Origin of the sequence: Rahnella sp. JUb53, from assembly GCF_004346065.1 — a bacterium.
Lineage (GTDB): Bacteria > Pseudomonadota > Gammaproteobacteria > Enterobacterales > Enterobacteriaceae > Rahnella > Rahnella variigena.
On the sequence record NZ_SLYT01000001.1, the window covers coordinates 519,044 to 576,714 of the forward strand.

Annotated in this window: 53 protein-coding genes, 4 CRISPR repeat arrays and 1 other annotated feature (2 of these 58 running past the window's edge); of the genes, 44 read left to right on the plus strand and 9 right to left on the minus strand. The window is 52.4% G+C overall.

Annotation, left to right across the window (positions count from 1 at the left end; all coding sequences use genetic code 11):
• Nucleotides 1–206: the start of a histidinol dehydrogenase gene (gene hisD / locus EC840_RS02500; protein ID WP_129638671.1), read on the minus strand. 1,108 nt of this gene lie to the left of the window's left edge; the window shows 206 of its 1,314 coding nt (coding positions 1–206); its start codon is at nucleotides 204–206; its stop codon lies off the left edge, out of view.
• A gap of 3 nt (nucleotides 207–209) precedes the next feature.
• Nucleotides 210–1,109 (minus strand): ATP phosphoribosyltransferase, encoded by a 900-nt coding sequence (gene hisG, locus EC840_RS02505; RefSeq protein ID WP_013575087.1) that lies wholly within the window; start codon nucleotides 1,107–1,109, stop codon nucleotides 210–212.
• Between the two features lie 73 nt (nucleotides 1,110–1,182).
• Nucleotides 1,183–1,304 (minus strand) — a sequence feature (His leader region).
• Between the two features lie 326 nt (nucleotides 1,305–1,630).
• Between hisG and EC840_RS02510 the strand changes: the two genes are divergently transcribed.
• From EC840_RS02510 to EC840_RS02550, 9 genes are all read left to right on the plus strand, one after another.
• Complete coding sequence (locus tag EC840_RS02510; RefSeq protein WP_129638672.1) at nucleotides 1,631–2,455, plus strand: SDR family oxidoreductase; 825 nt, start codon at nucleotides 1,631–1,633, stop codon at nucleotides 2,453–2,455.
• Nucleotides 2,456–3,715: 1,260 nt separating this feature from the next.
• Nucleotides 3,716–4,060, plus strand: a complete 345-nt coding sequence (flhD, locus tag EC840_RS02515) for a flagellar transcriptional regulator FlhD (protein ID WP_101078669.1) — start codon at nucleotides 3,716–3,718, stop codon at nucleotides 4,058–4,060.
• Between the two features lie 2 nt (nucleotides 4,061–4,062).
• Nucleotides 4,063–4,671 (plus strand): flagellar transcriptional regulator FlhC, encoded by a 609-nt coding sequence (gene flhC, locus EC840_RS02520; RefSeq protein WP_112291020.1) that lies wholly within the window; start codon nucleotides 4,063–4,065, stop codon nucleotides 4,669–4,671.
• Nucleotides 4,672–4,848: 177 nt separating this feature from the next.
• Entirely contained in the window at nucleotides 4,849–5,739 is an 891-nt protein-coding gene (motA, locus tag EC840_RS02525; RefSeq protein ID WP_112291022.1) for a flagellar motor stator protein MotA, read from the plus strand.
• Nucleotides 5,736–6,839: a flagellar motor protein MotB gene (gene motB, locus EC840_RS02530; RefSeq protein WP_112291024.1), complete on the plus strand. Its 1,104-nt coding sequence runs from the start codon at nucleotides 5,736–5,738 to the stop codon at nucleotides 6,837–6,839. The genes motA and motB overlap by 4 nt, the downstream gene beginning before the upstream one ends.
• Before the next feature lie 36 nt (nucleotides 6,840–6,875).
• Nucleotides 6,876–8,891 carry a chemotaxis protein CheA gene (cheA, locus tag EC840_RS02535; protein ID WP_205951147.1) on the plus strand — a complete coding sequence of 672 codons (2,016 nt, stop codon included), beginning with the start codon at nucleotides 6,876–6,878 and terminating at the stop codon, nucleotides 8,889–8,891.
• A gap of 82 nt (nucleotides 8,892–8,973) precedes the next feature.
• Complete coding sequence (gene cheW / locus EC840_RS02540) at nucleotides 8,974–9,471, plus strand: chemotaxis protein CheW (RefSeq protein ID WP_013575095.1); 498 nt, start codon at nucleotides 8,974–8,976, stop codon at nucleotides 9,469–9,471.
• A gap of 485 nt (nucleotides 9,472–9,956) precedes the next feature.
• A CRISPR array of direct repeats spans nucleotides 9,957–10,524; the repeat unit is 28 nt; unit sequence GTTCACTGCCGTACAGGCAGCTTAGAAA.
• A gap of 345 nt (nucleotides 10,525–10,869) precedes the next feature.
• The gene (locus EC840_RS25340; protein WP_132963904.1) at nucleotides 10,870–11,259 is read left to right on the plus strand and encodes a hypothetical protein; all 390 of its coding nucleotides are present in this window, start codon (nucleotides 10,870–10,872) and stop codon (nucleotides 11,257–11,259) included.
• Entirely contained in the window at nucleotides 11,256–11,468 is a 213-nt protein-coding gene (locus EC840_RS02550; protein WP_112291468.1) for a helix-turn-helix transcriptional regulator, read from the plus strand. The genes EC840_RS25340 and EC840_RS02550 overlap by 4 nt, the downstream gene beginning before the upstream one ends.
• Before the next feature lie 195 nt (nucleotides 11,469–11,663).
• Nucleotides 11,664–11,811: direct repeats of the CRISPR family, unit length 28 nt; unit sequence GTTCACTGCCGTACAGGCAGCTTAGAAA.
• A gap of 72 nt (nucleotides 11,812–11,883) precedes the next feature.
• Here EC840_RS02550 and EC840_RS02555 read toward each other — a convergent pair.
• The 3 genes from EC840_RS02555 to tssD (EC840_RS02565) are packed head-to-tail and all read right to left on the minus strand — an operon-like array spanning nucleotide 11,884 to nucleotide 13,178.
• On the minus strand, nucleotides 11,884–12,270 hold the full coding sequence (locus EC840_RS02555; RefSeq protein WP_243701000.1) for a hypothetical protein: 387 nt from the start codon (nucleotides 12,268–12,270) through the stop codon (nucleotides 11,884–11,886).
• A gap of 47 nt (nucleotides 12,271–12,317) precedes the next feature.
• On the minus strand, nucleotides 12,318–12,674 hold the full coding sequence (locus EC840_RS02560; RefSeq protein WP_129639436.1) for a tlde1 domain-containing protein: 357 nt from the start codon (nucleotides 12,672–12,674) through the stop codon (nucleotides 12,318–12,320).
• Between the two features lie 12 nt (nucleotides 12,675–12,686).
• Nucleotides 12,687–13,178: a type VI secretion system tube protein TssD gene (gene tssD, locus EC840_RS02565; RefSeq protein WP_132963906.1), complete on the minus strand. Its 492-nt coding sequence runs from the start codon at nucleotides 13,176–13,178 to the stop codon at nucleotides 12,687–12,689.
• Nucleotides 13,179–13,468: 290 nt separating this feature from the next.
• A CRISPR array of direct repeats spans nucleotides 13,469–14,397; the repeat unit is 28 nt; unit sequence GTTCACTGCCGGACAGGCAGCTTAGAAA.
• Nucleotides 14,398–14,619: 222 nt separating this feature from the next.
• Between tssD (EC840_RS02565) and EC840_RS02570 the strand changes: the two genes are divergently transcribed.
• From EC840_RS02570 to cas6f, 7 genes are all read left to right on the plus strand, one after another.
• Entirely contained in the window at nucleotides 14,620–15,312 is a 693-nt protein-coding gene (locus EC840_RS02570; protein WP_132963907.1) for a hypothetical protein, read from the plus strand.
• A gap of 289 nt (nucleotides 15,313–15,601) precedes the next feature.
• Nucleotides 15,602–16,579 carry a type I-F CRISPR-associated endonuclease Cas1f gene (gene cas1f, locus EC840_RS02575; RefSeq protein ID WP_129638680.1) on the plus strand — a complete coding sequence of 326 codons (978 nt, stop codon included), beginning with the start codon at nucleotides 15,602–15,604 and terminating at the stop codon, nucleotides 16,577–16,579.
• Nucleotides 16,576–19,809, plus strand: a complete 3,234-nt coding sequence (gene cas3f / locus EC840_RS02580) for a type I-F CRISPR-associated helicase Cas3f (RefSeq protein ID WP_132963908.1) — start codon at nucleotides 16,576–16,578, stop codon at nucleotides 19,807–19,809. The genes cas1f and cas3f overlap by 4 nt, the downstream gene beginning before the upstream one ends.
• Before the next feature lie 13 nt (nucleotides 19,810–19,822).
• On the plus strand, nucleotides 19,823–21,160 hold the full coding sequence (csy1, locus tag EC840_RS02585) for a type I-F CRISPR-associated protein Csy1 (protein ID WP_132963909.1): 1,338 nt from the start codon (nucleotides 19,823–19,825) through the stop codon (nucleotides 21,158–21,160).
• A complete protein-coding gene (csy2, locus tag EC840_RS02590; RefSeq protein WP_132963910.1) occupies nucleotides 21,157–22,110 on the plus strand; it encodes a type I-F CRISPR-associated protein Csy2 in 954 nt (317 codons plus the stop codon). The genes csy1 and csy2 overlap by 4 nt, the downstream gene beginning before the upstream one ends.
• Nucleotides 22,111–22,132: 22 nt before the next feature.
• Nucleotides 22,133–23,152 (plus strand): type I-F CRISPR-associated protein Csy3, encoded by a 1,020-nt coding sequence (gene csy3 / locus EC840_RS02595; protein WP_132963911.1) that lies wholly within the window; start codon nucleotides 22,133–22,135, stop codon nucleotides 23,150–23,152.
• A gap of 9 nt (nucleotides 23,153–23,161) precedes the next feature.
• Nucleotides 23,162–23,716, plus strand: coding sequence for a type I-F CRISPR-associated endoribonuclease Cas6/Csy4 (gene cas6f / locus EC840_RS02600; protein ID WP_132963912.1), 555 nt, complete (start codon nucleotides 23,162–23,164; stop codon nucleotides 23,714–23,716).
• Between the two features lie 493 nt (nucleotides 23,717–24,209).
• Nucleotides 24,210–24,717: a CRISPR direct-repeat array (repeat unit 28 nt; unit sequence GTTCACTGCCGCATAGGCAGCTTAGAAA).
• Nucleotides 24,718–24,762: 45 nt separating this feature from the next.
• Here the strand turns inward: cas6f and EC840_RS02605 are convergent.
• From EC840_RS02605 to EC840_RS02620, 4 genes are all read right to left on the minus strand, one after another.
• Entirely contained in the window at nucleotides 24,763–25,101 is a 339-nt protein-coding gene (locus tag EC840_RS02605) for a DUF1493 family protein (protein ID WP_132963913.1), read from the minus strand.
• The gene (locus EC840_RS02610) at nucleotides 25,095–25,535 is read right to left on the minus strand and encodes an STM2901 family protein (RefSeq protein ID WP_132963914.1); all 441 of its coding nucleotides are present in this window, start codon (nucleotides 25,533–25,535) and stop codon (nucleotides 25,095–25,097) included. Before EC840_RS02610 ends, EC840_RS02605 begins: the two co-directional genes overlap by 7 nt.
• Nucleotides 25,536–25,542: 7 nt before the next feature.
• Nucleotides 25,543–26,028 (minus strand): type VI secretion system tube protein TssD, encoded by a 486-nt coding sequence (tssD, locus tag EC840_RS02615; protein ID WP_132963915.1) that lies wholly within the window; start codon nucleotides 26,026–26,028, stop codon nucleotides 25,543–25,545.
• A gap of 382 nt (nucleotides 26,029–26,410) precedes the next feature.
• Nucleotides 26,411–27,424, minus strand: coding sequence for a helix-turn-helix domain-containing protein (locus EC840_RS02620; protein ID WP_132963916.1), 1,014 nt, complete (start codon nucleotides 27,422–27,424; stop codon nucleotides 26,411–26,413).
• Between the two features lie 115 nt (nucleotides 27,425–27,539).
• Here EC840_RS02620 and EC840_RS02625 point away from each other — a divergent pair, with 115 nt between their 5' ends.
• From EC840_RS02625 to EC840_RS02760, 28 genes are all read left to right on the plus strand, one after another.
• Nucleotides 27,540–29,015, plus strand: coding sequence for an MFS transporter (locus EC840_RS02625; protein ID WP_132963917.1), 1,476 nt, complete (start codon nucleotides 27,540–27,542; stop codon nucleotides 29,013–29,015).
• 197 nt (nucleotides 29,016–29,212) lie between these two features.
• Nucleotides 29,213–29,509, plus strand: coding sequence for a hypothetical protein (locus EC840_RS02630; RefSeq protein WP_112291603.1), 297 nt, complete (start codon nucleotides 29,213–29,215; stop codon nucleotides 29,507–29,509).
• Between the two features lie 8 nt (nucleotides 29,510–29,517).
• Nucleotides 29,518–30,111 (plus strand): hypothetical protein, encoded by a 594-nt coding sequence (locus EC840_RS02635; protein WP_132963918.1) that lies wholly within the window; start codon nucleotides 29,518–29,520, stop codon nucleotides 30,109–30,111.
• 101 nt (nucleotides 30,112–30,212) lie between these two features.
• Nucleotides 30,213–31,907: a methyl-accepting chemotaxis protein gene (locus EC840_RS02640; protein ID WP_129638691.1), complete on the plus strand. Its 1,695-nt coding sequence runs from the start codon at nucleotides 30,213–30,215 to the stop codon at nucleotides 31,905–31,907.
• Between the two features lie 188 nt (nucleotides 31,908–32,095).
• Nucleotides 32,096–33,766, plus strand: coding sequence for a methyl-accepting chemotaxis protein (locus tag EC840_RS02645; RefSeq protein WP_132963919.1), 1,671 nt, complete (start codon nucleotides 32,096–32,098; stop codon nucleotides 33,764–33,766).
• 97 nt (nucleotides 33,767–33,863) lie between these two features.
• The gene (cheR, locus tag EC840_RS02650) at nucleotides 33,864–34,736 is read left to right on the plus strand and encodes a protein-glutamate O-methyltransferase CheR (RefSeq protein ID WP_101078653.1); all 873 of its coding nucleotides are present in this window, start codon (nucleotides 33,864–33,866) and stop codon (nucleotides 34,734–34,736) included.
• The gene (locus tag EC840_RS02655; RefSeq protein WP_120131073.1) at nucleotides 34,736–35,785 is read left to right on the plus strand and encodes a chemotaxis response regulator protein-glutamate methylesterase; all 1,050 of its coding nucleotides are present in this window, start codon (nucleotides 34,736–34,738) and stop codon (nucleotides 35,783–35,785) included. The genes cheR and EC840_RS02655 overlap by 1 nt, the downstream gene beginning before the upstream one ends.
• 46 nt (nucleotides 35,786–35,831) lie before the next feature.
• Nucleotides 35,832–36,221, plus strand: coding sequence for a chemotaxis response regulator CheY (cheY, locus tag EC840_RS02660; RefSeq protein WP_104922338.1), 390 nt, complete (start codon nucleotides 35,832–35,834; stop codon nucleotides 36,219–36,221).
• A 10-nt stretch (nucleotides 36,222–36,231) separates the two neighbouring features.
• The gene (cheZ, locus tag EC840_RS02665; protein ID WP_112291593.1) at nucleotides 36,232–36,876 is read left to right on the plus strand and encodes a protein phosphatase CheZ; all 645 of its coding nucleotides are present in this window, start codon (nucleotides 36,232–36,234) and stop codon (nucleotides 36,874–36,876) included.
• 528 nt (nucleotides 36,877–37,404) lie between these two features.
• Nucleotides 37,405–37,596, plus strand: coding sequence for a DUF4762 family protein (locus EC840_RS02670; RefSeq protein WP_095922324.1), 192 nt, complete (start codon nucleotides 37,405–37,407; stop codon nucleotides 37,594–37,596).
• Nucleotides 37,597–37,734: 138 nt separating this feature from the next.
• On the plus strand, nucleotides 37,735–38,409 hold the full coding sequence (locus EC840_RS02675) for a DsbA family protein (RefSeq protein ID WP_132963920.1): 675 nt from the start codon (nucleotides 37,735–37,737) through the stop codon (nucleotides 38,407–38,409).
• Nucleotides 38,409–39,356 carry an ABC transporter gene (locus EC840_RS02680; protein ID WP_132963921.1) on the plus strand — a complete coding sequence of 316 codons (948 nt, stop codon included), beginning with the start codon at nucleotides 38,409–38,411 and terminating at the stop codon, nucleotides 39,354–39,356. Before EC840_RS02675 ends, EC840_RS02680 begins: the two co-directional genes overlap by 1 nt.
• A gap of 63 nt (nucleotides 39,357–39,419) precedes the next feature.
• Entirely contained in the window at nucleotides 39,420–41,558 is a 2,139-nt protein-coding gene (locus EC840_RS02685; RefSeq protein ID WP_132963922.1) for an ATP-binding cassette domain-containing protein, read from the plus strand.
• Between the two features lie 71 nt (nucleotides 41,559–41,629).
• Nucleotides 41,630–42,736, plus strand: a complete 1,107-nt coding sequence (locus EC840_RS02690) for an efflux RND transporter periplasmic adaptor subunit (protein ID WP_232829986.1) — start codon at nucleotides 41,630–41,632, stop codon at nucleotides 42,734–42,736.
• Entirely contained in the window at nucleotides 42,729–44,672 is a 1,944-nt protein-coding gene (locus EC840_RS02695; protein WP_132963923.1) for a MacB family efflux pump subunit, read from the plus strand. The genes EC840_RS02690 and EC840_RS02695 overlap by 8 nt, the downstream gene beginning before the upstream one ends.
• Nucleotides 44,669–46,063: a TolC family protein gene (locus EC840_RS02700; RefSeq protein ID WP_132963924.1), complete on the plus strand. Its 1,395-nt coding sequence runs from the start codon at nucleotides 44,669–44,671 to the stop codon at nucleotides 46,061–46,063. The genes EC840_RS02695 and EC840_RS02700 overlap by 4 nt, the downstream gene beginning before the upstream one ends.
• A gap of 3 nt (nucleotides 46,064–46,066) precedes the next feature.
• The gene (locus EC840_RS02705; protein ID WP_129638698.1) at nucleotides 46,067–47,338 is read left to right on the plus strand and encodes a beta-ketoacyl-[acyl-carrier-protein] synthase family protein; all 1,272 of its coding nucleotides are present in this window, start codon (nucleotides 46,067–46,069) and stop codon (nucleotides 47,336–47,338) included.
• Nucleotides 47,338–48,162: a MaoC/PaaZ C-terminal domain-containing protein gene (locus EC840_RS02710; protein WP_132963925.1), complete on the plus strand. Its 825-nt coding sequence runs from the start codon at nucleotides 47,338–47,340 to the stop codon at nucleotides 48,160–48,162. Before EC840_RS02705 ends, EC840_RS02710 begins: the two co-directional genes overlap by 1 nt.
• Nucleotides 48,163–48,217: 55 nt before the next feature.
• On the plus strand, nucleotides 48,218–48,472 hold the full coding sequence (locus EC840_RS02715) for an acyl carrier protein (protein WP_132963926.1): 255 nt from the start codon (nucleotides 48,218–48,220) through the stop codon (nucleotides 48,470–48,472).
• An 8-nt stretch (nucleotides 48,473–48,480) separates the two neighbouring features.
• Nucleotides 48,481–49,215, plus strand: coding sequence for an SDR family oxidoreductase (locus tag EC840_RS02720; protein ID WP_132963927.1), 735 nt, complete (start codon nucleotides 48,481–48,483; stop codon nucleotides 49,213–49,215).
• A gap of 710 nt (nucleotides 49,216–49,925) precedes the next feature.
• Nucleotides 49,926–50,474: a tyrosine-type DNA invertase gene (locus EC840_RS02725; RefSeq protein ID WP_095922315.1), complete on the plus strand. Its 549-nt coding sequence runs from the start codon at nucleotides 49,926–49,928 to the stop codon at nucleotides 50,472–50,474.
• A gap of 496 nt (nucleotides 50,475–50,970) precedes the next feature.
• Nucleotides 50,971–51,492, plus strand: a complete 522-nt coding sequence (locus EC840_RS02730; RefSeq protein WP_112287866.1) for a fimbrial protein — start codon at nucleotides 50,971–50,973, stop codon at nucleotides 51,490–51,492.
• 89 nt (nucleotides 51,493–51,581) lie between these two features.
• On the plus strand, nucleotides 51,582–52,268 hold the full coding sequence (locus EC840_RS02735) for a molecular chaperone (RefSeq protein WP_112287867.1): 687 nt from the start codon (nucleotides 51,582–51,584) through the stop codon (nucleotides 52,266–52,268).
• Between the two features lie 101 nt (nucleotides 52,269–52,369).
• Nucleotides 52,370–54,928 (plus strand): fimbria/pilus outer membrane usher protein, encoded by a 2,559-nt coding sequence (locus tag EC840_RS02740; RefSeq protein ID WP_112287869.1) that lies wholly within the window; start codon nucleotides 52,370–52,372, stop codon nucleotides 54,926–54,928.
• A 14-nt stretch (nucleotides 54,929–54,942) separates the two neighbouring features.
• A complete protein-coding gene (locus EC840_RS02745; RefSeq protein WP_243701001.1) occupies nucleotides 54,943–56,031 on the plus strand; it encodes a fimbrial protein in 1,089 nt (362 codons plus the stop codon).
• A gap of 35 nt (nucleotides 56,032–56,066) precedes the next feature.
• Nucleotides 56,067–56,621, plus strand: a complete 555-nt coding sequence (locus EC840_RS02750) for a fimbrial protein (RefSeq protein ID WP_132963928.1) — start codon at nucleotides 56,067–56,069, stop codon at nucleotides 56,619–56,621.
• Nucleotides 56,622–56,710: 89 nt separating this feature from the next.
• Nucleotides 56,711–57,421, plus strand: coding sequence for a response regulator transcription factor (locus EC840_RS02755; RefSeq protein ID WP_240783301.1), 711 nt, complete (start codon nucleotides 56,711–56,713; stop codon nucleotides 57,419–57,421).
• A gap of 75 nt (nucleotides 57,422–57,496) precedes the next feature.
• Nucleotides 57,497–57,671: the beginning of a LuxR C-terminal-related transcriptional regulator gene (locus tag EC840_RS02760; RefSeq protein WP_112287873.1), read on the plus strand. 476 nt of this gene lie beyond the right edge of the window; 175 of the gene's 651 nt are visible here — the first part of the coding sequence; it begins with the start codon at nucleotides 57,497–57,499; its stop codon lies beyond the right edge, outside the window.

The following is a 57,671-nucleotide window of genomic DNA, read 5'->3' on the forward strand; positions in this document are numbered from 1 at the left end:
AATTCCTGAACTTCAGTCTTATCAAAGCGGGCGCAAAACTCGCGCAGCGCACTGTCACCTTCACTGCGCACACGGCGCAGAATTTCACTGACAGATTCGGTAATACGGTCGGACGCCGAAATTGCCGGGCGTGTCAGCAGCTCGCGACGCTGTTGTTCGTCGCATTGCTGCCAGTCAATCGGGGTAGTGAACGCGTCAGGCTTCATGGCTTACTCCATCATTTTTTCGATTGGCAGAACCAGAATTGAGCTGGCGCCCAGCGCTTTCAGTTTCTCCATGGTTTCCCAGAACAAGGTTTCGCTGCTGACCATGTGCATGGCCACGCGCTGCTGATCGCCTGCCAGCGGCAGAATCGTCGGACGCTCAGCACCCGGCAGCAGGGCAACGATTTCGTCCAGACGCTCACTTGGCGCGTGCAACATAATGTATTTGGATTCGCGAGCCTGAATAACGCCCTGAATACGGGTCATCATTTTGTCGATCAGCAGTTGTTTCTCTTGCGGCATTTCGCCATCGCGCTGGATCAGACAGGCTTTGGAGCGGTAAATCACTTCAACTTCGCGCAGTCCGTTGGCTTCCAGCGTTGCGCCGGTAGACACCAGGTCGCAAATCGCATCAGACAGGCCGGCACGCGGTGCGACTTCAACAGAACCGTTCAGCAGACAAGATTTGAAATCGACGCCTTTTTTATCGAGGTATTGCTTGAGCAGGTGCGGATAAGACGTCGCGATACGGGCGTTTTGCAAACTTTGCGGACCGGTATATTCGGTGTCCAGCGGCGTTGCCAGAGACAAACGGCAGCCGCCGAAATCCAGGCGACGCAGGGTAAAGTAACGTGGGTCTTCGCCCTGAGCGCGACGGCTCAGCAGCTCTTCTTCGAGTACGTTTTCGCCGATGATCCCCAGATCCACCACACCGTCCATCACCAGTCCCGGGATATCGTCATCACGGACACGCAAAATGTCGATGGGCATGTTCTCAGCGAAAGCGATCAGGCGCTGTTCCTGCAGGTTGATTTTGATGCCACAGCGCGCCAGTAATTCGCGTGATTCATCGCTCAGGCGACCCGACTTCTGCATTGCTATCCGTAAACGTGTTTTATCCAGCATGATGACCTCAGTTTCTCAATTATTTATATAAATCGTTTTGTTTAAAATTCTTTAACTTCAATCCGTCAGGCCAAAAAAAAAGCCCCCGGAAGAAATCTTCCGGGGGCTATCTCTGCGTTCTGCGCCACTGGAAGATCTAAACAGTCTCCCAGCACCAATCGCCTGAAAGACTAGTCAGGGTGATGGTGATGATGGTGGTTAATCAGAACGTTTGTCATGTCAGTGTCTCTATTCAGTGATTCAGATGCCGCGTGATTCAATTTGAATCATTCGCCACACATATCAAATTCGTTGCCAATAAAACTAAACTATCGGGCGGCAACAGCGCAACCTTTTTTTCCGATGATGAGTTTTTCTTATCAGCCGCAGGGTTTTCATCTGATTTTTGAATAATCTGTTAACAGACACCAAGAAAACCTTACGCAGACTGAACGGGGAAAAGGCGACCTTTGCTAGTATAAAGGAAGATATCAGCAGTTGGTGATGTGATACCAGGTGCCTCTGAACAAATGGAGCAAAGTATGAAGAAGGTTTCGATTATCGGACTGGGCTGGCTGGGAATGCCACTGGCGATGGCGCTGGCTGCAAAAGGCTACGATGTCGTGGGCAGCAAAACGACGCTGGATGGCGTGGACGCTGCAAGAATGGTGGGGATCGAATGCTTCCCGCTGGTTTTCACACCAGAAATGGAATGCGAAGCGGAAGATCTCGATCGTCTTCTTAATGTGGATGCCCTGATTATCACTCTGCCCGCGCGCCGGACCGTGGAGGGCAGTGAACTTTATTTCCAGGCGGTGCAGCAGTTAACCGACAGTGCGCTGGCGCATAACGTGAAACGGATTATTTTCACCAGTTCGACGTCGGTATACGGCGAAAGAGAGGGCGTGGTGCGGGAAGATTCTCTTCTCGAGCCGGTGACAGCCAGCGGCAAAGTCCTTAAAGAGCTGGAGAACTGGTTCCACGGACTGCCTAATACGTCCGTTGATGTACTGCGTCTGGCAGGTCTGGTGGGGGGAGATCGCCATCCCGGCCGTTTCATGGCGGGTAAGACCGGGGTGAAAGGCGGTCACCACGGGGTCAATCTGGTCCATCAGGATGACGTAGTGGCGGCAATTGCTTTATTGCTCAGCCGGCCGAAAGGCGGGCATATCTTTAACTTATGTGCACCGAAGCATCCGGCGAAAGCGGATTACTATCCGGCACTGGCAAGACAAATGGGGCTGCAACCGCCGACCTTTGCTGAAGAAGGTTCAGCAGGAAAGGGCAAAATCGTGGATGGCGAGCGGATCTGCAAAGAACTCGGTTTTGAGTATCAGTATCCGGACCCGCAATCTATGCCTTTTTAATCGTTAAATCGTTTTTGAATAATAATAAGTTATGGCCTGCCTGAAATATCGGCAGGCTTTTTTTATTCAGCTGGATTAACACACAATGACATCCCCCGTTACTTTGAATGAAAGTAATCACCCTTCAAAAGTATCCGCAGTCGTATATTTCACTAATAAGACAAGTTAATGACCTTCCGTTCCTCCGGTTATTCACTTATACCTTTAATTATCTCCGTTAAAAATGTGTCTTATGCGTATTTCATGGGGGGGGTTCTGGCGTGGGATGCTGGTTAGGTAATAAAAATCCTATTCTTGAGCTGTTAATTTACGCTTGCACCGCACAAACCACTTTTTTAAGCCCAATCATTAAAGTTTTTCTGAACAGTTGCCGATAGGTAAGCACGGCAAAAATCCGCTGTTTCATCACTTCTCCTTATCAATCTGGTCAGATGACTGGATGATTCTTCCTGCGAAGTAACAAATTATTACAATCATTGTCTTTTTACTTTTGAAACCACGTGGTTGCTCACGATTTCAGAACAATTCGTCCTTATTTTAAACACCATTTTTTCAGATAACTCCCCGAAACGCCCCGCCCTGACTGGGTTGCGCATTATTATCACAATGATCACGCTATTTGAAATTTGCAGCATATAACACTGCATGAACTATGATTAATTGCTGCGTGTGCTAATCATTTGGCTTTAGGTGGTCTTTGTACAAAATGATCTAAAAATGGCGAAAAAAGACAGTTTGAAGACAGCTTTTTAGATGGTTTTTTACTTTTGACTTAAATCTGCGCAAATTCTCACGATAAATTGCACTTTTGGAGACAAAATAAATTTTAAAAGTGTGATGTTCGTCACACTTTATTCAAAATTCGTCCACGGCAAGATTGTATGTGTAAAGGGAACGGGGTTAGAGTTGCGTCGTAGTAAGATAATTCCTAATAATGTATGTAAAAGCGTTTCACTGAATGACACGCCATCACAGCAACGGACCCTGCCAGTACACCAAAACTAAAGTGTTTCACTAATACTTAGCAGTGCAATTGTCACAATTAATTTAGTTTACATCAGGAACAACTTTGTATTGGCGGTGAAGTAAATACCGCGGGATAAATCTAATTTTCATCGCAGGATTTATTAAGCAGCCAATGATCCAATTGTTTTGATAGTAAAAAATACTCCTGTCACGCCGGGTGAAACTCTCGCTGCATGGAATATGTCTATCAATCAGCCACCTTTAAAAGTGGCATCGGTAATGGGGTAGAACAGAATGTCCGAATTGCTTAAGCACATATATGATATCAACCTGTCATATTTACTGTTGGCGCAGCGTTTGATTAACGACGAAAAAGCCTCAGCGATGTTCCGGTTGGGAATTGATGACGTCATGGCAGACACACTTGGCCAGCTCACGTTGCCACAGATGGTGAAATTAGCTGAAACGAACCAGCTTTTGTGTCAGTTCCGCTTTGATGACAGCAAAACGATTGAACGCCTGACACAAGAATCGCGCGTGGATGACCTGCAGCAAATCCATACCGGCATTCTGTTGTCGAGTCATTTGCTCAAAGGTCTGGCTGCGAAAGATAGCGGCGCGATGAAGAAAAGGGCGTAGCTATGTCTGGGAAAGATGGGTTAACCAAACCGGCAGAAAAAAGTATCGTTCAGGAAGCACGCGACATTCAGCTTGCCATGGAACTGATTACGCTGGGTGCCCGGCTACAGATGCTGGAAAGCGAAACGCAATTAAGTCGTGGCCGGCTGATCAAACTGTACAAAGAACTGCGTGGAAGTCCTCCGCCGAAAGGAATGTTGCCGTTCTCTACTGACTGGTTTATGACCTGGGAACAAAACATTCATTCTTCCATGTTTTACAACGCGTACTCTTTCCTCTTAAAGAGCGGGCATTGTAATGGGGTGGAAGCGGTGATTAAAGCTTACCGTCTGTATCTTGAACAATGTCCTGAACAACCCGGTGAAGCGCCGATCCTCGCGCTGACACGTGCGTGGACACTGGTCCGTTTTGTCGACAGCGGCATGTTGCAACTCTCTGCGTGTAACTGCTGTGACGGTTCATTTATTACCCATGCACACCAGCCCCGTCACGGGTTTGTTTGCAGTCTTTGCCAGCCCCCATCCCGAGCAGTAAAAAAACGTAAACTTTCCCCGCAGGTTGCCGATATAACATCTCAAGAGCTGGACGAACAGGTCAAGCGCGCTGTCTGAGATGATTGGGTTGCAGTAAGTCGTTCTGAGCGGTGGTAACACCGCTCATCATTTCCCCCCCGAATATCTCAGTCATTACTGGCACCGTTTATGCACGTCTTAGCGGCATAAACCTCGGCAGAATCATGGCGTCGCGCTTTTCCTCGCCCTAAAACCACATCGAATTAAGGATTCATCGTGCTAGTGATAATAGGTTACATCGTGGTGTTGGGCTCAGTGTTCGGCGGTTTCATGCTCGTCGGCGGTGAACTGGGCGCGTTATACCAACCCGCAGAATTACTCATCATCGGCGGTGCAGGCATCGGTGCCTTTTTCGTGGGTAACAACGGAAAAGCGATTAAATCCACAATGCGCGCGCTGCCTCAGTTGTTCCGCGCATCGAAATACAACAAAGCGTTGTATATGGATCTGATGGCGTTGCTGTACCGCTTACTGGCGAAATCACGTCAGCAGGGGATGCTGTCGCTGGAAAATGACATCGACAATCCCAACGAAAGCGACATTTTCGCTAATTATCCGCGCATCCTTGCCGATAAGCATTTAGTCGAATATCTGACGGATTATCTGCGCCTGATGGTGAGCGGCAACATGAATGCTTTTGAAATCGAAGCATTGATGGATGAAGAAATCGAAACCTACGAGCACGAAAGCGAAGTGCCTGCCAACAGCCTGGCGCTGGTCGGTGATTCACTCCCGGCTTTCGGTATCGTCGCAGCGGTGATGGGCATCGTTCATACCCTGGCGGCGGCGGATCGTCCGGCGGCTGAACTCGGTGCGCTGATTGCGCATGCGATGGTCGGGACCTTCCTCGGTATCCTTCTGGCATACGGGTTTATTTCTCCGCTTGCCAGCGTTCTGCGCCAGAAAAGCGCGGAAAACGCCAAGATGATGCAATGCATCAAAGTGACATTGCTTTCCAGCATCAATGGTTATGCGCCACAAATCGCCGTCGAGTTTGGCCGTAAGACGCTGTACACCTCTGAACGTCCTTCCTTCATCGAACTGGAGGAGCACGTTCGCCAGGTTAAGTCGCCGGGTCAGAAACAAACTGAAGAAGAAAAAGTATGAAGCATCAAAGCCATCCAATCGTTGTTGTCCGTAAGAAAAAGAACAAGCACGGCGGAGGGCATCACGGCGGTTCGTGGAAGATTGCTTACGCTGACTTTATGACAGCGATGATGGCTTTCTTCCTGGTGATGTGGCTGATTTCGATCTCCAGCCCTAAAGAACTGGTACAAATTGCCGAATACTTTCGTACACCGCTGGCGGTGGCGATAACCGGCGGGCCGCGCAGCAGTGATGCGACCAGCCCGATCCCGGGCGGCGGGGAAGACCCGACCGTGCAGGACGGCGAAGTGCACAAAATGGATCAGTCGCAGGGCGAGAGCAAACGTGAGGCCGGTGATTTACAACGCTTGCAGCAGAAACTCGAAGACATGCTGGCGTCTGACCCGCGGCTGAAAGATTTGCGTCCGCATCTGATGATTAACCTGACCGAACAGGGTTTGCGCATCCAGATTATTGATAGCAAAAATCGTCCGATGTTCCAGCTGGGCAGCGCGATTGTCGAGCCGTATATGCGCGATATTCTGCGCGCTATCGGGCCGGTGCTGGATGATTTTCCGAATAAAATCAGTCTTGCAGGCCATACGGACGATATGCCGTATGCGCAGGGCGAACGCGGGTACAGCAACTGGGAGCTCTCGACAGATCGCGCAAATGCTTCACGTCGCGAAATGATTATCGGCGGACTCAGTGAAGGTAAAGTTCTGCGCGTGATGGGCATGGGATCCACCATGCAGTTAAAAAACCATCCGGCGGGTGACGCGATTAACCGCCGTATCAGCATTTTAGTTCTGAACAAACATGCTGAAGAAGCGATTGAACGTGAAAACAGCGAGGGTGAAGCGATCACTATCAGTGACGCCGGCGAACTGCAAAAAGCTGTGCCGGGACGTCAGACGGCACCGGCGCTGGCGCCAAAAATGAGCCCGGCTCCGGCTGCACCTGCGGTACCTGATTCATCAGCAGCACCAGCACCATCACAATTACAGGCACCATCAATACCCGGGATTGAGACGCAGACGCCAGTGACACCACCGGCAGGCGCTCAACCTGCGACGGCAGCTCCGGCTGTCGCGGCAGGCACGGCACCTGCGACACATTAACAAGCCGCGATTCACAGCAGAGGTGATCACGTGAGCATGGATATTACTGATTTTTATCAGACATTTTTTGATGAAGCAGACGAGCTGCTGGCGGACATGGAACAACATCTGTTGTTACTTGATCCGCAGGCGCCAGATGTTGAGCAGCTCAATGCGATTTTCCGCGCAGCGCACTCAATCAAAGGCGGGGCGGCAACGTTTGGATTTACGGTTTTGCAGGAAACGACCCACTTACTGGAAAACCTGCTCGACGGTGCGCGTCGCGCTGAAATGAGCCTGAGCACCGACATCATCAACCTGTTTCTGGAAACAAAAGACATTATGCAGGAGCAACTCGACGCCTATAAATCCTCCCGGGATCCTGATGCAGAAAGCTTTGAATATATCTGTGCAGCCCTGAGACAACTGGCCCTCGACGCGCAGGAAGAACGCGAACCTGCGCCGGAACTTCACGTGGTGGAAGATGAACCCGCAGCGGCTGCGCCCGTCGCGGCAGCAACGCCTGCGGCGAAAGGCGGGATGCGTGTCCGCCTGTCCGGCCTGAAAACGCAGGAAGTGCCTGTCATGCTCGAAGAGCTGGGCAATCTTGGCGAAATCAAAGATCCGGTTCAGACCGCAGACAGCGTGGAAGCCACGCTTATCACTACGGTGACCGAAGACGACATTATTGCGGTGCTGTGTTTTGTGCTGGAACCGGAGCAAATCAGTTTCACACAGGCCGCTGTGCCTGCGGTTGCTGAATCCGCACCTGCGCCAGCCCCGGCTGTCACTGAAAGCGCCGCCGTCGCCGTGCGTCCGGCACCGGTTCTGACTGCCGTGCCTAACAGCGAACCGGCGAAAGCCCGTGCGCCAAAAGCCGCTGAATCGACCAGTATTCGTGTCGCCGTCGAAAAAGTGGATCAGCTGATCAACCTGGTCGGCGAACTGGTGATCACTCAGTCGATGCTGGCGCAACGTTCCGATTTGCTGGATCCGGTAGTTCACAGCGACCTGCTCAACAGCATGGGACAGCTTGAGCGCAACGCCCGTGATTTGCAGGAATCGGTAATGTCGATTCGTATGATGCCGATGGAATTCGTGTTCAGCCGCTTCCCGCGTCTGGTGCGCGATCTCGCCAGCAAACTGAATAAGCAAATCGAACTGACCCTGCTCGGCAGCTCTACCGAACTGGATAAGAGCCTGATCGAACGCATCATCGACCCGTTAACGCACCTGGTGCGTAACAGTCTGGATCACGGTGTGGAAACACCGGAAGTGCGTATTGCCAACGGCAAAGAGCCGACCGGTAACCTGACGCTTTCTGCTGAACATCAGGGCGGGAATATCTGCATCGAGGTCATTGATGACGGTGCCGGTCTGAACCGCGAACGTATTCTGGCGAAAGCCGCGTCGCAGGGCATGAACGTCAGCGAAAACATGAGCGATGAAGAAGTAGGCATGTTGATCTTCGCTGCCGGGTTCTCGACCGCAGAAAAAGTCACGGATGTTTCTGGTCGCGGCGTCGGCATGGACGTCGTGAAACGTAACATCCAGGAAATGGGCGGCCATGTTGAAATCCATTCCCAGCAGGGGAAAGGCACGACCATCCGTATTCTGCTGCCGCTGACGCTGGCCATTCTCGACGGCATGTCCGTTAAAGTGGGCGAAGAAGTCTTTATTCTGCCGCTGAATGCCGTCATGGAATCGCTGCAACCGCTGGCTGAAGATTTGCATCCGCTGGCCGGTGGCGAGCGTGTTCTGCAGGTGCGTGGTGAGTACCTGCCGCTGGTTGAGCTCTACAACGTCTTCGATGTGAAAGAGGCCAAAACCGAAGCCACACAGGCCATTGTTGTGATTTTACAAAGTGCAGGCCGTCGCTACGCCTTGCTGGTTGATCAACTGATTGGTCAGCATCAGGTGGTGGTGAAAAACCTGGAAAGTAACTATCGCAAAGTGCCTGGCATTTCCGCCGCCACCATTTTGGGCGACGGCAGTGTGGCATTGATCGTGGATGTGTCTGCCTTGCAGTCGCTGAACCGCGACAAACTGGCAACGGGCGTCTCTGCCGCATAACCAGCAACGCTTCCGGTGACCGCAATGTCGCCGGGTGTGAAAAACTCAGGCCGATTAAAAGATAAAAGCAAAGGTGAACAACATGGCAGGACTTGCAACCGTGGCAAAAATTGCGGGTGAAACAGTAGGTCAGGAATTTCTGATCTTTACTTTAGGCGACGAAGAATACGGCATCGATATCCTGAAAGTGCAGGAAATCCGCGGTTACGATCAGGTAACCCGCATTGCTAACACGCCTGCGTTTATTAAAGGTGTCACCAACCTGCGCGGCGTTATCGTGCCTATCCTCGACCTGCGTGTGAAGTTCGCGCAGGAAGATGTGATTTACAATGAAAACACCGTGGTGATCGTGCTGAACTTCGAAAACCGCGTCGTCGGGATCGTGGTAGACGGCGTATCCGACGTGCTGTCGCTGAGCCAGGATCAGATCCGTCCGGCGCCGGAATTCGCGGTGACCATGTCGACGGAATACCTGACGGGGCTGGGTTCGCTCGGCGACCGGATGTTGATTCTGGTGGATATTGAGAAGTTGTTGAGTAGTGAGGAAATGGCGCTGGTTGATAGCGTTACTAAGATTTAAGTCTTTAAAGTCAAGGTCGTGGGCTCGCCGCCCACACAGGCCCAGAGACCCGCAGTCGCGCGGGCCTCTGGACTCCACGCTCTTTTCACTGCGCGCTATCGCAGGCACGACGGACATGTTCTTTCACCGCAGCCTGTGGCGCAAAATCTTGTCGCTCCGCGATGCCTTCTCTCGGTCTTCGAGCCATAGGTCTCGAAGCCGCTCCGTTCAGCAAGATTTTTGATCACGCCATTCCCGATCGAATAAAACCTTCGTTCTGTTTCTTTCCCAAAATCCAATGCGGAAGGGTGTTGTCTTGCTCCTTCCCCTGCGAAGGGGAAGGCTGGGATGGGGTATTAATGGCATCTCCGAGCTGACCCTCTTTTTTGCGCCTCCGCTAACTCATTGATTTCACATACTCAGTAAACCTCTCAGAAAAAGAGGGTATTTCTCCCCAAACAGGGATAATCTTTTGCACTTCAAAGCGTCACCCTTAAAACCCAACGGTTCACTGCCGTACAGGCAGCTTAGAAACCGTCGATGCCGAAGTTATCGCTAATGTCAGGGTTCACTGCCGTACAGGCAGCTTAGAAATGTAAGAAAATGGTGCTCAATAAGGCGGTGGCGTTCACTGCCGTACAGGCAGCTTAGAAAGCAATCATTTTTCCCGCTTCGGTGTGCGGTTTGTTCACTGCCGTACAGGCAGCTTAGAAATATTGTGCCAATTATGGATAATATGAAACTCGGTTCACTGCCGTACAGGCAGCTTAGAAATGCTGACCCTCCCAAATGGGCAGTATTCCAGCGTTCACTGCCGTACAGGCAGCTTAGAAAGTGATAATACGGTCATAGAAGGAAAGCTGAGAGTTCACTGCCGTACAGGCAGCTTAGAAATGGCTTCGCGTTCGTGCTCCGGGTAACTGGCTGTTCACTGCCGTACAGGCAGCTTAGAAAATCAATGCCGGCATCCCACAAATCTGGCTTAAGTTCACTGCCGTACAGGCAGCTTAGAAAAGAGATCAGAGACGACACTCTCACCGAGCGTAGTTCACTGCCGTACAGGCAGCCGCTTGCAACTTACTGCAAACCATAAAAACTCCTTGTAAGCAGTATCTCATCTGCGCGATTTGCCCATTTTTAATGTGTGGGTATCCAGTTATTGTCTGCTCGCTGCGGCAAAATCCGCAGTCGGGCTTAGGAACCCGGTAAACTGAAACGCAAAAGAAAATGCGTGTCGCTTCGCCATATCGATTGAAAAGTGGATTTTTTATCACTTTTGTAATATCAATTGGTGGCTCAGACGGGGCAGCCTTAGGGCTGGTCGGTTTCCAGTTTTCCGATTCCTAACCTCGTCTGAGTTACCACCCATGAGCTTAGGAACTCCGGTGGTAACGTAACGCCTCAACTGGAGCCAATGACATGACAACTCACACCAACGAAACATCCCCCGATTCCTGGACACTCACCGATCGCTGTCGTTTGCTGGCGAATGCGCTGGTGAACCCGCAAAACAGAGGTTCGCAGGACAGACTTTGCATCATGCTGCAAAACGAGCTTGAATACCTTGAAGCGACGTTATCGCAACCCATCCCCGAGCACCGCAAGAATTTGGGGATCCCGATGGACGACGGCTTATTTGATTACGCCGATCTCGAACCCGATGAACTTTGCGATCAGTGCATGGCGCTGAATTTCATACTGATGACGCTGCATGACAGAAAGATAAAAGAGATCATCACGTATATCTTGTGGGAACGGTTCGAGATGCTGCGCTGCTCGCTGTATGCCTCCGGTGAGGTGATCGTATGAACAAAGACTGGCATCAGGCTGATATCATTGCGGCAATCAAAAAGAAGGGCACAACAATGGCGGCTGTCTCACGCCGCGCAGGTTTAAGCTCTTCGACGCTCTCAAACGCCTTAACCCGTAAATGGCCGAAAGGGGAAAGACTGATCGCTGATGCGATTGGCGTAAAAGCCGAAACCATCTGGCCGAGCCGATATACCGAAATAAAATAAACCTGAGAACGGCTCCTTCCCCTGCGAAGGGGAAGGCTGGGATGGGGTATTAATGACAACTCCGAACTGACCCTTTTTCACCTTCTCTAACTCATTGATTTAATTAGTGCGCGCAAGCTAACAAAAAAGAGTGTATTTCTGCCAAAACAGGGATAACCTCTTGCCGTTCAAAGTGTAAATCTGAAAACTCAACGGGTTCACTGCCGTACAGGCAGCTTAGAAATCATATAACGGGGCCTCGCATTGTCCACGAACGTTCACTGCCGTACAGGCAGCTTAGAAAAACAAGAAACTCACAGTAAATAGCCAGGCTACGTTCACTGCCGTACAGGCAGCTTAGAAAGATAAAGTAATCAGCAAGTAGGATAATTTTAAAAAAAGCCCGTCTGCCGACCGGCCTTTGACAGAACGTGTATTACTTTATAAGTTTGCCGTTGCCTGCTTTCCACTCCTCATAAGTGGCTTCAAGAATCCAAAGGCAAACTGCCGCTTTATCAGTACTCAGCAAAGACAGACGCGTTTTTTGATAAAACGCCTCAATTTCAGTTGCTGATTTATTTATGGGTCCCATACAGACCAGGTCAGTGCCAACCAAATGAGGCCAATCGTGGGAGTCAATAACCTCAAGTGTCTTGAGCGCAGCGGCGGTATTTGTTGAAAGCGCAGACGATAAAGCAGCTTCGACGTCTTGTGATTGGTTAACATCAGCGACGGCGGCCAGTTCGGGAATTTTATCGAGCCAAACCTGTTCTCCGGCAGCAATCCCCTTCAAAGCGGCCGGCCAGTCAATATTTGCTGCCATTGAATTCATGGCTATGCACAACAGTAATAGGAATAGAACCCATCGCCTCATCGTACAACCTCTAAGGTTCCACCCTCGCTGATCACTCTCCAGCGAGTTGAGGGAGACATAATAATGCAACCCTCGGAGGCGAAACCTGCAGGCTTACCGACGCGTTCGCCATGAATCCGAAACAGTGAGCGACCAAACGAATCGCCGGAGGTTTGTTCCAAAATTACTGTTGCCGGGCCTTTAGAGCGAGAATGTCCCGCGATTCGATAAGTCCCTCGGGGAAGTGGTCCCATACCTTTGACCTGCTGGCGATCTGGGTTATTTTTATTGGTCAGGACACCAGAGTAACCCGTCTCGACCAGTTCATTCCCCTTGTATAATCTGCCTGTACTTTGCTCATATCTCCATGTCATCACTATTTATCCTTATGCGGTTGCACGCTCATTCCAACTGTCTGAGTGAATAATATTTCCATCCATATAGCACCAGGTGATTTTTTCGTAAATCAGTTCGATCATCTCCAGATGGTTGCGTTTCTCGCCGTAAGAAGACTTGATGTCAAACATCATCGGCCCGACGGTAACAATCCTTACGCCTTCCATCAGAACTCTGAAGTACTCCACTTCCTGGCCCGCGTCATTGATACGATAAAATTTAACTTCGGCTGACTGAAGTTTCTGTCCTGTGGTCACTGATTTATAAAGGTAAGGACTGGAAGCATCGATTTCTTTGCTGAAAAGATAGGGGGCATGTTCACGGGTTGCGGTAGCTTTTCCCGTGGCGTTGTCGGTGGTGATGGAGACGCCGTGATGCAAGCCGTGGATCTCAATGCTACCCTCACGGCCTGTTATATCGACAGAGCCACGTATTGTCGTGCCGCTGTCATCCTTTAACCATAAATAAGCGGGGATCGCCATTTCATTAGTCCTTAATTGTGTGAAATAGCAGATTAGCTTTTTAAAAAGCAAATAATTGTGTTTAAACCTTCAACTCATTGATTTTCAGAAAGTGAGTACATTGAACCGATAACTCATTAATCTTCAAATTACGCCCGCAAGCTCATATGTTTGCAGCTAACCCTCTTTTTTTACCCTATCGCTAACTCATTGATTTTAAATCACCGAATTATCCATCAAAAAAAGAGGGTATTTCTGCCAAAACAGGGATAACCTCTTGCAGCTCAAAGCGTAAATCTGAAAACTCAACAGTTCACTGCCGGACAGGCAGCTTAGAAAAGTGATGCCGGTCAGTGCAATACACCGACAGAGTTCACTGCCGGACAGGCAGCTTAGAAATGTCTGTCACTGGTGAAACATCGCAAGTTTCAGTTCACTGCCGGACAGGCAGCTTAGAAACTCAGGGGCGGGAATCGTGGGAATTAAATAATGTTCACTGCCGGACAGGCAGCTTAGAAAATCAACGTGAGGCACGTTATAACGAGAATATAGTTCACTGCCGGACAGGCAGCTTAGAAAATTTGCATCGAGCACCGTATCGCCCTGCGCAAGTTCACTGCCGGACAGGCAGCTTAGAAAATCATGATGTGACATTGAGAATAAATGGCAAAGTTCACTGCCGGACAGGCAGCTTAGAAATGAACTCCTATTAAACACGGAACGTTGAATGTGTTCACTGCCGGACAGGCAGCTTAGAAATATCAGATACGCCCTATTGTATCCATCAGGCTGTTCACTGCCGGACAGGCAGCTTAGAAATCTGTAAAGGCGTTGTTCTTCGCCTCTGTGGCGTTCACTGCCGGACAGGCAGCTTAGAAATGAAATGGCGGCGGCAGGTGTTGGGATTGAGTGTTCACTGCCGGACAGGCAGCTTAGAAACTTTATTCTTATCCCTACCTCGAGATGTATTTAGTTCACTGCCGGACAGGCAGCTTAGAAATTATAATGAAAAGCCACATTCTACATATGGTTGTTCACTGCCGGACAGACAGCTTAGAAAAAACGGACTACCATCAAAAACTTTTGTTGAATGTTCACTGCCGGACAGGCAGCTTAGAAAAATTCGCCGACAGATAGCCGCACCGAAAACACGTTCACTGCCGGACAGGCAGCTTAGAAAATTAGCATCGAGCACAGTGTCACCCTGCGCATGTTCACTGCCGGACAGGCAGCTTAGAAACACAGGGAAAATCTCATTAAACTTTTGAATTTACGAGAGTACGGGCATAGGCAAAGCCACTTGTGCGACCTCAGAGGGATCATTTACCGAAGAGACTGATTTAGCAACAGTAGCTATCGCAAATTATCTCTAACCAGACTGACGCATCCGGGCAGTGACCCCGGACTTGTCTAACTGCTCAAACACCAGGAGTAAACACCTGGCATTCAATAATGGAAAAATATGAAAGCAAAAATGACAGTAGACAAACTTGAATTACGCAACATTAAGTCAATACGAGATTCAGGAAAAATAGGACACAACTTTGATCTGGTCGCAAAGTTGAAAGTCCAGTCACGCTCTATGGGAGCATTTTCTGGCGAAGGTATTGATTGTCCAGATTTACAATGGATTGAAACAGTAGATTGGTACAAGTTCGATACTAATACAGACAAATGGATCCACGTAGGAACCAATCCAAATAATAAAGATTTATACAAAACAAACCCAAAATCGCAAACATTCAAAACCTGGTGGGAAGAGTATCGCTACGCATTTGCAAGGAATACGAAGGGGTTTCCTGCCGCACTTAAAAATGCCCATGAACGTGATGTAAAACATTGGATCGCACGTAACGGCTTTGAGTGGGAACTTCCGATCAGGGATATACCAAGTATGAGTTTGCTGGGAGGGTCTGGTGGCGGGGCTGGAGCCAGTCTCGTTGTTGGCGACACCCGCCGCCGGGTCATTCGTTTCGAGTTAGGTTTTACTGGATATTCATATCGAATATATTGTGCACAGATACTAGAAACAAGGGATGGAAAACCTAGCATTAATGCTTTTATTCAAAGAAAATTATCAAACATGGATTTGAATAATCAACAAAATTTTATCGACTGGAGAAAGTCATCACGTTTTCCTCAGTGCATGAGTTAAATGTGTCAACGCCATTCAGGACGGGTCAGGCAGCTTAGAAAATGAGAGTTCAATATCAAGAAATCCAAATTACGTTCACTGCCGCACAGGCAGAAAAATAACCCTCTACTTGCCATAAATACATGGCCTAAACAACTTTATTAATTCACTAATACATTTTAATCAATAAAATCAGGAAATGTTTACATGAAACACATTCAAGATATGAATGAATGGATGTGTTAATGCGTTGATGTTTCCGAAAATTGGTTTATTTTAATCCCGTTATTAAAATTGAAGGGAATTCAAAATGACTAACGCATTGATGCCTGCTGAGCTAAAAACGATCCTCCACTCCAAACGTTCTAATATTTATTACCTGCAATATTGCCGTGTGCTGGTTAATGGCGGGCGGGTTGAATATGTTACGGAAGAAGGCAACAAGTCGCTGTACTGGAATATCCCCATCGCCAATACCACTGTCGTGATGCTGGGAACCGGGACGTCGGTAACGCAGGCGGCGATGCGCGAATTTGCCCGTGCGGGTGTGCTGGTCGGGTTCTGTGGCGGCGGCGGAACGCCACTTTATTCGGCGAATGAAGTCGAAGTGAATGTCTCCTGGCTGACGTCTCAGAGTGAATACCGTCCGACGGAATATCTTCAGCAATGGGTCAGTTTTTGGTTCGATGAACAGAAACGGCTGGCCGCCGCAGTGGCGTTTCAGAAAGTGCGCAGTGAGCAAATTCGTAAACACTGGTTAAGCGCAACGATGGTTCGAGAAGACGCTTTCCAGCTGGATACCGCCCGTACAGAATCCCTGTTGCAGCGGTTTGAGCAAAGCCTGACGCAGTGCCAGAACACGGGTGAACTGATGGCGCAGGAAGCCGTGCTGACAAAAGCCTTATATAAGCTGGCCGCCACGGCAGCGCGCTACGGCGACTTTACGCGGGCAAAACGCGGCGGCGGTGTTGACGTCGCTAACCGTTATCTCGATCACGGCAACTATCTGGCGTACGGGCTGGCTGCGACGGCGGTCTGGGTTATTGGCCTGCCGCACGGTCTGGCGGTCATGCATGGCAAAACACGGCGCGGCGGGCTGGTATTTGATGTCGCAGACTTAATTAAAGATGCACTGATCCTGCCACTGGCTTTTATTGCTGCCATGAACGGCGAAGACGAGCAGGAATTTCGTCAGCGTTGCCTGAGCAATTTCCAGCGTGCGGATGCGCTCGACATTATGATTGAAACGGTGCAGGACGTTGCACATGAAATAAGCCAGCAACCATGAATATATTACTGGTATCCGAATGTAATAAAAAAGCGCTGACCGAAACGCGGCGGATCATCGATCAGTTTGCTGAGCGCAAGGGCGAGCGGACGTGGCAAACGGCGATAACCATGGAAGGGCTGAATACATTAAGGCGAATACTCAAGAGAACGGCGCGCAGAAATACGGCGGTGGCCTGTCACTGGATCAAATCAAATAATCAGACAGAAGTGCTTTGGGTTATCGGAAATATTCGTAAGTTTAATGATAAAGGCTCGGTACCCACTAATACGACGCAGCGGGATATAGTAAAGTCCGGCAGCGAAAATGCTTTTCACAGTATGCAGACTATCGGATTACTGGCCGCTATCGCCGGGCTTTTTCATGATTTTGGCAAAGCCAGTCAGTTGTTCCAGAATAAGCTCCGCGGGAAGGGGAAAGGCTTTGAACCGTTCAGGCACGAATGGGTGTCTGTTCGTTTATTCCAGGCATTTGTCGGCCAGCAGACCGATGAACAATGGCTGACCCGTTTGCAGCATGTCAGTGCTGAAGACGAATACGCCATGATACAAAATCTGGCCCGCAATAATGCCAGCCACAGTTATAACAGCCCGCTGGAAAGTCTGCCGCCGGTCGCGCGTCTGGTGGCCTGGCTGATTGTTTCGCATCACCGCCTGCCGGTTTATCCGCGTCGAAACGATAACTACACTAATCCGCCGCAACTTTCCGATATTCAGCACTGGCAGGATAAGCAATTTGCGCCGTGCTGGAACTCCACCAATATGGATGCGCCGTGGACGGCAATAGAACAACGCGCTGTCTGGCATTTCCCGCATGGTACGCCGATGCAAAGCGCGATATGGCGCAGCAAAGCGCACAAATTTGCCGCACGCGCGCTGCAACTGCCGCTGTTTACTTCGCCTCATATCACACCTGAACACCGTTTTACCCGCCATCTCGCACGGCTGGTACTGATGCTGGCTGACCATTTGTACTCTTCGCTGGATGCTACAGCGGGCTGGCAGGATCCGGCGTTTTCGCCCATTGCCAACACCGGCACCAGACAACATCTTGATGAGCACAATATTGGCGTCAGCCAGAACGCATGGTTGCTGGCGCGCAGTCTGCCTTATCTGCGGGATACGTTACCGGCCATCACGCGGCATAAAGGATTTAAAAAACGCACTCAGCAGGAGACGTTTCGCTGGCAGGATAAAGCATTCGACGTAACCTGCGGACTGCGGGAAAACGCCCGCCAGCAGGGATTTTTCGGCGTCAATATGGCCTCGACCGGTTGCGGGAAAACGCTGGCGAATGCGCGGATCATGTACGGGCTGGCGGATGAAAAACGTGGTTGTCGTTTCTCTGTCGCGCTTGGTCTGCGGACACTGACTCTACAGACCGGTGACGCACTGGGCGAGAAACTGCATCTCGATAAAGAAGATCTGGCAGTGCTGATCGGCTCGCAGGCGGTAAAGCAGTTGCATCAGCTTCATCACGATACAGCCGAGATAAAGAATACCGGCAGCCAGTCTGCGGATGAACTCTTTGCAGAACATCAGTATGTGCGTTACGACGGTTCGGTTGATACCGGCAGGTTAGGGCAGTGGCTCAAAGGTAAAGACGCTCTCCTGAAACTCATCAGCGCGCCGGTTCTGGTGACGACGATCGACCATCTTATGCCTGCCTGTGAAAGCCTGCGCGGCGGTCATCAGATTGCCCCGATGCTCAGGCTGCTGACTTCTGATCTGGTTCTCGACGAACCCGACGATTTTGATATGGCTGATTTGCCTGCATTGTGCCGGTTAGTGAACTGGGCGGGAATGCTGGGTTCACGGGTGTTGCTTTCATCGGCGACGCTGGCACCGGCGCTGGTGCAGGCATTATTCAGTGCGTATGTCGCAGGGCGGAAAGCGTATCAGCAAGCCTGCGGCCAGCCCGGTTTGCCGGTGAACGTGTGCTGCGCGTGGTTTGATGAATTTAATGTCGCGGAAGGTCAGCATATGACCGGCAAATCTTACGGGCAACAGCACCGCGAATTTGTGGCAAAACGGGTGCCTTTATTGCAACAGGCCAGTCCGCTGCGTCAGGCATCGCTGGTCACGGTGTCACCGGAAAGCGCCAGTGAGAATGATGTAGTCAATGCGGTGTCCGCGCGCGTTCATCAGTCCTTGCTTGAACTGCACAATGCGCATCACAAAGACAAAAATCTGACCGTCGGTATTGTCCGTATGGCTAATATCGATCCGCTTGTGGCGGTGGCAAAACGTCTGATGACAACGCCGTCTCCGGCAAATATACAACTGCATTATTGTGTCTATCACAGCCAGTATCCGCTGGCGATGCGGGCTCATATCGAAAACCGTCTTGATGTGATGCTGATCCGCCATGACGAAGACGCTGTCTGGCAGGTGAAAGAAGTGCGTAAGGCTTTGGCCGCGCATCCGGAAAAGCAGCATATTTTTGTCGTGCTCGCGACTTCTGTTGCGGAAATCGGAAGAGACCATGATTACGACTGGGCCATCGCTGAGCCCAGTTCCATGCGTTCGCTTATCCAGCTCGCCGGACGTGTTCAGCGCCATCGCCAGTCAGTCCCGCAAAAACCCAATATTCATATCCTGCATAAAAACGTTAAGGCACTGAGAAAGAAGACGCCTGCCTACTGCAAACCGGGTTTTGAAAGCGGCGGCAATGCGTTTTCGAGCCACGATCTGCATGACTTACTGCGACCGGAAGAATACGAAACTCTCAGCGCCATTCCCCGCATACAGGAGCGGGAAACAACGGATCCTCTGCTGAGCATGACCGATATGGAACACGGACGATTATGGCCGGAGTTACTCGGGAGAAAGCCCTGCGGCGACAACTATGCCGCCCGCTGGTGGCGTGATCACGCCGACTGGTGCGGCGAATTACAACAGCGAACCCCCTTCCGCCAGTCAGCACCCGATCAGCAATATTATCTGTGGCTGGAGGAAGAGGGCGACGAGCCGCGTTTTCGACAACCGGATGAGGGAACTGAAGGCTGGAAGGATAGCAGCGGATTTAAGGCCATTGATCAGGAATATGCCCTAGGTGTCAGTCCGTGGATGGAGATGAACTGCGAAACCCTCTATCAGGGTCTGGCAGAGAGTTTCGGCTGGGAACTCGAGCGCGTCAGTAAAACGTTTGGAGAAATCTGCTTAGCCGACGACGAAAACAAACGGTGGCACTGGAATGAAGCGTTAGGGGTGTTTGGTGCACTCGATTAATCAAGGAGAGAACATGGAAACACATGGATTAAGTCAGTTTATTACCGGTTACATTCACGACCGCTGTCAGCTCAAACTGGAAACCTTCAATAAAGCCGCTGACAAACAACTTTCCGCTGCCAGCGCGGAAGAGAAAGCCGGGCTTGAGCAACAGCTTTTTGAACAACGTCGTGAGCTGGAAAAGAAATATGAAGTTCGTACCTGGCTGACTGATGCCGCCGCGCGTGCGGGGCAAATCAGTCTGGTCACGCATGCAGTGAAATACTTTCATGGCGATGCGAAGGGCAGCAGCATTTTCAGCACGGTAAAAAGCGATGAAACGGCGTATCTGACAACAGCAACGTTGCCTTCACCCGCGGTGGATGCCGTCGGGAATTCCGCCGCGCTGGATGTCGCGAAATTGCTGCAAACGGAACAAGAAGGTGATTCTCTGCTTGCCAGCCTCAAACGCGGTGACTTTTCGGCACTGGCGGCGTTAGCTGAAAATGAGATGCAGGCAGAGCAATGGGTCAGCGGGTTTATGCAGGCGCTGTCGGATAAAACGCTCTCGACGCATCAGCTCGCTAAACAGCTTTATTTCCCCGTTTCCGACGCGGGCGAATACCATCTCCTCAGTCCGCTGTATTCCTCTTCGCTGGCGCATGATTTGTATCAGCGCATCAGCCATGCACGTTACAGCGAAGCCTCGGTGGCTGCCCGCAAAGCGCGACGTGAAGGGCACTGGCATTCCGAAGCTGTCCAGTATTTTCCTGATCTCGCGGTGCAAAATATGGGGGGCACCAAGCCGCAAAATATCTCCTACCTGAACAGTGCGCGGGGCGGTAAAAATCATCTTTTGCGCTGCGCGCCGCCGCAGTGGCAGCAATCCCTTAAGCCACCTGTCTCGCATAAAACCTTTCTGACGGCGGTTTCCCCCAAAGTCACCCGTGTCGTCTCTGATCTGCGTCGTTATCTGCACACGGTGTATGAACGCGATAACACAATGGAAATCCGCCAGCAGCGCGCCGAATACGTGGATGAACTGATCGGCATGATCTTCAGCTATGCCGCTGAGATTCAGTCACTGACAGTTCTTCAGGGCTGGAGCCAGCAGGAAGACTGCGTTCTGAAAGCGGCGCACCAGCTCTGGCTCGATCCGTTACGTCAGCGCACCGACCCTGATTTTAAACTCCGGCGTGAAGGCGGCGAGTGGATCAGTGAGATTGCGGAGGATTTTGCCCACTGGCTGAATACCCGTCTGAAGCAGGACGAAAAGCTCAATGTTGGTGCCGTTGAATTCCGCGAATGGTCGGTGCTAATGCGCAGGCGTCTGCGGGAATTTGATGCCGCTCAGCAGGAGAACTGGCAATGAGTTATCTGATTGTTCTGCCTCATATTCAGGTCGAAAACGCCAATGCGATTTCTGGTCTAACCTACGGTTTTCCGGCGATCACGCATTTTCTGGGATTTACCCATGCGCTTTCGCGGCAGGTTCAGCAAAGCCACGGTCTGCGATTCACCGGCTGCGGCGTGGTGTGTCATAAGCATCAGGTTCAGGCCTATCAGGCCAGCGAACGGGGTGACCATTACTTTGCGCTGACGCGAATTCCGCTGACCAGAGAGGCGAAAACCGCGCCTTTCAATGAAGAAGGGCGGATGCACATGACCGTTACGCTGTTTGTTGAGTGTGAAGGGAGCATTGCGTATGGCGACACAGGAGCCAGGGAACTGGAACAACATCTGCACACGTTGTGTGTTGCTCAGCGGCTGGCGGGCGGTACGGTGACCTCCATGAAACCGGTACGGGTAATGACGCTGCCGCAGAATGGCGATGAATTACAAAACATCACCCGTCGTGAAATGTATCGCGCATTGCCGGGTTTCGCGCTGGTTGACCGCTCAGAACTTCTGGCGCAGCACTTTACCGAATGCCAGGCGCAGGATCCGCAGTCGGAAATGATCGACGCGTGGCTGGATTTCGCAACGATGACTTACCGTGCCGAACAGCAGGAGGATGACTCTGTGCAATGGCAATACCAGCCGAAACCCGCGAAAGGTTATCTGGTGCCGCTGATGGTGGGATTCACCCCGATTTCGCCACTATATGCGCCCGGCTACGTGGCAAAAACCCGTGATCCCTCAACGCCGTTCCGCTTTGTCGAAGCTGCTTATGGCGTCGGCGAATGGCGCAGTCCGCACCGTGTCACCGATATTCATCAGCTTATCTGGCGTTACCCCGCCAGCACTGAACACTACATCTGCAGCCACGCTAAACCGTTGCAGGAAGCCGACTTAACTGAACAAGATCACTCCGATTTCTAATCATTGAAACAAGGAAAGCACAATGACCAAAACCACCGTAAAAACCGCGTCAGTCCTGGCCTTTGAACGCAAACTGGCAAACTCAGATGCACAAATGTTTGCCGGTAACTGGAAGGATTCAAACGACGCCGGAAAATGGCAACCGATCGAAATTCAGGAAAAAGCCGTGCGTGGCACCATTTCCAACCGTATGAAAAATGCCGCTTCCACTGATCCCACCAAACTGGATGCTGAAATCCAGAAACCTAACCTGCAACGTGTTGATGTCGCGGCGCTGCCGTTCGATGCAGATACCCTGAAGCTGCGCTTTACCCTGCGCGTGCTGGGCAATCTGTCGTCGCCGTCGGTGTGTAACGATCAGGATTATCAGGCTGCGCTGACCGCCGTGATTGATGGTTATCGCACTGAACAGGGCTTTGGAACGCTGTCCGCACGTTATGCGGAAAATCTGGCGAACGGGCGTTTTCTCTGGCGCAACCGTATCGGCGCGGAAGGCATTGCCGTTCATGTCACGCACAATAATCAGCGCTGGGAATTTGAGGCGGACGGATACAATCTGCGCCAGTTCAGTCAGCCCACCGGCAATCTGGCTGAACTGGCCGCAGTGATTGATCAGGGGCTGAGTGGCAAAGAATCTGTGTTGCTGACCGTCGAGGCTTTCGTCCGTTTAGGGGAAGGTCAGGAAGTATTCCCTTCACAGGAACTGGTTTTAGACTCAAGCCGTGAAAGCAAGAAAAGCAAAATCCTCTATCAGGCGGGCGGCATTGCGGCGCTGCATTCACAGAAAATCGGCAATGCGCTGCGCACAATCGATGACTGGTATCCCGATGCGGCAGAACTTGAACTCGGCCCGATTGCCGTCGAACCTTATGGCTCTGTAACCAGCAAAGGCAAAGCCTATCGCCAGCCGAAGCAAAAAATGGATTTTTACACCCTGCTGGATAACTGGGTGACGAAAGATAAAAAGCCAGACACAGAGCAACAGCATTACGTGATGGCGACGCTGATCCGTGGCGGCGTCTTCGGCGAGAAAGGCGAGTAAGGGGCGAGCATGGAGAGTTATCAGGAAATCCGCGTCCTGCCCGATCCGGAATTTGGCAGCGATCTGCTGATGGCGGCGCTGTTTGCCAAATTGCATCGCGCTCTGGGGAAACATGCTGCGGGTAAAATTGGCATCAGTTTTCCGCATTACGGGCAGAAACCGGGCGACATCATCCGGCTGCACAGCACGGCTGCGATACTGACGGTCTTCGGCCAGACCTTATGGATGAAGGGGCTGAATGACCATGTGGCTATCAGCGAAATTCGCGATGTCCCGGCGAATGCGCAACATTGCTGCTTTAGTCGCGTGCAGGTGAAAAGCAGTGCGGAAAGACTGCGCCGCCGGTCTGTGAAAAGAGGCTGGTTAAGCGAAGAGGAAGCCCTTGAGCGTATCCCCGACAGCAAATCGCAAATCACTTCACTGCCGTTTATTCACGTGAAAAGCCTCTCGACCGGTGAAGCATTCAGATTGTTTATCCGGCGTGGGGCGTTGTTAACAGAACCTGTTGAAGGGGTGTTTGGAGCATACGGGTTGAGTGCGGTGGCGACCGTGCCGTGGTTTTGAGGGCAAGCTCTTAAGGTCAAGGTCGTGGGCTCGCCGCCCACACTGGCCCAGAGACCCGCAGTCGCGCGGGCCTCTGGACTCCACGCTCTTTTCACTGCGCGCTGCCGCAGGCACGACGGACATGTTTCTCGGCTCCTGTGTGTGGCGCAAAATCTTGCCGCGTTGCGGTGCCTTCTCTCGGTCCTGAAGCCTCCGGTCTTCAGGCCGCTCCGTTCAGCAAGATTTTTGATCACGCCAGTCCAGGACGAATAAAACCTTCGTTCTGATTATCTTGCAAAATCAGATGCTAAAGGGAGATCTGTCTTGCTCCTTCCCCTGCGAAGGGGAAGGCCGGGATGGGGTATTAATGGCATCTCAGAAATAACCCTCTTTTTGGGGCTGTTTCTAACTCATTGATTTTAATAGTGCGTAAAAGCTTGAGGAAAAAGAGGGTATTTCTGCCTAAACAGAGATAATCTTTTACAGTTCAATGCGTAAACCTGAAAACCTAACAGTTCACTGCCGCATAGGCAGCTTAGAAATGGCTGAATTAATGCAATTTGCAGAAACAGCCGTTCACTGCCGCATAGGCAGCTTAGAAATGAAATTGGTTATCGGATTGTAGCCGGTTCTGGTTCACTGCCGCATAGGCAGCTTAGAAAAGAAACCCGCGCCCGCCGTCGCAGACCCCGCCGTTCACTGCCGCATAGGCAGCTTAGAAAATGAGCTGAAGGATTTCACGCGTCAGCGCTTCGTTCACTGCCGCATAGGCAGCTTAGAAAGCAAGCCCATATTCAGTTATGGGAAGACAGGGGTTCACTGCCGCATAGGCAGCTTAGAAAGCAAGCCCATATTCAGTTATGGGAAGACAGGGGTTCACTGCCGCATAGGCAGCTTAGAAAGCATTGTGAAGCTTCACGATGACGTCATTTCGGTTCACTGCCGCATAGGCAGCTTAGAAAACGCATCACATAAACCGTGGTAGCAGCGTCCAGTTCACTGCCGCATAGGCAGCTAAAAATAACCGTACGTTTAAAACCGTCCGAAGACGGCTTTAAAGATTTGAGTCAGTCAAAAAGCCATTTACCCGCTCGTGCGGAATCAGCAAGCATTTGAAGAGTTAAAGGGATAGGTTCTTCGTAATCACCGCCACATGAACAAAATGCAAAGATTGAAAATCCTGATGCTTCTGCTGGCCAGTATTTCTCGAAATCAAAGTTAGCGGGATCTACTTTGAATTTATCAAAATACTCTTTCATGATGTCGTCACCTGTTTCACACGCCCACACATAATCGCCGGTAGAAAGACTTGTATTAATAGTGACAGGCCAGCGTTTTTTAGAAAAGAAACCGGGCTGATTAAAGCGTTCATTGTACCAGTCAATGATGTCCTCATTGCTTACCATAGGCGGTCTTTCTCATTGGCAATCGTGTTGTAGCGGTTCGTCGCTTTATAGGCGATGGTAACCACATCGTCAGCTAATATTACCCATCCAACAAAGGGTATCCACCGACCAACAAATGCCCCCAAGTTTGAAACATAGGAAAATTTTAAGCGTCGGATGCTACCATTTGTCAAGGTACGCCATTGTTTGACTTCAATATTGAGCCACTGCCGCAGATGATAGCTAAGTATAGACGTCCCCGGTGTCGCGTTGAGCGGTTTAGCACGCGTTGCCTTCATTGGTTGACCGAGCATGATCAAAGCAAGGTTTGCTAAATCTGCCACCCCGATTTGTTTTCCCGTTTCATCAAGAAAAACCCAAAAAAATAATTCACCTGGTGATAAGTTTGACAATCCACTGAAATAATAGCCATTAGCTTGTTCTGTCGTGTCCATACTTTACTTATCCTGTTACACGTTCATTCCATGCGTCACTGTATTGAATGTTTCCATCAATGAAATGCCAGGTAATTTTGTCGTATCTCATCTGGATTTGTTCTTTATGGCCTACGTTGATTGCAGTTTTAGTGTCATGCATCATGGGTGTCACTGAGACAATTTTTACTCCCTCAAGCGACATATTGTAATATTCAACTTCCTGACCTGCGTCATTGATGGTGTACCACTTAAACTCAGCAGACTGTAATGTTTGTCCTGTCGCCACTGCTTTAAACAGATACGGTGAAGAACTATCAAAGTCCTTTTCAAAAATGAGCGCACCATGAATACGCGTGCCCGTGAGTTTTCCTGTATTTCCATCAGTAGGAATGTTGACGTTGTGGCTAAAAGATGTGACTTCGATTGAGTGTTCACGACCATTGACGTCAACTGAACCCTTAATAAGTGCGCCGCCGTCGTCTTGTAACCACAAATAAGCTGGAATCGCCATTTCATTAGTCCTCAATTGGGTGAAACAGCACACTAGCTTTTTAAATAGAAAATAATTGTGTTTTAACCTTCAACTTATTATTTTTCAGAAAGTTAGTACATCGAACAGATAAGTAAATAATCGTCAATTACGCCAGCAAACTTAGTTACCTGTAGGCAACCCTCTTTTTTACGCTATCTCTAACGCATTGATTTTAAATCTCCGAATCACCAATAAAAATGAGGGTGTTTCTGCCTAAACAGAGATAATCTTTTACAGTTCAATGCGTAAACCTGAAAACCTAACTGTTCACTGCCGCATAGGCAGCTTAGAAATTCGCTTTATGCCGCTGAAGCGGCTTTTAGTAGTTCACTGCCGTAAAGCCAGCCTTTGAACGCAAAACTCACCCCACCAAATCCCGCTCAACAAACCCCTTCCGCCATTGTGTTGGTGTCGTCCCCAGCCGCTGGCGGAAATGATGCCGCAACGTTTCCGGCGATCCAAAACCGGCCTGTTCGGCGACGCGGTCAATACTCAGCGTGCCGTTTTCCAGCAGGGCGCAGGCTTTTTCCAGCCGCACGCTCAGCATCCATTCGCCGGGCGTGGTGCCGGTTGCATCATGGAAACGACGCAGGAAGGTGCGGCGGCTCATTCCGGCTTGTGCAGCAAGCTGATCAATCACCATGGGCGTATTGAGATGGCTGCGTAAATCATCAAGCAACGGGGCGAGCGTTTTTGCCGGATACCGCGGAACCGGTTGCTGGATCAGCTGTGCCTGATTTCCTTCACGCAGCGGCGGTGTCACCATCCGGCGTGCCGTGCGATTCGCCACTTCAATGCCGTAATCGCGGCGGATCAGATGCAGACACAAATCGACGCCCGCTGCACCACCGGCAGAGGTAATGATGCTGCCTTCATCGACATAAATCATGCCGTGCTCAACCTGCACTTTCGGGAATCTTTGTGCCAGAACATCGGTGCTGTTCCAGTGCGCAGTGGCGCGTTTGCCGTCTAGCAAACCGGCAGCGCCAAGCACGAAACTCCCCGCGCAAATCGATACAATCCGTGTGCCGTTGCTGTGCGCTTTTTGCAGCGCGGCAATCAGCCGGTCAGAGGCCGGTTCGTGGATGCTTCGCCAGCCGGGGATCACAATCGTTCCGGCATCTTCCAGCAGTTCCAGCCCGCCATCGACCACCAGCCGCACGCCGCCTTGTGCGCCGAACGTCCCTTCCTCGACCGATGCGACGGCTAAGTCGTACAACGGCTCGCCGGTGAGTTCATCGGCGCGGCCAAAGGCTTCGACGGCAGTGCCGAATTCGAAGGTACACAGACATTCATAGGCCAGCAGCACCAGCCGCCGGTTTCGCGGAGCAGGATTGCGCGGGGAAGACATCAGGGGCAGACCAGCGTTTTGCACACAGGGAAAACCATCAGGTTGGCATAATCTTGACGATACATGGCATACGGGCTGATTTCTACTGTGCCGCCAATCTTTCATGCTGTGTGTCTTTAACTCATCGCAGGATTTAAGCATGAAGAACACACTGGCGCTGATGGCCGTCTGCCTTGCTGCACTGATGTCCGGGCTGGAGATTTCCAGCGTTCCCGTTTTATCACCGGTACTTGAACAGGAACTGCATGCCAGCTTCCGCGAACTTCAGTGGATCATGAACGCCTACACGCTGGCCTGTACCACGGTGCTGATGGCGACCGGTACGCTGGCGGACCGCTATGGCCGGAAACGGGTTTTTATTATCAGTATTATCGCCTTCGGGCTGACTTCGCTGATGTGTGGTCTTGCCACAAGTTCGCAATGGCTTATCGCCGCGCGTTTCGCACAGGGGCTGAGCGGTGGCGCAATGCTGACGTGTCTGATTGCGATATTGTCTTCGCAATTTCCGCAAGGAAAAGCGCGCAGTCAGGCGTTTGCCGCATGGGGGATTACGTTTGGTTTCGGCCTGGGATTTGGGCCGATCATCGGCGGCATACTGGTCGCGTGGTTTAACTGGCGCTGGGTGTTTCTGGTTCATGTTTTTATCGCCATATTGACCCTGATTCTGGCGCTGAAAAACGTGGTGGAATCCCGTGACGGACAGGCTAAAAAATTGGATCTCTGCGGATTAATCACGTTATCGGTCACGGTCATGGGCGCAACGTTTCTCATTACTCAGGGCAGCAGCCTGGGCTGGGGCAGCGTCATCGCGCGTGCCGTTCTGCTGGTGACCGCCCTCAGTGCGGCGATGTTTATCTGGATTGAAAAACGTCATCCGCATCCGATGTTTGATTTCTCTGTATTCCGCGTCCGCGCATTTTCCGGTGCGCTGATGGGCTCGGTGGGCATGAATTTCAGCTTCTGGCCACTGATGATTTATCTGCCGGTGTATTACCAGAGCGGACTGGGTTATGACAGCGTCACGACCGGTCTGGCATTGCTGGCCTACACGTTGCCCACGTTGCTGATGCCACCGGTCGGTGAAAAACTGACCGCACGTTATGGCGCGTCCCGCATTATCCCGTTCGGGTTATTCACTATCGGCGCGGGCTTTATCCTGATGCTCATCGCCGTCGTTCATCATCTGAGTTTATTGCCGGGCGCACTGCTGGCAGGCATGGCGCTCGGGCTGACCAATACGCCGGTCACGAACACCACCACCGGTTCCGTCGCGGCAAACCGTGCGGGAATGGCGTCGGGTATTGATATCAGCGCGCGGCTGATCACGCTGGCTGTCAACATTGCCCTGATGGGGAGTCTGCTGGTGGCAGGAATTGCCGCCAGCCTTAAAAAAGTTATGCCGGCAGCGGGAGAGTTGTCTTCGCTGGCAGAACGTATTGCAGGCGGATCGGTGGTTGAAGGATTACAAACTGCGCAGATTGCTCAGGCGCTGACGGATGGCTTTGCCGTCATTCTGATCTATGGCGCGGCGGGTGTGTGGATCCTGGCGCTGATGAGTTATTTCCTCTTCAACGATAAGGGTCGGCGTAAAACGGTAACGTGCGAGCCGTACTGACTTTAAAAATCAGCGTTGCAGAATGTCTCGCGCTGTTCTGCGTAACCTCTTCCATTTGCCTGAAAAATAATTATTTTTCCTGCGCATCATTTTACTGCTTATGGCGTTATAGCCCTGCGGGACGGGGCTTAACGAAAAAAACGGGAAGCCAAATGATAATTTGATTAAGTACGACAACTGGCGTACATTGAGGCCACATGAGTTTCAGAGAGATCAAATGGAAGGTGATCGAATGTTTAAAGAATGGAAATATTGAGTTTGAGGCACGACGCGGGATTCAGCTTAAGAATTTGTTGAGTACGGGCGACATCTCGCCCTATGAAGTGGCTGCCTTAATCGGCAGGGCATCTGGAGATAATTATCAGATTCGTCCCTACCATTTTGACAGCAGTATTGATGTCCATATCATCACTGTCAGTAGTGCCGGAGTACCCTGGTACATCAAGTGGTACTTTACAGAGCCTGCCAGTGTTTTTATCAGCGTTCATCATTAAGGAATAATATGATTATTTATAAAGTCGGAGACGAGAAAAAGGCGGTGTGTAACGTCTGTGAGGCTTTCCGTACGGTGAGTTATCAGCTGCGCGATGTACCGTTCGATGACGGCAGCGGTATGGTGAAAAATATCATCGCGGGCGTGTGTAAAACCTGCGGCAACGTCGCGGTGATCCCTTATCAGTCTGTGCCAGCTATCAAAAAGCAGTTGCAGATACAACGCAAAGCCGTGGAAAGCCGTGTGCCTGCGCACATGATTGATCTGCTGAATATGGCGAGTGCGGAATTGGGGGCAACCCCTGATTTCGTGCCGTTATTGCTTAAATATTATATCCATCATCTGGCTTCCAGTCCGCAAGGCGCAATGCGTCTGGTGACTATGCTGACGTCCGAACTGGCGACCGGTCTGGCGAATAAGCGTCTTTCGCTGAAAGGGCGTGAAATCGGCAATGATATCGAAAAGCTTAAAAATTTGTCCCAAATCGACAACACCACCGAATTACTCAAGGGTGTTGTGCTGACCATCCATAACGATCTGCTGGTGAACCCTGACGCTCAACGCATCGCGCTGTTGAAGAGTTTTGTCGCCACTGTTGCCTGACCTTTCGCGTCTCCCCGAAAAAATCCGATCCTCATCACATAAAGTTCCCTCACTTTCTGCCGATAACTATTAAAGATAAATTCAATTCAAAAAGGAACAACATGTTTAACCGTATGAAAGTGGTCACGGGGATCGTGATCTTACTGGTGGTCTTCGGTGCTTTACAGTTGGTATCCGGTGGCCTGTTCTTTAAATCGTTGAAGACAGACAAAGACAACTTCACCACGTCTCAGCAGATCCGCTTACAGCAGGCAGAATTCAACGCCAGCTGGATTTATCTGCTGCAGACCCGTAACACGCTCAACCGGGCGGGTATCCGTTTCATGCTCGACGCTAACCAGATGGGCAGCGGTGCCACGGTGAAAGAGCTGGTTGATACGGCGACGAAAGATCTGCAAATTGCCGATCAGCATTTCGCCAACTATCAAAAAATCCCGGTGGATGCCAGCCAGAATCCGCAGTTCGCCGCCGATGCCAAAAAGCAGTATCAGGTTCTGCATGATGCGCTTTCTGAGCTGATCGAGCTGATTGGTCTGGGCCGCATTAACGACTTCTTCGAACAGCCTACACAGCAATATCAGGACAACTTCGAAAAAGCGTTCGTGACCTATATCGACCAGAACGATCACCTGTACAACGACGCGGTGAAAGTGAGTGAAAACTCCTTCAAACACGCGATGTGGATGCTCGGTTCTGTCCTGATTGTCTTGCTGGTCTTCATCATTCTGGCCTGGACCGGCGTGCAGCGGATCCTGATCCATCCTCTGAAAAATATCGTTGAAACCATCCGCAAAATTGCCACCGGTGATCTCACGCATGAAATAGTCGTGAAAAGCCGTAATGAAATCGGCCAGCTTGCCGATAGTCTCAGGTACATGCAGGACGAACTGATCCGCACGGTTACCGGTGTACGTCACGGTGCTGATGCTATTTACAGCGGCGCCAGCGAAATTTCGGCGGGTAACAGTGATTTATCTTCCCGTACCGAAGAACAGGCATCGGCGCTGGAAGAAACTGCCGCCAGCATGGAACAGCTGACCGCGACCGTGAAACAGAACGCCGAAAACGCCCGTCAGGCCAGCCAGCTGGCACTGAGCGCGTCAGAAACCGCGCAGAAGGGCGGCAAAGTGGTGGCAAACGTGGTTGATACCATGAATGACATCGCCAGCAGCTCGAAGAAAATCACCGACATCACCGGTGTGATCGACGGAATTGCCTTCCAGACCAACATTCTGGCGCTGAACGCCGCGGTTGAAGCCGCCCGTGCAGGTGAGCAGGGACGTGGATTTGCGGTTGTGGCAGGTGAAGTGCGTACCCTGGCGCAACGCAGCGCGCAGGCAGCAAAAGAAATTAAAGGGCTGATTGACGATTCTGTCAGCCGCATTAATACCGGTTCAGTACTGGCAGAAAGTGCCGGCGAAACCATGAATGACATGGTGAATGCCGTCACACGTGTGACTGACATTATGGGCGAAATCACCTCGGCATCTGATGAACAGAGCCGCGGGATCGAGCAGGTCGCACAAGCTATTACTGAAATGGATCGGGTGACGCAGCAGAACGCCTCACTGGTTGAAGAATCCGCTTCCGCTTCGGCGGCACTGGAAGAGCAGGCCAGCCTGCTGACGCAATCTGTGGCGGTGTTTACGCTGAGTCAGACCACAAATAACAACGTGCGCCAGAACCCGGCCTCTTCGGCAAGGCTGCCTCTGTTGACTCCGAACCTTTCAGGTTCTAAAGCCGGAAAAGGTGGAGCACAAAGTACAGATTTAACTGAGAACTGGGAAACCTTCTAAGCACGTACGTCAACATCGCTACCCAAAATAGTCAGGTTTGCAGAAAGGCGGCAAACGAGGAAATCCCGATGAGCTTACTTCAGTAAGTGATTCGGGGACTCAGCGCAGCCAACGACTCTGCAGACCTGAATAACAAGGGTATTAAGAAATAAGGTGCCGGTCAGGGCTGACACCTAACGAGGTTATCCATGTTTAAGCACATCCGTGTGTCCACCTGCATGTTTTTGTTATTGATAGTATTTTTTGTGATGCAACTGGTGAGCAGTGGCTTATCACTTTATGCCGCCCACACGGATAAAATGAATTTTGAGCAGATATCGAATACTGCTGAGCAGCGTGACGCGCTGAACCAGAGCTGGTCATATCTGCTGCAAACCCGCAACACACTGAACCGCGCGGCCACGCGTCTGGCGCTGAAACAGCCTCAGGAAACCGTGACGCAACTGATGGTTGACGCGAAAAACAGCCTGAAAAGTGCTGAGGATTCTTACGCTGCTTTCCTGGCGCTGCCACGCAGAACCGAAAAGGCTTCCGAGCTGACCACCGTTAACAAAGCCAGCTACGAAGCACTGCACGGCATGTTGCAGGTGCTGATTGATTCGTTATCGCGCGGTGACATGGAGGCGTTTCTCGCCAGTCCGACGCAAAAATATCAGGATCAGTTCCAGCAGGAAGTTGGTAATTATGTCGCCTATGTCAGTGGCCGTTTCCAGCAGGCACAGACCCAGACTGCGGCGTCTTATCAGAGCGTGATGATCAACACCACGGTGATCACACTGTTGTTGCTGGCGCTGACCGCCCTGGCGCTGGTCGTTACCCGCCGGATCCTGTTCCGTCCGCTGACCACCATGCGTGCCCATTTTGACCGTATCGGTTCCGGCGATATTTCTGCGCCGATCGTGGCGGAAGGGCGCTACGAAATCAAAGTGATGCTCGAAAGCCTGCAACAGATGCAGACCTCGCTGGCAGAAACGGTGCGTACTGTGCGCCACGGCGCTGACACCATGTTCGCTGGCCTGAAAGGCATCGCGGCGGGCAATACCGATTTGTCTTCGCGTACCGAACAACAAGCCTCTGCGCTGGAAGAAACCGCCGCCAGCATGGAACAGCTGACCGCCACCGTGAAGCAGAACGCTGAGAACGCCCGTCAGGCGACACAGCTGGCGCGTGATGCATCAAATACCGCAGAAAAAGGCGGCGAACTGACCGGCAATGTGGTGAAGACCATGAATGACATCGCGGGCAGTTCGAAAAAAATCAGTGCCATTACCAGCGTGATTGATGGCATTGCGTTCCAGACCAACATTCTGGCGCTGAACGCCGCCGTTGAAGCCGCCCGTGCCGGTGAGCAGGGGCGCGGATTTGCGGTGGTAGCCGGTGAAGTGCGCAGCCTCGCACAACGCAGCGCACAGGCCGCGAAAGAAATCAAAGCGCTGATTGATGAATCTGTCAGTCGCGTCAGCCAGGGTTCCGTGCTGGTGGAATCCGCCGGTAACACCATGGATGACATCGTTCGTGCCGTGACCCGTGTGACCGACATCATGGGCGAAATCGCCTCAGCCTCAGACGAGCAAAGTCGCGGCATCGAACAGGTTTCTATAGCCGTCACGCAGATGGATCAGGTGACGCAGCAGAACGCCACGCTGGTTCAGCAGGCTGCTTCTTCCACGCATACGCTGGAAGCGGAGTCTGAAAACCTGACCCGCGCGGTCTCGGTGTTCCGTCTTGCCTCCGCCGGGAGTGCTCAGCCGCGCCACAACAGTCCGGCGCAGGGCTTTACACCACGTCAGGTGGCGCAACCCGCGTTAATTGCGGCGCCCGCGCGAGCAGGTTCTGCGGATAACTGGGAAACCTTCTGATAAGGCCATCTGATGAAAAGTCGCGGATGAACAGTCAGCGGATGAAGAGTGAATTGGGTACCCGTTACACCACCTGTCCCTTTAATGGAGCTGCACCATGAATCAACCAGGCTCGCCAATGAGTGCTGATAACACGTCGATCATGGCACAGATGATCCAGCGTTTACCGCTGTCAGATACCCATTTTCGCCGGATAAGTGAACTTATCTATCAACGTGCAGGAATTGTACTGGCAGACCATAAACGCGAAATGGTCTACAACCGCCTGGTCCGGCGGTTGCGTATCCTCGGGCTGAACGACTTTGGCAGTTATATGGCGTTGCTGGAAAACGACAGCAACAGCCCGGAATGGCAGGCGTTTATTAACGCACTGACCACCAACCTGACGGCGTTTTTCCGTGAAGCACACCACTTCCCGATCCTGGCGGAGCATGCCCGATCCCGCCCGAATAATTACAGTGTGTGGAGCACGGCGGCGTCGACAGGTGAAGAGCCGTATTCCATCGCCATGACGCTCAGTGAAGCGCTGGGTCCGCGCATGGCGAGCTGCCGTATTCAGGCCAGTGACATTGATACGCAGGTGCTGGAAAAAGCTACGGCGGGCGTTTACCGGCTGGAAGAGTTGCGCACGCTCAGCCCGCAGCAGTTACAGAAATTTTTCCTCAAAGGCACCGGCCCTCACAGCGGCCTGGTGCGTGTGCGTCCCGAGCTGGCGCAGATGGTGGCTTTCCAGCAACTGAATTTGCTGGCGAACCAGTGGCAGCTTAACGGTCCTTTTGATGCGATTTTCTGCCGTAATGTGATGATTTATTTCGATAAAGAAACACAGGAGAAAATTTTACGCCGGTTTGTTCCGTTACTTAAACCGGGCGGTCTGATGTTTGCGGGACACTCCGAGAACTTCAGCCAAATCAGCCGGGAATTTTATTTGCGCGGTCAGACCGTCTACGGCCTCGCCAAGGAGAGGTAATGAATAAAATCAGAGTGTTGAGCGTCGATGATTCGGCGTTAATGCGTCAGCTGATGACTGAAATCATTAACAGCCATCCGGATATGGAAATGGTGGCGACTGCGCCGGATCCGCTGGTGGCGCGTGATCTCATCAAAAAATTCAACCCTGACGTACTGACGCTGGATGTTGAAATGCCGCGTATGGACGGACTGGATTTTCTGGAAAAGCTGATGCGCCTGCGCCCGATGCCGGTGGTCATGGTGTCGTCGCTGACCGGTAAAGGTTCGGAAATCACCCTGCGTGCGCTGGAACTGGGGGCGATTGATTTCGTCACCAAGCCGCAGCTAGGGATCCGCGAAGGCATGCTGGCTTACAGCGAAATGATTGCCGACAAAATTCGTACCGCGTCAAAAGCGCGTCTGAATAAAAGCGTCAATACCGAACAGCCGCGCATTCTCAGCCATACGCCGCTGCTGAGCAGTGAAAAGCTGATTGCGATCGGGTCATCGACCGGTGGCACCGAGGCTATCCGCCACGTGCTACAACCGCTGCCGCCGACCTGTCCGGCACTGATGATTACACAACATATGCCACCGGGTTTTACCCGCTCGTTTGCGGAACGTCTGAACAAGCTGTGTCAGATCACTGTGAAAGAGGCCGAGGACGGCGAACGCGTTTTGCCGGGTCACGCGTATATTGCGCCGGGCGACCGGCATATGGAACTGGCGCGCAGTGGCGCCAACTATCAGGTTAAGTTGAACGACGGTCCGGCAGTGAACCGCCATCGTCCGTCGGTTGACGTGTTATTCCGTTCGGTGGCGCAGTTCGCCGGACGCAATGCCGTCGGGGTGATCCTGACGGGAATGGGCAATGACGGCGCTGCCGGCATGCTCGAGATGCACCGCGCGGGGGCTTATACCCTTGCACAAAACGAAGCCAGCTGTGTGGTTTTCGGTATGCCTCGCGAGGCTATCGCCACCGGCGGCGTAAACGAAGTGGTGGATCTCAGCCAAATCAGTCAGCGGATGCTGGCACAAATATCAGCCGGTCAGGCATTACGTATTTAATTTTTCAGCCTTGTGCTGGGTAGCAAACCTTAGGAGTAGATAAAACATGGCCGATCCAAATCTGAGATTCCTGGTAGTAGACGACTTCTCTACCATGCGTCGTATCGTGCGTAACCTGCTGAAAGAGCTGGGCTTCAACAACGTTGAAGAAGCGGAAGACGGCGTTGATGCGCTGAACAAACTGCGTGCTGGCGGTTTTGACTTCGTGGTATCCGACTGGAACATGCCAAACATGGACGGTCTGGATCTGCTCAAAACCATCCGTGCAGATGGCGCGCTGGCTAAATTGCCGGTGCTGATGGTGACGGCAGAAGCGAAGAAAGAAAACATCGTTGCCGCCGCGCAGGCCGGTGCCAGTGGTTATGTCGTGAAACCATTTACCGCCGCCACGCTGGAAGAAAAGCTGGGCAAAATATTCGAAAAACTGGGCATGTAGGAGCACACCTATGGCAGAGATACCAATGCCTGCAAATGATGCAGCAACCGCGGGCGATATCATCGCCCGCATTGGGCAACTGACCCGTATGTTGCGTGACAGTATGCGTGAACTTGGCCTGGATCAGGCCATTGCTCAGGCAGCTGAAGCGATCCCGGATGCACGCGATCGTCTCGATTATGTGGTCACCATGACAGCACAGGCCGCCGAGCGCGCCCTGAACTGTGTGGAAGCCGCGCAACCTCGTCAGAACAAACTTGAATCTGCCGCGAAGAAACTCGATAAGCGCTGGGATGAATGGTTTGAGAATCCGATTGAATTATCGGATGCACGCGAGCTGGTGACAGACACCCGCAGCTACCTGAAAGAGATCCCTGAGCACACCAGCTTTACCAATGCTCAGCTGATGGAAATCATGATGGCGCAGGACTTCCAGGATCTGACCGGTCAGGTAATCAAACGCATGATGACCGTGGTTCAGGAAATTGAAAATCAGCTGTTGATGGTGCTGATGGAAAATATTCCAGAACAACAGGTTAAGCAGAAACGCGAAACTGACAGCCTGCTGAACGGCCCGCAACTCGACGCTAACGGTGTCGGCGTGGTGGCCTCGCAAGAACAGGTTGATGATCTGCTGGATTCATTAGGTTTCTGATGAAGAACGTGTTGTGCCCATCCGTTTTCTGTGACAGGGAGCGGATGGGATGTTGGCTCCCTTTCCTGCGTTTTTCCTCCCTGTGTCCCCGCAAATGCTTTGCATAACGTTTCCCTCAAATTATTTTTAAAAAATTTTGCCGTCTCAGGATCCGCTATTCTTAATATTATCTGAGAAATATCCTGCATCATAAATCAGGCAGATCTGGCATCGGGCACGGCTGAATTTATCCGGTGCGCTTTATCTTAATTTTATATCAGAAAACTCCTGTGACCTGTGTAACCGAACGGTTGAGTTTGCTCGCTTTATGTCATTTCAGGTGTATTGCCCAATTAAAAAACCGCCGTTACAATGCGCCGCATCCGATAATGAAATCCTGAATGTTTTTATTCAAGGGGATTATTTCGGAGTGCAGGGGGACATGTTTTAATCATGTTTTCTCTGTGCGGGGAATCACTGGAAACAGGTCAGTGAATAATATCTCCAGACTATTGTTATATTAATTCTAACTAAATAAGGATATCACAGATGAAAAAGATCAACATGAATGAAGCAAGCGCAATTGTTGGCGGTACCACGACTTGCGTAAACAGCTTTGAATTAAACCTGGTGGGTGATGCAACTGTTTGTAATGCAGTGAAAACTTGTACTGACAAAAATGGTGTTGTGACTAAAACCTTCACCGCTGCAGCAATCATCAACTGCGGTAACGTAGGCTGAGAAACATCCGTTTCTTATTAAATCAGAATAAATAGTTTTACTGTTTTTCTGACAGGGCGTTGTATTTCATATACAACGCCCGCCTGATATTTCCCCGGTGAGCGTCGCGTATTATTATTTCAGGATGAAAAGCCTCCCATGAAAAAAAGAATTCTGCCCATTCTGGCGTATACCGTTTTTGTCGCGGTTATTTCAGCGCTGATTACGACAGCCTGGATCCATTACCTTGTGCGCAACCAAACCAGCGATGACGGACAACAGGTACTGACGTCGCTGTCGGCGGATAAAGTAGCCAAAAGTCCGATTACGGATGGGGAAGATATTATTGAAATCTTCTCATACGGTTGTCATTACTGTGCATTAAACGAAAAGAATGTTGAGGCGCTGGAAAAACGTATGCCAGCGGGTAAAAAACTGGTTCGCCTGCACTTCAGCCTGGATAATCAGGGCGGACTGGCGCGCTTTGCACCGGTATTTGCCACATTGCAGGTGATGGGCATTGAAGAAGCCCACCGTGAGAGCGCCTATGATGCGGTCATGAAAAATCACATCGATTTGGGTGATCCTGCAAAACGAGATGCGTGGCTGGCAGAGAATAAGATAAATGTCGATGAATACCATAAAGTCAGTCAGTCGGCAGAGGTCAAAGACCTGCTCGATTATATGACCCGCGTTTCACAGTATTACGACATTAATGCCACCCCGACCTTTATTGTGGCTAAAAAATGGGTAGCGATTCAGGATCGTGATTTCCCTTCATTCTCTGACAAATTACTCTCTATTTTGAAGAATGATCAGGCGCCGGAGAAATAATGAAATTCGTTGCCCTGTGGTGCGCGCTGTTTTGGAAAAACCTCACCGTCAGATGTCAGTGGTTTTTGTATAAACTCCGGCTTACTGGCTACAGGGCGCATTGTTTATTATTCCGCCACATGCATTATCGCGTTATTTTTGCTTTGTCCCACGTCAGACGCTTTTTAGGGCTGACAGGCCGCGATGTGAAATTACGGGCGGCGGTTGCGCAGTCTAACCGTCAGTGTCTGATGAATGACAATAAGAAATTTGATTATATCTGGCTGACCCAGCGGCGACAGCTGCTGATTCAGGCGGTGACCTACGGACAGAATCGCCGTGCATTACGTGAGCTGGCCGACTGCTCGGCCCGGCTCAATGCGGTGGTCGAGCCGCTGCAACGCGCCGGTCAGCCGGTGATCCTCGCGCCACTACACATGGTGTCGGACGTACTCAGTACCATGGTCGGTGCCGCGGCGTTTCCGGGTAAAGCAACGGTCATTACCTCGCGCAGCGCGGATGCACATTCCGCAGCGGAACGGCAACTGGGTGGCGTCGATCTGACCTATTGTTCGATACATGAAGATAATAAAAATATTGCCGGGAATCTGATGACGTCGGTCATGGAGGCAGCCGATAACCAGCGGAATATTATTTTATTCCCGGATATCACGCCTGATTTCACGCAGTTCGCCAGTAAAGACAAAGCTGAAAAATTATCCTGCCGGATATTTGGTCGTCCCGCCAGTTTACACAGCGGTATTACCCGGCTGGCACGAATGATGTCTGCGAAGGTGATTTTTTATCATCTTTATTATGACAAGGGGTTGAATATCGTTATTCATGACCCGGTCAGTGCAAAAGAATTAAAAGAAAAAATGCCGCGCATTATTGAACAAAGTATTCGTGAACATTCAACCGACTGGATGCTGTGGCATTCACATTCGTTATTTTTTATTAATGAGTGAAAACCCATCCGCAACAGCGCAGCGATATTACTGAAAAGAACAGGGCGTTTTAAGGTATCGATTATGGATAATATTATTCCTAAGCTGGTTTATCAGGCAGAAACGAACGAATGCGCGCTGGCCTGTGTTTCTATGCTGGCGGAAACTCAGGGCATCAGCGCGCCGCTGGACGTGTTACGCGAACGTTTCCCGACATCGTCTCACGGCACCGCGCTGTCGACCCTGTGCGACATCTTATCTGAGCTGGCGATCCCGGCGTACCCGGTGGCGTTTGATTTCGATGAGCTGGCAGAACTGCCTTTACCCGCCATTTTGCACTACGGTGCCAGTCACTATGTCCTGCTGGCCTATCGTCAGGGGAGCTATGTTTGCGTGATGAATCCGGCGATTGGCGAACAGCTTCTGCCGGTTGCCGCGCTCAGATCTGAAATCAGTGGTTACGCGGTGGTGCTCGATCAGGAGGCGCCGCGCACTGCGCAACCGGCAGAAAAACAGCCGCGCACGCGTCGTTTCCGCGCACTCGAATGCATGAGCCTGAAACAAACGGCAGCGATCCCCGGCATTTACAAGCTGATGTTGCTGGCATTTCTGGTGTCACTGACCTTGTTCATCATGCCGGTGATGGTCAGTTCGGCAATCAACAACGTTTTCTCTTCCGGCGGCAAAACCGAATTCCCGTATTTCTATTATCTGCTGGCCTTCGTGGTCTCGACGCTGCTGGCGTTTATTGTGCGCAGCGTGACCGAGCGGTTTATCAAACGTTTTGTCGTGATGCAAAGCGTCAGCGGTTTTGCCCGGTTGCTGAACAACACGCTCTCTTTCTTTGAGAAACGCAGCCCCGGTGAAATCTACAGCCGTTTCTCCAACTGGCAGATGGCGGCGGCGCAAAAAATCGAGCTGGACAACGGCCTGCGCGTGGACTGGGTCGTCGGCGTGATTGCGCTGGCGGTGATGTGCTATATCAGCCCGCTGCTGGCCGGTATTTCCGCCATCGGCGTCACGCTGATGGGGCTGGTCAGCGTCTGGGCGATTTTCCGCGACCGCTATTACACCCAGCAGGTTCAGGTAAAGAGTGCAGAACAAAGCGACTTCCTGCTGGAAACTATTCAGGGTTTCGCCACGCTCAAATCCGCCGGACTGAACAGCCAGCGTCAGGCGGCATTCGCCGGATATGCGCTGTCGCTGTTTGACTGCCGCCAGAAACAGAAAGTGTACGAGCAGGTGAAAAGCAGCCTGTATCAGCTGATTGGCAGCCTCGAGATGGTGTTCTTTATGCTGCTGGCGCTGCCGTTGCTGAAAGATAACCGGATTTCACTGGGTGAATTCTTCGCCTACAGCTTTGTCCGTCAGATTTTTACCGCTTACATCACGCAGATTTTCTTCTCCGTGCTGCAAAAGAACCAGCTGCACGTGATTGATACCCGCGCCGCCGATCTGTTCCCGCCGGTCAGGGAAGAGGCCGCCGGCGACTTACTGCCGCCTGTCCGTTTCAGCCAGGAGCTCAGCTACCGGGAACTTCAGTTTGCTTACGATCCCGGTAAACCGGTGCTGGACCACGTGTCGGTGACGGTGCGTCATGGCGAAACGCTGGCGATTGTTGGTGAGTCGGGCGCGGGGAAAAGTACGCTGCTGAAAGTCATTACCGGACTTATCGAACCTCAGGGCGGAGAAATCCTGGCCGACGGACAGCCGGTCAGCAGCCGTCAGGCACAGAAGCTGTTCTTCCTGCAAAGCCAGGAGGACATCCTGTTCAATACCAGCGTTCTGCAAAACATCACGCTGTTTGATCGTGAACACGACGCGCAGAAGCAGCTGCGTATCGATAAGTCGCTGCGCGGGCTGAATCTGACGGAGGTGATCGACCGTCTGCCAGGCAAACAAAACGCGCTGATCCGCGAAAGCCATCCCGCGCTGTCGCTGGGGCAACGTCAGCGTCTGATGCTGGCACGTGCGATGTACAGCGATTGTCCGGTGATGGTGCTGGATGAGCCGACGGCCAATCTCGATGAAGAGACGGCGCAGCAGGTGATGCAAACCCTGATCAGCCATTGCCGTGAATACGGAAAAACCCTGATCACCGTAACGCACAGTGAAACCGCGCTGGCGTTGTTTGATCGGGTCTGTGTAATGAGAGATGGCCGTGTCGCCGCGACAACGGGCGCTGTGATTTCCGCTATCACCCCGCAAGGAGAACCGGCGTGAGTTTCTCAATCAGACACATCGCCGCCGGACACCGCAAGGCATTTTATACGCTGATCCTTGTGGTGTTGATCCTGCTGGCCGGGGCTGCGTACGGCGTACACAGCATGATGTCCGGCACCGCCGCGCCGCTGGTCTCACAGGCCATAGGTCGCGGGGATATCGAAAAAACCGTACTGGCGACCGGTATCCTCAAGCCTTCCGCGCAGGTCAACGTCGGTGCGCAGGTCAACGGTCAGTTAAAGAAACTGTATGTCCGTGCGGGCGACCGGGTCACCAAAGGCCAGTTACTGGCCGAAATCGATCCGACGCTGCAACAGAGCGAACTGCGTAAATCCGAAGCGGAACTCGACAGTGCCGTGGCGCAAAAACAGGCGTCGCTGTACACGCTCACGCAATATCAGCTGGAACTGAAACGTCAGTTACAGATGGACCGCGATGGCTCAGGTACCAAAAGTAATCTCGAGCAGGCGCAGGCTAAAGTCGATACCCAGAAAGCGCAGATCAAAGTCAACGAAGCGCAGATTGTGCAGGCGCAGATGGCGCTGGAAACGGCGAAAGCCAATCTGGGCTATACGCGGATCCTGGCACCGGTGGACGGGCAGGTGCTCGGCATCGTCACCAAAGAAGGGCAAACCGTGGTCTCCTCGCAGACCGCGCCGACCATTCTGGTGCTGGCCAACGTCGATACCATGACGGTGCAAACCCGTATTTCAGAAACCGACATCCTGAAAGTGCATCCTGGTCAGCCGCTATGGTTTTACGTGGTCGCCGATCCCAAACATCGTTATCAGAGCGTCATGGGCACCTTGCAGGACGCGCCAAACGACGCCTTACAGGATGAAAGCACCAGCAGCCAGACTCAGCAACCTTCTGCTGTCTATTACAACGGCGTGTTCAGCGTGCCGAATCCCGATCATCTGCTGCGCACCTCAATGACCGCGCAGGTATTTATCATCACCGAGCAGGCCAAAAATGTGCTGCGTCTGCCGGTGATGGCGCTGGGTCAGCCACTGGGCGATGACCGTTATCAGGTGCAGGTGGTGAACGGCGACAAGACCGAACAACGGGTGATCCGTGCGGGCATCAATGACCGTCAGTTTGTCGAAGTGAAAGACGGGCTGCGCGAAGGTGAGCACGTGGTGATGATGCAAAATGAGGCGGAGACGGCAAATGGCTAATTCTCCGGTTATCGAACTTTCGCATATCTCCCGCCGTTTTGGTGAGGGCAACGCTGCCGTCACCGTGCTCAAAGATATTTCCCTGCGCGTCAATGCCGGGGAAATGCTGGCGATTATCGGCGCGTCCGGTTCAGGTAAATCGACGCTGATGAACATTCTCGGTTGTCTGGATAAGCCGTCGGAAGGCGAAATGCGCATTATGGATGTGCCTGCGCATGTGGCGACCAGCGAACAGCTGGCGCAACTGCGCAGCCAGTATCTGGGCTTTATTTTTCAGCGCTATCACCTGATGCCGTATCTCACGGCCCTCGAAAACGTCACCATTCCGGCGCTGTATACCGACATGCCCGCGGCGGCGCGTCAGGCGCGGGCGGAACATTTGCTCAACCGGTTAGGCCTCGGCAACCGCATGAATTACCGGCCCGCGCAGCTTTCCGGCGGGCAACAGCAACGTGTCAGTATTGCGCGGGCACTGATGAACGGTGCGCCGGTGATCCTCGCCGATGAGCCGACCGGCGCGCTCGACAGCACCAGCGGTCAGGAGCTGATGGCGATTTTGCATGGCCTGCATCAGGCCGGGCATACGCTGATTATCGTCACCCACGATCGCAGTATCGCCGAACAGTGTCAGCGTATTGTCGAAATCCACGACGGCGAGATTGTCGCGGATCGTATCAATCCGGTGATGCAGCAGGGCAAATCTCAGGGATTACCGGCCATTGCCGCCACCGGACGCACGCCGCTCTGGCAGAGTCTGAAAGAAGCGGTGCGCATGGCGTGGCGTTCCCTGCTCGGACACCGGATCCGCGCCTTTCTTTCCATGCTCGGCATCATTATCGGCATCTCTTCGGTGGTGTCCTCGATGGCGGTGGGCGAGGGCGCACGGCAGAGCATTCTCAGCCAGATAAGCCAGCTTGGTACCAGCACCATCGAAATTCAGCCCGGTCTGGGCTGGGATAAACCGCGTCCTGATTTTGAACGTTCCCTGACGCTGGAAGACGTGGATTTGCTCGGCAGACAGCCGTACATCGACAGCCTGTCGCCGGTAGTGAGCAAAACTGTGATGGCGATCCGTGGCGGTAAGCAGGTGCTGGTGTCGTTGTCGGGCGTCAGTAACGGATTCTTTCGCGTACAGGGGCTTAACTTTATTGCCGGAAACCGTTTTACGCCGCGCGATCTCGACGACCGCGAACCGGTAGTGATTATCGACCCGAATGTGCGCAGTACGCTGTTTCCCGGACAGGATCCACTGGGCGAAATTATCCAGCTTTCCGGCGTGCCTTACCGGGTGATCGGCGTGGCGGATAAAAAAGGGCCGAAGTATATCGGCGAGCAGCTCGGCGCGTGGATCCCTTACACCTCCTTACTGGAGCGCATGTCGGGGGATACGCCGCTGCAATCCATCACCCTGCGCATTGCCGACGGTTATCCGACGGATGTCGCCCAGCGTAACGTTGAGCAACTGCTGGATTCGGCGCATGGCAAACGCGATTTCTTTACCATGACCAACGACCAGCTGACGAAAACCATCCGTAAAACATCGGAATCCATGACGCTGCTGATCACCGCGATTGCCGGGATTTCGCTGCTGGTGGGCGGTGTGGGCGTGATGAACATCATGCTGGTGTCGGTGACAGAAAGAACGCACGAGATTGGCATTCGTCTGTCGGTTGGCGCACGTCCGGCGGACATCATGCGTCAGTTCCTGATTGAGGCGGTGGTGATTTGTACCCTCGGTGGTCTGATCGGCATTGTCGGATCCGGCGTGGCAGGGCTGATTTTTTCTCAGGTTACGCAGGAATTCACCATGATTTTCACCTGGCCGCCGATCCTTTTAGCCTGCGGTTTCTCGGCGCTTATCGGGCTTGGCTTCGGCTTTTTCCCGGCACGTAACGCCGCGCGTTTGCATCCGACAGAGGCGCTGGCACGCGAATGAACAAACTGAATTTACTCTCAATGGCGGTGATGACGTTACTGATGACCGGCTGTGGTCAGGCGCTGAAAAGCGAATACCAGCGGCCGATGCTCTCAGTTCCGCAAACCTGGCGCGTGCAGGATACCGGCGAAGGCGTGGCGAAATTTTCCCCGCACTGGTGGGATAACTTTGATGACCCGCAGCTGTCACGGCTGATTGTTTCCGCGTTGCAAAGCAATAACGATCTGGCGCTGGCGGGCATAAAACTGCGGCAGGCGCTGCTGACGGCGGGACTCTCAGACCTGAATCTGACCCCTGATTTTTCCGCCAGTGCATCGGCCAGCAACACCAAAAATATGCGCCGCGAGACCACGCCGGTCGAAAGTTACACAAACTCACTGTCGGCCTCTTATGAGCTGGATTTGTGGGGGAAACTGGCGCGTACCCGTGAGCAGTCCGACTGGCTGGCAAAAGCCTCGCAGCAGGATTTGCAGGCCACCGCGCTGACGCTCATTGGCACTACCTCACAGCTTTACTGGCAGATTGCCAGCCTGAATCAGCAGATCGGTAATTTGCAGCAAAGTCTGGCGATTGCCCGGGAAACGCTGGTGATGGTGACGTCACGCTGGAAAGCCGGTGATCTCGGTCAGCTGGATTATTTGCAGGCACAGCAAACGGTGCTGAGCCGCGAAAACAACCTGCGAGATTTGTATCAACAGCGCGATGAAAACCGTAATGCACTGGCGATTTTACTCAGCCGCCCGCCGGGGCAATACCCTGCGGAGCGTCAGTCGCTGGATATTCATCAGAGCGTGCCGGTGGCGCAGCGTTTACCACTTGAAGTGATCGCCAGAAGGCCGGACGTGCAGTCGGCTGAACTGAATCTGCGTGCGGCGCTGGCCGGTTCGGACGTCGCACGGCTGAGCTTTTATCCGTCGCTGACGCTGAATGCGTCACTGAATGCCGGGGCTTCTGTGTTTCAGCAATGGTTCAGCAATCCGGCCAGAACGCTCGGATCTGCGCTCGACCTGCCGTTTATCGAATGGAACAAAGTGCGGCTGACCGTTGAACAATCTGGTCTGGATGTGCAAACCGCGGCGATTCAGTTCCGCAGCGCGTCGTACAGCGCGTTGCAGGATATCGACAATGCCATGTCGCAGCGCCTGACCTATCAGCAGGAAAAACAGCGACAGCTGCAAGATCTGGCATTAAGTCAGCAGCGGCTGGCACTGGTGGAAAGCCAGTATCGCCACGGTTCGGTGGTGTATCAGACGCTGCTCGACGCGCAGAACACCTTGCTCGACAGCCAGAACACGCTGGTCATCACGCAATATAACTATCTGTATTCCACGATGAAACTCTGGCTGGCGCTGGGTGGCGGGGAAGACAACACATTGAGTCAACAAGGATAAAGCATGCAAAAGGATGTTTTACAGACGGCAGACAGGCCGCGTCGGGTGGTCGTGACCGGTTACGGTGCGGTGACCCCGCTGGGGCTGAACTCCGCCGAAAGCTGGGCCGCGATCATGGATTACACCCCCGGCTACCGCTACTGCGACAAATCAGCTGCCGGGATTAAATCGCGTTTTTATGGCCTGATTGATCATGAACCTTCGCTCAAAGGCGTGCCCGCGGCAATCCGCCGCCGCCTGCCGCGTTATGCCCGGCTGACGCTGGCCTCTGCGCGGGAAGCCATGCAGATGGCGTTTGGCGATGACAAGCCGGAGCAACATTACGATTTGCGCGACTGCGGCGTCATTATGGGCACCGGCTGGGCGGGGCAGGATGAAACTCAGCTGCATTACGAAGACTATCTGCGTACCGGTATGGGATCTCCTTTTGGCTGCTTTTTCTCCATGCCGAATTCCGCCACGGCGGCTGTGAGTCTGCTGTGGGGGCTGCGTGGCTATCAGAACACGCCGGTCGCGGCCTGTGCGACCGGAACCATCGCGGTCGGCGATGCGTTCGAACTGATCCGCAATGGCCGGGCCAGCATGATGCTGGCGGGCGCGGGAGAATCTCTGCGCTCTGATTCGGCGGTATGGAATATTGACGTGCTGGGCGCGCTGGCCAGTGAACAGGAAGAAATCACCCGCGCCTGTTGCCCGTTCAGCCTGCATCGCAACGGTTTTGTGCTCAGCGAAGGTGCGGCGGTGCTGTGTCTGGAAGAACGGGAATCTGCCCTTGCGCGCGGCGCAAACATTCTCGGTGAGATCCTGGGTTACGGCAATTTCTCTGATGCCTTTGATTTTACCGCGCCAGCCGAAGACAAAATTGCGCGGGTGCAAACCATCCGCCATGCGCTGGCGCAGGCCGGTATTGCTGCCAGCGATCTGGATTATATCAATGCGCACGGCACCTCTACGCCGCTCAATGATCTCAACGAAACCGAAGCGATCAAGATTGCGCTGGGCGAATCGGCGGCTTACGCCACGCCGTGCTCCAGTACCAAATCCTATACCGGACATCTGATCGCGGCAGCAGGGAGTTTTGAATCCATCGTCTGCCTGCAGGCGCTTGAGCATCAGATCATGCCCGCAACCTGCCATCTTGATGCGCCCGATCCAGCGTGCGATCTGGATTACGTCCCCAATGTGCATCGTCCGGCGGTACTGAACACCACGCTGAACCTGAGTTTCGGTTTCGGCGGGGCGAACGCCGCGCTGGTGATCGGAAGGGGGAAATAATGCTGGCGGCTGACACTCTGCGTTACAGCCTGTCGGACGCCGAACGCTGGGCGGCATTTTCCGGTGATTACAATCCGATCCATTTTGACGCTGCCAAGGCGCAGCGTCTTGGTCTGACCGGATTATGCGTTCACGGAATGCGCGCGATGCTGGATATGAAGTCGGCGCTGAGTACCTCGCGTGAAAAGCACGGGGTTAGGGCAGAGGGACTGATGTTTACCAGCCGTCTGCGCGAACCGGTGTTGTGCGACACGCTGTATCAGGTGCCGGTGCGCGAAACGCTGCGTGATGACGGGGTGCAGCTGAGCGCCAGTTTGCGTCATGTGCAGACACAGCAGGCCAGCATCAGCAGCAAACTGATCGCGACGGATGCGCTGGTGTTACCGCCGGTCACGCAGATGAATACGCTGGGCGCGCAGGAACTGGCAACGCTGCATACGCAGTTTCTGGCTGTCGGCAGCCCGGTGGTTCCGGCGTGGAGCTTTCTTGACGCCGTGCTGTTTCGTCAACTGGTGAACGCCCCGCAGACGCTGGAAACCGTGCACAGTCTTTTGCCGTCGGTTCAGGCGAACAGTCTGGGTGACATTTTTACTCTGGTACAGGTGGTGCAGACGCATCATGAAACGCATTTTTCCCCGCGATTACTGACCCAGACAGAACAGGGACAGCGTTTCGGCGCGATACATTACGCCATCCGGCCGACGCTGGTCATGGGCGAAAAACAGCGCGGGATGGTGCTGCTGGCAGGCATTCAGGCATGGCAGGACGGTGAACCGCTGATGTCCGTCGCAGTCACGCTTAAAACCGGACCGCTGACTGAATGACACACTGATTTTTCAAAAAAAACAAAGACAACTGACTCACTTAAAGGAATAAAACATGGCGAATTATGATGAGGTTTACAGCAAGGTTTGCGAGATGCTGTGTGACGCGAAGGATCTGGAACAGGAAGATCTGACCCCGAACATGCCGTTGTATCAGCTCAAACTCGACAGCCTGGATTATGTTGAACTGATGGTGCTGGCGAAGAAAGAGTTTGGGGTCACCATCGAGGCCGATTTGTTCGTCGATAACGTGAACATTACGGTGCGTGAGCTGTGCCAGTATCTCAGCGAAAAAGCCACTAAGCCATGAAAGAAGTCATGGAAAATCAATGGATTTTAATCACCGGTGGCAGCCGGGGGATCGGACGCGCCGCCGTGCAGCGTCTGGCGAAAGAATGGAATGTGGTGTTTACCTGGTGTCAGGGCGAAAGCGCCGCCCATGAGGTGGAACTGGCCTGTGCGGGATTGCCCGGCCGGGTCGAAAGTCATCAGTGCGACGGGCGTGATGAGCAGGCGGTTACGCGTCTGGCCACTGACCTGCTGGCACGCTACGGCGCGCCGCACGCCGTAGTACACAATGCGGGTATCACCCTTGATGCGCTGCATATTCACCAGAACGCCGATAACTGGCGCAAGGTGATGGACACCAACTTAAACGCCATCTTCTACTGGAACAGCCAGTTACTTGAACCGATGATGATGCAGGGCGGTGGTTCGGTGGTAATGATGTCGTCGGTGACGGGCATAAAGGGTAACAGTGGCCAGAGTGCTTATGCGGCGAGTAAGGCAGCGATGATCGGCCTGGCGCGGACGTTATCGGTAGAACTGGGGCGCTTTAACGTTCGGGTTAACTGCCTGCTGCCCGGTTATATCGACACCGAAATTCTCGCTGATATGCCTAAAGACAAGCTGGCGGCGCTGCGTAAAACGATTCCGATGAAACGTTTCGGAAAGGTGGACGAAGTGGCAGGCGCGGTGGCGTGGCTGGTCAGTGAAGACAGCACGTACATGACAGGACAAACTCTCATTCTGGACGGTGGTCTTTCCGCCTGATCCCCTGTTATCTTCAGCCTGGCCAAAACAGGACGCATTGCGTCCTGTTTTTTTTTGCTTTTATGCAACCTCAGGTTGTTCCTGCTTTACTTATCCCCGCCGTAGCCGGTAAAAAACGACTTGTGGTTGCCAGATCACCGAATATTTGGCACAACTTTCGGATGTTAAGCTATACCCCTGAAATAAAATCCTCGCCCGCTCTGAAAATGCGTAAAAAGCCTCAGAAATTTCCTTGTAAAAAATTCCTGCCACAGGCAGGATAAAACGCCTTCGTAGCCCCCGAATTGAGAGGGTATTAAAGGGTTAATGCGAAAATACGCCATGCTGATTGCCACGTCCGTGACAGGTTAAATATAATTCACAATGGTTTAAAAACCGTGAATTATTTTAAATTACGCCTCCGTTATGGCGAATATGATATAAACTTAATCGTCAGTGGTGATAATCATAAGGCTTTGGTTTGTATTTCCTTTTATTTGATGGCGTTTGGTTTAGGACGTATATTGAAAATGAGTGAATTGACTTTATACGCATCACTTTAAGGAGGGCTTTAAACACGCAGGGATATTAAAAACCCCTGTGATTAAACGATGAATTAATGAACCGCTGTGCAGCAGGCGATCACTAATTCCATTTTCGGAAAAGTGTTGAATGATGAGTGCCACTGAAATCAATACTTATCCGGGACACCATGAACATGAAGAGGCACTATGAAAAATCGTAAATACCTGACTCCGTCTGAAGTTGAGAAACTGCTTGAGGCTACGTTGCGCGGAAGGCACGCAGAACGGGATTATTGCCTGATCTGGATGTGTTTTATCCACGGTTGCCGGGTCAGTGAAATCAGCAGCTGGCGGCTCTCGGATATCGACATGGAAGGCAATAATATCTACATCCACCGGTTAAAAAATGGCTTCTCTACCGTTCATCCTCTCTATATGCGGGAAAGGAAATCGTTAATGCTGTGGATGAATAAAAGAAAGCAATACCGTGGTGCGGATTCCGACTGGTTGTTTCTTTCTAATCGCGGTTCAAAATTATCACGACAGCGCATTTACTGGTTAATTAGAAATTATAGTCAGGCCGCTAATCTGACTATTAATGCTCATCCGCATATGTTAAGACACGGCTGTGGCTTTGCGCTGGCAGACAGAGGGATTGATACCCGCTTAATTCAGGATTATTTAGGTCATCGTAATATTCAGAACACGGTTTTATATACGGCGAGCAACGCCAAAAGATTTAAAGAAGTCTGGTAGTTAACCTGTAATTAATTGTTTCAATGGAGTCATTTTGAACTAAATTGGAGCATACTCTAATCAGCCGGTAAATTTCTGTCAATACTGAGTGCACCCCTCCGCAGAAGTTTATTTAAATAATATTAAATTCAATTACTTACAAGTTAATTTGTTATTTCAGCACACCGGAAGTCTCTCGGTTTTTTCTTATATCCTCTTCGCTTGATTTCTCACGCCATTCTCATTCCGCCTGCCAACACTTCAGTTTAATTTCATAAATTAATCATTTGAAAGCATTAAATTCTTCACGACATTCCCTATTTAGCACAATAAACCAAAGGAGTCACTTTAGTTCAAAATGAATCGTTTGGGTTTCGGGGTTAAACCCGTCCGGCGGCTTATTAAGTGGGGTGGAACCTCATGAACTAAATAAAGGAATGACAGATGGTTTTGTCAAAACTAATTCGGACACCGGGAAAGGTGTTTCGATGTGCATTATGTTAATAGGAAAAATTTCGTGAAAAAGAATCTTCTTGCTGTTGCCCTGGTCGCCTCTTCTGTATTCGCTTCTTCTGCTTTTGCAGCAGATGGCGCCGTTAACTTCACTGGCACTATCACAGATGCAGCTTGTACGATCGATACTGCTTCTCAAAACCAGGATGTCTTCCTGGGTAATATCGCCCGTACCGCGTTCCCTGTTGCGGGTTCACTGGCCGCTGCCAAAAAATTCACTTTAGTTCTGACCGACTGCCCTGACACCGTGACCGGTGCGACCGTGCGTTTCGACGGTACTCAGGTTTCTGGTGACAACACCGTGCTGGCGCTGACTGCCGGTGACAGCACTGCTTCAGGCGTAGGTATTCAGATTTCTGACAACCAGAACAAAGTGGTTCCGTTGTACGAAGACTCCTCTGTTTATCCGCTGGTCAGCACCGGTCCTAACAACCTGGACTTCAGCGCCCGTTACATCTCCCTGACTGACTCAGTCACCGTGGGTGATGCAAACGGCGTGACTCAGTTCACCGTGGTTTATCAATAAGCCTTTTGATTCGCTTCAGTTGAATTAAGTCAGACCAGGGGAGTGCATCCCCCTGGTCTATTTGAATGGTTAAGACAGGCAGGGACACCATGAAAACATGGCGCGCTACAGCGGTGGCAGCATTATTAATGACCTTCGGCATGGCCGCACAGGCGGGGGTCGTGGTCGGCGGCACGCGTCTCATTTATGACGGCGGCAAGAAAGAATCCTCCATCAATATCAGTAACCCCGATAAAACGCCTTATCTGATCCAGTCCTGGGTGGATGGCGCTGAAAACGGCAAAACAGCACCGGCTGACAAAGCGCCGTTCATCGTGACGCCACCTTTATTCCGCCTTGACGGTAATCAGCAAAACATTCTGCGCGTAGTGCGTGCGGGCGGTGATTTGCCTGAGACCAAAGAGTCGCTGTACTGGCTGAATATCAAATCGATTCCTTCCGCAGAGAAGCGGGAAAACACCCTGCAGATTGCCGTGAAAACGCGCATCAAGCTGATTTTTCGCCCGTCAGGCGTGAAAAGTACGCTGGAAGAGTCCGCTAAAACGCTGACATGGAAACGCACCGGTAACCGCATTCAGGTGACCAATCCGTCGGCGCATTACATCACTTTCTTCAACGTGAAAATCAATGGCAGCGCGATGAAGAACGTCACCATGGTCGCACCGCAGTCTGATGCCACTTTTGACTTACCGGCTGGCGTCACCGGCGGCTCACTGAGCTGGCAATTCATCAACGATTACGGCGGCACCAGCAAACCTTTTATTGCCAGTCTCTGACCTGAATTAATGACCAGCAGAAGCCTGTCACGGCGGTAAATAAGGACGGCGAGGGAGTAGCGCCAGAAATTCTGGCTGCGTTGCAACATGGAATTAACACAATGAAGAACAAAACGAAAAGTCATCATTCGGCCGGCTTTACGCGTTCCCGGCTTGCCTGGCTGGTATCGTGCCAGATAGCAATGTTAATGGGCGGAACGCATCTGGCCAGCGCAGCGGAATATTTCAACCCGGCCTTACTGGAAATCGATAATCCTGCACAGGGAAATGCGGATCTGTCGATTTTCGAAGAGGGGGATTTACAGCCGCCAGGCACTTATCGTGTTGATATTTATCTGAATGGTTCAGAGGTCGATACCCGCGACGTTAAATTTACCCTGACGACGGATGCGGCGGGTAAACAAAGCCTGCAGCCCTGCCTGAGCGGCGAACTGCTGCGGGATATGGGCGTGAAGATTGGCATGTTCCCCGGCATCCAGGCGACAGACGAGTGTGCCAATTTTACCGGTGCGATAGCGCAGTCTTCTGCTGCTTTCCGCTTCGATCAGCAACGGCTGGATCTGAGCATTCCCCAGGCGGCGCTGAATTCGCAGGCGCGCGGTTACGTGTCTCCTGACAAATGGGATCCGGGTATTCCTGCGCTGCTGATGAACTACAGCTTCAGCGGTGCGAACACTGAAGCGCGTGAAAACGACACGCGTAACAGCAATACCTATTACCTGAATCTGCGTTCCGGGGCGAACCTGGGTGTCTGGCGTTTGCGTAACTATTCCACCTGGAACCGCGACAGCAAAGGCACTGACCACTGGGATTCCATCAATACCTATTTGCAACGTGATATTCAGACGCTGCGGAGTCAGCTGACGTTAGGCGACAGTAACTCGCCGACCGAAGTGTTCGATACAGTGCCGTTTCGCGGTTTACAGCTGGCCTCCGACGACGACATGTTGCCGGACAGCATGAAAGGCTATTCGCCGGTGGTGCGTGGCATTGCGAACAGTAATGCGCAGGTGACCATCCGCCAGAACGGATATGTCATCTACCAGAGTTACGTGCCTGCCGGGCCTTTTGCCATTTCAGATCTCTATCCGACAGCGGGCAGTGGCGACCTGAATGTGACGATTAAAGAAGCCGATGGCAGTGAGCGAAATATGGTGGTGCCTTTTGCGTCGGTGCCTGTGCTTCAGCGCGAAGGACATCTGAAATACAGCTTCACCAGCGGTCAGTACCGCTCGTATAACGATAACGTCGAAAAGACGCCGTTCACTCAGGGCACCGCGATTTATGGTTTATCGCACGGTGCGACGGTGTATGGCGGCTTGCAGGCGGCCAGCAAATACCAGTCGGTGGCGATGGGGCTGGGTCAAAACCTCGGCAGCATCGGTGCGCTTTCCGCTGATGTGACGCAGGCCTGGACCAAACAGGAAGACGCGCCAAAAGACAGCGGTCAGTCTTACCGTCTGCGTTACGGCAAAAGCTTTGTTGAGTCAGGCACCAACTTCAGCCTGGCCAGCTACCGCTATTCCACAGCCGGTTTTTACACCTTGCAGGAAGCGCTGGAAAGCTACTCCGGCGGCAGCGGGTATTACAGCGATCATAAGAAAAGCCGCGCTGAACTGACCCTGAGTCAGAACTTGTGGGAAAAGGGCGGTGCGCTTTCGCTGAGTCTGGTGAAAGAAGAATACTGGAATAACAACCGGTCAACCCAGTCGGGCAGCGTGGGTTACAACAACACCTGGGAAGGCATTTCCTGGGGGGTTAACTACACCTATAACCGCAATGGCACGGACAGCAACGGCAACCGGACCTATTACACCGATCAGATTGTGGCCGTCAATATCAGCGTGCCGTTGAGCAAATGGCTGCCGGGCAGTTACGCCACCTATAACCTCAACAGCAGTAAAAACGGCAATACTTCGCATAACGTCGGCCTGAGCGGTACGGCGCTGCGTGACGACAATTTGAATTACAACATCAGTCAGGGTTACACCACGCAGGGGCAGGGTGCGAACGGCTATGCCAGCGCCGACTATAAAGGCGGATACGGCGAAGTGAATGCCGGTTACGGCTACGACCGCAGCCAGCGCCGTATGGATTACGGTCTGCAGGGCGGCATTTTACTGCACGAAAATGGCGTGACCTTCTCGCAACCGCTGAGTGAAACGGTGGTGCTGGTGAAAGCGCCGGGCGCCGACGATGTCAGCATCGCCAGCAATACCGGGGTTAAAACCGACTGGCGCGGCTATGCGGTGGTGCCTTACGCCACGGCGTACCGGCGTAACCAGATTTCCCTTGATACCTCAACCTTGCCGGACGACGTCGATATGACGCTGACCAGTACCACGGTGATCCCGACGCGTGGCGCGGTGGTGCGTGCAGACTTTGATCCGAACATCGGTCAGCGCGTGCTGATGACACTGACCCGCGCCAACGGCGAGCCGGTGCCATTTGGTGCCACCGCCGGCGTGAACAACGGGGACAAGGAGAACAGCAGCATTGTCGGGGACGGCGGCCAGGTTTATCTGTCAGGCATGTCCGACAGCGGCACGCTGACAGTGAAATGGGGTAATTCAGCGGCGCAGTCCTGTCAGGTGAACTATCGCCTGCCTGAACAACCGGCCACGTCGGGTATTCAACTTATTAACGGAGACTGCCGGTAAGGCGGAACATGGACATGACCGATCGTATGAATCAATTATCAACAGACGTGACTTCACCACGCCAGCCAATCCTCCGCCGCGTGTCCGGGGGTAAGAAGGGCGCATTGTTCGGGCTGATGCTGGCCGGTGGCATGTTGAGCGCCAATGCGCAGGCAGGTGATTGCGCCCCGACGGATGGGACAAAATCCTATACGTTCAACATGAGTTATTTGTTAACCGACCCGACCCAAAACACGGCCGGAAAGATCGTCAACAACGCCTATCAGTGGAACCTCAGCGGTAACTACAATGTGACCTGTTCCTGCACCGGCAGCTACGTCGGGGGTTACGTGACCGCAAAAGTACCGGATACCGGGCTGGCGTACACCGACGGTAACCTGAATTATTACAGTATCAACGAGTTTCTGGCCGTGGCCAGTCAGGTTTATATCGCCGGGGGATTTGGCGATTATAAATCGACGCCGTTCACCAGTGTCAGTAACCAGAATACCGCCACCAGCTGCGCCCGATATCCTTATGCCACCGGCGCACGCGGCACCATTTCACTCTATTTCCGCCGGCCTTTTGTCGGTGTTCAAACCATTCCGCTGACCAAAGTCGTGGATGTGTATATCGCTTCTGATGCGACGACGCAGTCGGCCGTTCCTGTCTCGACCGTCTGGATGAGCGGCACAGTGACGGTGCCACAGTCGTGCGTTATCAATGGCGGTGGCGTGATCACGGTACCGTTTGGCGACATCTTGTCGGGCGATATCGCCACCAAAGGTCAGATGGCGAAAAACTTCACGCCGAAAAACGTCAATTTCAACGTGGCCTGCACCAATATTTCTGAAGGCGTCAATGTCAGCCTCTCTTTCCAGGGAACGCCGGATGCCAACGATCCGACCGCACTCTCGACCACTAACGCCGATGTGGGTGTCAGGATCCAGGACAGCGCGGGCGCCACCGTGGCACCGCTCAGCGGCCGCTTACCGCTGACGATGGATTACGCCTCTCAGGTGGGCACGTCGCAGATTAACTTATTTCCGATTAACACCAGTGGCAAAGAGCCGGGCACCGGTGATTTCACCGCCACCGCGACTATCCGCGCAGAAATACAGTAATTCCGGGACGTGACCGGTAAGGGAATATCACCAAGATGAAAGGCTTAACGGCATTTGTAATCACTAAGGGAAAAGCACCGGCGCTGTTTCTGGCGCTTGGACTGGGGCTGACGGCCAGCACGCTGTGGCAACCCGCCAGCGCGGACACCGTGCTGAATATCACCGGCAATATTAAAGCGTCGCCGTGCACGATCAGCCTGCCTTCCGGCGGAATGAATGTGGATCTGGGGCAGAAGATTCTGGCCTCGTCGATGGCAGAGGCCGGCTCATCATCAGACTGGAAACCTTTCTCGATTGCGCTGACGGCGTGTCCGGCCTCGACCTCCGAAGCCACCATGACCGTCAACGGGACACCGGATGAGACTGAGAGCGACATGTACGCCAACACCGGCAGCGCCACGCAGGTGCAAATTCAGCTGCAAACCAGCGACGGTACGGCACTGGGAAACGCGGCGCAGAAAGTTCAGAACATTGACACCGCCACCCGCAGTACCACGTTCGATATGCGTGCCCGGGCGTACAGCGCGCAGGGGAAGGTGACGCCGGGGACGATTGTCGGCAGCGTGCAAGTCACGTTTACCTACCAGTAAGCCGAACGCTCAGCAACTGAGGAAAATAAGGATTTTGTACCGGATTATGTCCCTGTCGGGAATGTGACTGAGAAAACAAGGAAGCTATGATGAACAGTGTCGAAAACCTCACGCCGGGTCATGTTACCCCTGACGCTTTCCGCCCAAATTTACCGGCGGAAGGCGTACTGATTATGGACGCTTGTCCCGTTACTGCTCTGGGCATGAAGCGCGTACTGACCGGTTCCTGCGGCATCACAAAATCCGTTAATTATGTACAACGCCTTGCGGGTATTCCGGCGGCCATCGCCCGTTCGCTGCCGGCACTGCTTATCATGGACATCTGCGGCGAAAAGGAATCGGTGCTTGATGGCCTGCGCTTGCTGGCTCATCTGCAAGATTCACATCCTGAGATGAAAATCATCATCTGTACTGATTTCAGCGATCACCGCGTGCTGGAACTGCTGGCGTCCTCTCCGGCCAACGGTGTGTTACTTAAACACGAGCCGGAGCTGGCGCTGGTGCAATGTGTTTTTGACGTGATGGCCGGCGGGGAACAGTGGCTGAGTCCGAAAGCCAAGAGGCTGGTGACGACCACCGCGATGAAAAACCCGGCACTCACCGCCCGTGAACTGGAGGTGCTGACCTGTCTTTTCTCGGGCATGAGCGTTTCCAGCGTCGCGCAGACGCTGCATCGCGATATCCGCACGGTAAGCACGCATAAGCGCAATGCGATGATGAAACTGGGTTTTCACAATGACAGTGAACTCTTTGCCCAGGGCACATGGATGGCGAAGATTGGTCCGGCTGCCAGCCATTAATCCCGGTGGCAAAAGGGCATCCGCAAATGGAACGGTGCCGGGAAATGACGCCCGGCAGCAAGGAGCAAGAGAGTTATGCATCATACTCATACATCGACCCGCGCCGTGGCGCTGATGGACAGCCAGCCGCTGACGCTCTCCGGACTGTCATCACTGATCAAGTCCATTGATAGCGGCTGCGATATCCGCGTGAAAGAGACATGTCTGGAGAAAATCTCAGAAGCCCTGATGTATCAGTCCGTGGATATTC

What these genes read in the sequence shown, in the direction of transcription:
- hisG (WP_013575087.1), bottom strand. Translation starts at nt 1,109, where the DNA reads ATGCTGGATAAAACACGTTTACGGATAGCAATGCAGAAGTCGGGTCGC.
- EC840_RS02510 (WP_129638672.1), top strand. Translation starts at nt 1,631, where the DNA reads ATGAAGAAGGTTTCGATTATCGGACTGGGCTGGCTGGGAATGCCACTG.
- flhD (WP_101078669.1), top strand. Translation starts at nt 3,716, where the DNA reads ATGTCCGAATTGCTTAAGCACATATATGATATCAACCTGTCATATTTA.
- flhC (WP_112291020.1), top strand. Translation starts at nt 4,063, where the DNA reads ATGTCTGGGAAAGATGGGTTAACCAAACCGGCAGAAAAAAGTATCGTT.
- motB (WP_112291024.1), top strand. Translation starts at nt 5,736, where the DNA reads ATGAAGCATCAAAGCCATCCAATCGTTGTTGTCCGTAAGAAAAAGAAC.
- cheA (WP_205951147.1), top strand. Translation starts at nt 6,876, where the DNA reads ATGGATATTACTGATTTTTATCAGACATTTTTTGATGAAGCAGACGAG.
- cheW (WP_013575095.1), top strand. Translation starts at nt 8,974, where the DNA reads ATGGCAGGACTTGCAACCGTGGCAAAAATTGCGGGTGAAACAGTAGGT.
- EC840_RS25340 (WP_132963904.1), top strand. Translation starts at nt 10,870, where the DNA reads ATGACAACTCACACCAACGAAACATCCCCCGATTCCTGGACACTCACC.
- EC840_RS02550 (WP_112291468.1), top strand. Translation starts at nt 11,256, where the DNA reads ATGAACAAAGACTGGCATCAGGCTGATATCATTGCGGCAATCAAAAAG.
- EC840_RS02555 (WP_243701000.1), bottom strand. Translation starts at nt 12,270, where the DNA reads ATGGCAGCAAATATTGACTGGCCGGCCGCTTTGAAGGGGATTGCTGCC.
- EC840_RS02560 (WP_129639436.1), bottom strand. Translation starts at nt 12,674, where the DNA reads ATGACATGGAGATATGAGCAAAGTACAGGCAGATTATACAAGGGGAAT.
- tssD (WP_132963906.1), bottom strand. Translation starts at nt 13,178, where the DNA reads ATGGCGATCCCCGCTTATTTATGGTTAAAGGATGACAGCGGCACGACA.
- EC840_RS02570 (WP_132963907.1), top strand. Translation starts at nt 14,620, where the DNA reads ATGAAAGCAAAAATGACAGTAGACAAACTTGAATTACGCAACATTAAG.
- cas1f (WP_129638680.1), top strand. Translation starts at nt 15,602, where the DNA reads ATGACTAACGCATTGATGCCTGCTGAGCTAAAAACGATCCTCCACTCC.
- cas3f (WP_132963908.1), top strand. Translation starts at nt 16,576, where the DNA reads ATGAATATATTACTGGTATCCGAATGTAATAAAAAAGCGCTGACCGAA.
- csy1 (WP_132963909.1), top strand. Translation starts at nt 19,823, where the DNA reads ATGGAAACACATGGATTAAGTCAGTTTATTACCGGTTACATTCACGAC.
- csy2 (WP_132963910.1), top strand. Translation starts at nt 21,157, where the DNA reads ATGAGTTATCTGATTGTTCTGCCTCATATTCAGGTCGAAAACGCCAAT.
- csy3 (WP_132963911.1), top strand. Translation starts at nt 22,133, where the DNA reads ATGACCAAAACCACCGTAAAAACCGCGTCAGTCCTGGCCTTTGAACGC.
- cas6f (WP_132963912.1), top strand. Translation starts at nt 23,162, where the DNA reads ATGGAGAGTTATCAGGAAATCCGCGTCCTGCCCGATCCGGAATTTGGC.
- EC840_RS02605 (WP_132963913.1), bottom strand. Translation starts at nt 25,101, where the DNA reads ATGGTAAGCAATGAGGACATCATTGACTGGTACAATGAACGCTTTAAT.
- EC840_RS02610 (WP_132963914.1), bottom strand. Translation starts at nt 25,535, where the DNA reads ATGGACACGACAGAACAAGCTAATGGCTATTATTTCAGTGGATTGTCA.
- tssD (WP_132963915.1), bottom strand. Translation starts at nt 26,028, where the DNA reads ATGGCGATTCCAGCTTATTTGTGGTTACAAGACGACGGCGGCGCACTT.
- EC840_RS02625 (WP_132963917.1), top strand. Translation starts at nt 27,540, where the DNA reads ATGAAGAACACACTGGCGCTGATGGCCGTCTGCCTTGCTGCACTGATG.
- EC840_RS02630 (WP_112291603.1), top strand. Translation starts at nt 29,213, where the DNA reads ATGAGTTTCAGAGAGATCAAATGGAAGGTGATCGAATGTTTAAAGAAT.
- EC840_RS02635 (WP_132963918.1), top strand. Translation starts at nt 29,518, where the DNA reads ATGATTATTTATAAAGTCGGAGACGAGAAAAAGGCGGTGTGTAACGTC.
- EC840_RS02640 (WP_129638691.1), top strand. Translation starts at nt 30,213, where the DNA reads ATGTTTAACCGTATGAAAGTGGTCACGGGGATCGTGATCTTACTGGTG.
- EC840_RS02645 (WP_132963919.1), top strand. Translation starts at nt 32,096, where the DNA reads ATGTTTAAGCACATCCGTGTGTCCACCTGCATGTTTTTGTTATTGATA.
- cheR (WP_101078653.1), top strand. Translation starts at nt 33,864, where the DNA reads ATGAATCAACCAGGCTCGCCAATGAGTGCTGATAACACGTCGATCATG.
- EC840_RS02655 (WP_120131073.1), top strand. Translation starts at nt 34,736, where the DNA reads ATGAATAAAATCAGAGTGTTGAGCGTCGATGATTCGGCGTTAATGCGT.
- cheY (WP_104922338.1), top strand. Translation starts at nt 35,832, where the DNA reads ATGGCCGATCCAAATCTGAGATTCCTGGTAGTAGACGACTTCTCTACC.
- cheZ (WP_112291593.1), top strand. Translation starts at nt 36,232, where the DNA reads ATGGCAGAGATACCAATGCCTGCAAATGATGCAGCAACCGCGGGCGAT.
- EC840_RS02670 (WP_095922324.1), top strand. Translation starts at nt 37,405, where the DNA reads ATGAAAAAGATCAACATGAATGAAGCAAGCGCAATTGTTGGCGGTACC.
- EC840_RS02675 (WP_132963920.1), top strand. Translation starts at nt 37,735, where the DNA reads ATGAAAAAAAGAATTCTGCCCATTCTGGCGTATACCGTTTTTGTCGCG.
- EC840_RS02680 (WP_132963921.1), top strand. Translation starts at nt 38,409, where the DNA reads ATGAAATTCGTTGCCCTGTGGTGCGCGCTGTTTTGGAAAAACCTCACC.
- EC840_RS02685 (WP_132963922.1), top strand. Translation starts at nt 39,420, where the DNA reads ATGGATAATATTATTCCTAAGCTGGTTTATCAGGCAGAAACGAACGAA.
- EC840_RS02695 (WP_132963923.1), top strand. Translation starts at nt 42,729, where the DNA reads ATGGCTAATTCTCCGGTTATCGAACTTTCGCATATCTCCCGCCGTTTT.
- EC840_RS02700 (WP_132963924.1), top strand. Translation starts at nt 44,669, where the DNA reads ATGAACAAACTGAATTTACTCTCAATGGCGGTGATGACGTTACTGATG.
- EC840_RS02705 (WP_129638698.1), top strand. Translation starts at nt 46,067, where the DNA reads ATGCAAAAGGATGTTTTACAGACGGCAGACAGGCCGCGTCGGGTGGTC.
- EC840_RS02710 (WP_132963925.1), top strand. Translation starts at nt 47,338, where the DNA reads ATGCTGGCGGCTGACACTCTGCGTTACAGCCTGTCGGACGCCGAACGC.
- EC840_RS02715 (WP_132963926.1), top strand. Translation starts at nt 48,218, where the DNA reads ATGGCGAATTATGATGAGGTTTACAGCAAGGTTTGCGAGATGCTGTGT.
- EC840_RS02720 (WP_132963927.1), top strand. Translation starts at nt 48,481, where the DNA reads ATGGAAAATCAATGGATTTTAATCACCGGTGGCAGCCGGGGGATCGGA.
- EC840_RS02725 (WP_095922315.1), top strand. Translation starts at nt 49,926, where the DNA reads ATGAAAAATCGTAAATACCTGACTCCGTCTGAAGTTGAGAAACTGCTT.
- EC840_RS02735 (WP_112287867.1), top strand. Translation starts at nt 51,582, where the DNA reads ATGAAAACATGGCGCGCTACAGCGGTGGCAGCATTATTAATGACCTTC.
- EC840_RS02740 (WP_112287869.1), top strand. Translation starts at nt 52,370, where the DNA reads ATGAAGAACAAAACGAAAAGTCATCATTCGGCCGGCTTTACGCGTTCC.
- EC840_RS02745 (WP_243701001.1), top strand. Translation starts at nt 54,943, where the DNA reads ATGACCGATCGTATGAATCAATTATCAACAGACGTGACTTCACCACGC.
- EC840_RS02750 (WP_132963928.1), top strand. Translation starts at nt 56,067, where the DNA reads ATGAAAGGCTTAACGGCATTTGTAATCACTAAGGGAAAAGCACCGGCG.
- EC840_RS02755 (WP_240783301.1), top strand. Translation starts at nt 56,711, where the DNA reads ATGAACAGTGTCGAAAACCTCACGCCGGGTCATGTTACCCCTGACGCT.